Below are 56,655 nucleotides of genomic sequence, written 5' to 3' on the forward strand. Positions count from 1 at the left end.
TGGGAAGATGGCCGGCATCTTCATAGACAATCAGGTTTGCGCCCGGAATGGCCGCCTCAAAAGCCTGGCCATGAGACAGCGGAATGACTTTGTCCTGTTTTCCCCACAATAGCAGCACCGGCATCTTCAGGGATCCGATATCATCCCATTTCTCCGGCTCCCGCGGCGTTTTACCGCGCTCCAGTGTCGCCGTCCTGTTGCCAGGGAAACGCAAGAGTTCCCAATAACGTGTCACCAGCTCATCTGTCAGCCGTTCTGGTTGCGCGAAGTTTTCTTCCAGCGAAGACCGAACCAGAAACTTCGGCGTAATCTTTGGCAACAGCCACTTGCCAATTGTGGATTGCGCCAACCGGGCACCGAGATATGGTTTTATTTCTTCGCCAGTCTGTGCACCAGATGCATCAATCAACACGACGCCGGTGACCCGGTCGGGAACGGCCAGTCCGGCGCGCCAGCTCACCCAGCCACCCATGCTGTTTCCGATCCAGTAGGCCTTTTCAACACCCGTTTCATCCAGCACCTTTAACGCGGATGAGATAAAGGCATTTGCACTATAATCATTATCCGCGCGCGGGCCGGTTAATCCATGGCCCTGCAAATCCAGAGAGATTATGCGATATCGGTCGCCCAAAAGATCGACGAGCGGCTCCCACGTTTGCAGGAGACTGCTGGAACCATGAATCAGGAGGATGGCTGGTCCGGCCTTGTTGCCTTCATCCCGAAAATGAATTTCTCCGCCGACACCATCCGCCACAAACTGCGAGTTTTCGTTTGTGTATTTAGCGATCATTTCCGCACGATCTGTATCCGGCGTCCGGAAGAAGAAAAAAAGCGCGCCCAGCAGGACAGCCAGCAACAAAATCAGACGTAAAAGAAATTTCATCGAGAATGTCCTGTTTTCAGATAACGCGAAGCCTACAGGCCAAGCTCCTGTTCGCACAGAAAAAAAGGGCGAGATTGCCATTGCAATCCCGCCCTTTCGGAATTTGGATTGTTCAGCTTATGCTTGTTGCAGGTTTACTGCAGCTTTTTTGCCATTGTTACCGGTTTCGATATCATAGCTGAGGCGCTGTTCTTTCTCCAGCGTCTGCATGCCAGCTGCCTGAACAGCTGTAATGTGCACGAAACTGTCATCGCCGCCATCTTCGGGAGCGATAAAGCCGTAGCCTTTGTCAGCGTTGAAAAATTTTACTGTGCCTGTAGGCATATTCTTATTCCTATTCATAACTTAATGATGCCTGGTCCGACCATAGCGGCAGAACCAAACGGGATGGCCAACTTCGAGAAAAGGGAAAAAGAGTATGCGAACCTTGCTCAGGCTGCGCGAAACTGAAATTTCGTCGAGACGCGATTATTAGCTGAGGCCCCCCTAGCAGGCTGCTCCGGTTTAAGCAAACGGCTTGGCGATGAAGGGATTTTGCCTAGCGGTGAATGGCGGGCGCGAAACGTTTGAAGCGAGGCCCGGATTGTGCAAATGTGAAGCCATGAAAATAACTCAGATCAAAGTCACGGCCACAATTGCCACTGTTTTGCTGGTGTCAGGCTGTGAGAGAACGCTGCCCGTCGCGCCGGAGCCATCTGCGCAAGACGTTTTTTTTGAACGCCTGACGCTGCTTTGCAACAAGGCCTATCCGGGAAAGCTGGTTTCAAACGACTCCGTTGACGCCGAGATGCAGGACAGCGAGATGATGATGCACGTGGCGCGCTGTGAGCAGAACCAGATTCAGATCCCTTTTCATATTCAGGAAAAGGATGGCAATTGGAACCGATCGCGGACCTGGATCATATCTCGCACCGACGACGGCCTGCAACTCAAACACAAACATCGCCACGAAGATGGATCACTGGACAAGGTCACCAATTACGGCGGCGATACTGCCGGACCGGGCACCGGAGATCGCCAGGAATTTCCGGTCGACGCGGAATCCATAGCCCTGTTCAACGCAGAAGGACTGGAACAATCGGTCATCAATATCTGGGCGATGGAAATCTCTCCGCCGGGGAAAAAAGATGCGCGCTTTTCCTACGAATTGAGACGCGAAAGTCACGAAAGTCCCGCGCAGCGTCGACATTTTCAGGTCGACTTTGATCTGACAAAATCCGCAGAAATTCCCCCTCCGGCATGGGGCGATTAAGCCAGCGATGATAGTTGGGCCGCTCAATCCGCAATCCCGCTCACCGAGCTCCGAAAAATGACGGATCATGAAAAACGGGATAGCGCCTGGGTAATCTTTTTCCGGTTGCTGCTGGTCCTGTTTTATCTGGTCGCCGGAATCATGCATATCATCAGTCCGGGCGGTTTCCTTGCAATCACCCCCAATTGGGTGCCCTATCCCGATCAAGTCGTGTTTTTCACAGGCGTTGCCGAAATTGCCGGTGCAATTGGCCTGCTGATACCGCCCACTCTGTTACCAAAAATCCGCTATGCCGCGGGCATTGGCCTCGCTTTATATGCGCTTTGCGTGTTCCCGGCCAATATCAACCATGCGGTCAACAATCTGGCAATCGGCGGGAGCACGGCGACGTGGGCCTACCATGGTCCGCGACTTCTGTTTCAACCCGTATTTATCTGGTGGGCGCTCTTTGCCGGCTCCGTAACTCGCTGGCCTTTTCGATAATCTGGTGAAATGTGATATAGGCAGTGCACTGCGGGGCATAATCTCAAGCACGCGGAGTTTGCTATGATCCGACATGGTGACGAAATAGAAGTGACTGAACGCGAAGCAAAGGGCGGCTCCCGGCCTCAGGGAGTTCGGTGGGTTCTGGCCGTCTCTTTACTGGCAGCATTGCTGACAATGTCAGCCGTCTGGATATTTCCAGCGCTAATCTAAGGCGGGCCCGGGGCCGAATTATACGCCAGGAACTGCCAAAGCCGGCCTTTTGGGCGCACGGCCGCATGGGACTGTGCCTTGCCTTGTTAATATTGTGACAGCTTTACATGTTTTAGCTATGCTAAAATGACAAAAACACACAATATCCATTGCCGAATCATAGCTTATCCCGCGTTTTCGTCTATTATCGATTACAAGAACTGAAAACTATTTGACAGCAATATCGCAAAACACTCCCCAAAAGGAAGCAAATATGACATATCAGGATCACATCAAATCCAACAATAATTTAATCGACAGCAAAGACGGCAAATGGGCGAGCATTGACCCTGAGTCAGTTGCCCGCATGCAGTTGCAGAACCGGTTTAAAACCGGTCTCGACATTGCCAAATATACTGCAGCAATCATGCGTGAAGACATGGCCGCCTATGACGCGGATCCAGCCAACTACACGCAGTCTCTCGGCTGCTGGCACGGTTTTATCGCGCAGCAGAAGATGATTTCCATCAAGAAGCACTTCGGCACAACAAAACGGAAATATCTGTATCTTTCGGGCTGGATGGTCGCAGCATTGCGTTCCGATTTTGGACCGTTGCCTGACCAGTCGATGCATGAGAAGACGTCGGTACCTGCCCTCATCGAAGAGCTTTATACGTTTCTGCGTCAGGCAGATGCCCGTGAACTGAGCTTGTTGTTCCGTGATATTGATGCCGCTCGCGATGCCGGTGATACCGCAAAGGAAAAAGAACTTCTCGATCAGGTTGAGAACTTCCAGACCCATGTGGTTCCAATCATTGCGGACATTGATGCCGGTTTCGGAAATGCCGAAGCGACATATCTCTTGGCCAAAAAGATGATCGAAGCCGGAGCCTGTGCGCTGCAGATCGAAAATCAGGTTTCGGATGAGAAACAATGCGGTCACCAGGATGGCAAAGTTACCGTGCCGCACGAGGATTTTCTCGCCAAAATCCGCGCCTGTCGTTACGCATTCCTGGAACTGGGTGTCGAAGATGGCATTATCGTCACGCGCACGGATTCTCTCGGCGCAGGACTGACCAAGCAAATCGCCGTCAGCAAAGAACCGGGTGATATTGGCGATCAGTATAACAGCTTCCTGGATTGCGAAGAAATTGACCCGGCAACAGCACAAAATGGTGATGTCGTCATCAACCGCGATGGCAAGATGCTGCGGCCCAAACGCCTTCCTTCAAACCTGTTTCAGTTCCGGCCCGGAACCGGCGAAGATCGCTGTGTTCTCGACAGCATCACTTCGTTGCAGAACGGCGCGGATCTACTCTGGATCGAAACCGAGAAGCCGCATGTAGAACAAATTGCAGGAATGATGGATCGCGTTCGCGAAGTCGTTCCCAATGCCAAGCTGGTTTATAACAATTCGCCTTCATTCAACTGGACGCTGAATTTCCGTCAGCAGGTCTTTGACTCGATGGTTGAGCAGGGACTGGATGTTTCGGAATATGATCGCGACGATCTGATGAACGCGAAATATGACGATACGGAACTTGGTGAAGCAGCCGATAAACGGATCCGCACTTTCCAGGCAGACGGCTCCAAGCGCGCCGGCATTTTCCATCACCTCATCACATTGCCGACCTATCACACAGCGGCCCTGTCGACTGACAATCTCGCAAAGGAATATTTCGGTGACGCTGGCATGCTCGGCTACGTACTGGGCGTTCAACGCGAGGAAATCCGTCAGGGTATCGCCTGCGTCAAGCATCAGAACATGTCCGGTTCTGACATTGGTGATGATCACAAGGAATATTTTGCAGGCGACGCTGCCCTGAAGGCCGGCGGTGCGCACAATACGATGAACCAATTCGGATAAATCGCAAAAAGCGAACGTTCGAACCTTATTCCTGGGGAGGAATACACTATCCGTCGGCAGCAATGCCGGCGGATTTTTCTTTGGACGTCTGTTTGGACTGAATGGTCCTCTGTTACTCCACACGCATCATTTCGGTAAAGGCACCCGCTGGTGTTCCCCAAAGCTGAGTTCCGTTCAAATCGAAACCGCGTTCCGCTTCGAGCAGGCCCTTTGCTGACAAACGCGTTTCAGAGCCAATACCAATTCGCTTCTGCCGGCGTTTTGAGTAAATCGTACACTCTACAGGATCAACCCGGCCTCGCCACGTCCCGCCTTCACCGACTTCCGGGTCATGGCGCCAGCGTTGCTCGCACCCTGCTTCCATTGTCAGCTTCAATGCTTTTTTGTTTATCGCTTTCAGCACACCGGGATTGCGCGGTGCAGCGGAATAGAGCTCCGGAGATTTCAAACTCCAGGTAATCTGAGACACGCCGCCACCCGGTGCGGCTACCAGCTGCAGCACCCGCTGGCGATAGGCCCGGCGTTCCGTCCGCGTTTTGGGACCCTGATTACGCTGAAAATAGATCCATTCGCCTGGCCCCATATCATGCACAGGAACGCGAAAATCCTCGACGCGGTTGCCGTCCTTGTCTGGTTCCGAAGCGAACCGTCCCGTCATCACCTTGGCGAGATCAGCCGCAGGATCGGCATCCAGTCCGACATCCCGGCCGTCTGAAAAATAGCTGCAACCCGCCAATGCCAGCGGTAATGCCAGTGTCGCAAACCAAACAGGTTTCATTATTTCCCCCAAACACAGCTCGTGCCCAATCTGGTGTCATTTTATGACTTCTCGGTGCAAAAGCAAATGCTTCAATTATGACAAGCTCAGTAACTCGCGCGGAGAAGCGATCGCCGGGCTACTTCTTGAACCCATGGCTCAACAATTTGATTGTGACCCGAGCCTCTGCCACGGTTAACCCATTCTCATCTTTCAATGGAAATTCCGCTAGATATCCCGCGGACCCCTTGCGCTCCAGATCCCCCTGCAGCGTCGCAATCATATCGGCATCCAGTTGATACTCCGCCGACACATCACTCGCTGCGGGTTTCTGAAAATCCACATAGATATCTTTCACGATGGGAAAGAACCGTTTTTTGTCCAAAAAATCAATTGCAGGCGTTGCAGCTGCTGCCTCGGCCAACACCGTAAATGCGCCCATGTACATCACGCCAACATGATTTTCATTTCCCGCAAGCGGCATCAGCATGTTCACATAGCCATCCCGCTTTTCCAGCGGTCGCATGCCGGTCCGCTCCACAAACGGGATCCGGTATTTCTCGGTCTGGACTGTATCGGCGTCGGTTTGCATGACTGTCTCCTCTGATCAGGATTGTCGCACGGAGACACGCCCGCTGGAATACGAGATTATGATAGTCGGATCAGAGCGCTGATCAGCAATATCATGGACACCGTGCAGCTCAGCGTCCGAACATGGTTCCAGGGCAGCCAGCGCTGCATGTACCGCCGCCACATGGCTTCTGCTCCCGGGCCATCGGCCTTGGTTGCCTCCAGCGCGTTGTTCAGCGGAACATTGCCGACAATGGTAACGATGAGCATGCCAAGAACATAAAGCGTTCCGCCGGTGACCATTTGCCAGGATCCCGGCTCTTCCCATTGCATCACGCCCATAACGGCGATCAACAGACAGGCGAGACTGCTCAGGAAGAATAGAGGCAGGAACAGCGATTTCTGGATGATCCGGTTGATCGACTGCATCGCAGTCATACCCACAGATCGTTCCAGCGCATCGAGCGATTGCATGACAAAAACCGAAAATGCGAAATAAATCCCCGCCATGATCCCGACCGATACGACCGCAAACCAGACCAGGAATATGGTCACGAATTCCATCAGTTGCCCGTTGCTTCCAGCACGCGCGGGGTGGCGACAAAGGGGCGGCTGGCCAATGCACGCAGACATTCGGAAATCCGGGTTCGGTCACTGACCAGGCGCACATATTGTGCGTCACAACCGGAGATCGGGTGAGGATAATCTGCCAGTTCCCGCAGCAGTGCCTGCCTCGCCTGTTCCAGTTCCAGTTGCGCGGCATCCAGGGCATTTTCATAGGGTAACTGGGACATCATCACTTCTCCTTTTACTAAACACTCCTGCTTGCGGCTCATCCGTGAAACAGAGAATGGAAACTGACCACCACATTGGGCGCGGTTGTTCGCAATGGCAATATCTGGAAATATTCGGCAGGTTCGCCGTCCGGGCTCAAATTGGGAAATAGCCGAAACCCGAATCGGCTATAATATGCGGGATTGCCAATCAGCACACAGCCAGCCGCATCGCGCTCACGCAGCATCGCCAGGCCCAGCTCAATCAGCTGCGCCCCGATCTTTTGGCTTTGCAGCTCAGGTTCCACCGCAACCGGCCCAAGCGCGTACCAGCCTTTGGAACCATCAGCTGCGAAAGCTTCCGAAAAAGTCACCTGACCGACCAGTTTTCCATCCAGTTCTGCGACCAGCGAAATATCCAGTGCCCCGGCATCGCGCAGGCGGTTGATGAGATCCGGCTCATCTCCATCCGAGAAAGGCATGGGTGCAAAGGCGCGCTTTGTGATATCGTAAATTGCGGCATGATCCGCAGCTTGTTCGAGACGAATATCGGGTTTCAAGCCGCCTCCTCCCTTTCACCCAGCTGGCGCATCCGGATCAGCAGGTAAAGTGCAAAGCCCACGGCCACTCCCGGAATGATACCGAGCAAGGCACAAAGCCAGCCATGCCGAATATCAAGTGTTTTTGCTTCATATGCGATCCATGCCGCGAGGATCACCCAGCACGCCAGGACGTCGGATGAATAGCCGCTGGCATACGGATTGACAAAACCCGCCGCAAAGGCACCAACCAGATCGCCGCTGGCAAAAACTGGCGGCGCGACAATGAACAGGAATATCGCGAGGAATATTGCGGCAGCGGCAATGATGGTTACCTTGAACAATGTTGAACTCATATTTCTCTCCCGTCGCAGGCCATCACCCGGCCGGCTTTCGTGCGACAATCTTGATCTCCGTTACGCCGGTCGGCTCATAAAGCGCTGAAATACCGATCGCCGTCCACGCCGGGAATGGCGCTTTGATATAGTTGTTTTTCACCGCGGCAAAGCTGTTAATCTGTCCCGCAAGATCGGTGTGATAGGTCGTCAGATCGACCACATCATCCCATGTCACGCCTGCACGCTCCAGAGTTTTGCCGATCCGGACAAAGCTGCGTTCATAGGCGGCCGTCAAACCCGTTTCATCGGGTGCAGGAACCGAAACAACTCCGGACAGATAGATCATGTTTCCGGCGATCACGGCATCGGCGAAGCCAACGGCTTCCTGAAATGCCCGCGCTTCCGTATTTTCCGGCATGATAACGTCTTTTGCGTCCTTCGCCTCCAGAGGCGCAGCGGCGAGCGGGATAGCAGTGATCGCACTCCAAAGGGCAATGGTTTTTTTCATAATGGTCTTTCCTGTTGTGACTGACGTGCCTGCACATAAGGTACGGGATAAGTTGGCAACTTCATGATTTTAGCAGCCTGCTCGGGCGTCGCAATCGGGCGGCCAAGCTTGCCCGCCAGCGCCACCACCTCTTCGACCAGTTCGACATTGCGCGGCGTGCGCGGGCCGCCATAGGGTTCAATTCCGACCTGCACATGACCGCCGCGTTTGATTGCGGCCTCGGCCAGCCCGCAACCCACACAATCATCGCCAAAGGCGGATACCGACCAAGACAGCTCGCTGCCTTCTATCATCTCAAGATAGGCATCGAGCGCCCTGGCGGTTGGCGGCAGTCCGAATGACATTTCATCCGAACCAAAATAGAATTTCATGATACCGCCCGGCGGCAATCGCCCTGCCCGGTGCAGCGCCATGATGAATTTCACAAAGCCCGGTTCAAAAATCGAAATGCTCATCCCCAGCTTGAGCCGGCGACATGCCTCGACATAATAATGGCTGTCATGTGCGTCATTGCGATAAACAAGCTGTGTTGGCGCAAACACACCATCTGCCAGCGGCACGGACACACTGAAACTGCCCGGATCGCAAAGGCCCTGAGCGATCAGCCCCTCCTTCGCCATCGCCTCGATATGCCCAAAACGGGTTTCGACAGGAGCGCCGCCAGGAGGATCAGCAGGCATGGTCGGCGTCAATATCGCATCGGGACGGATCGCGAGAAGCTTGCGCCAAGGGCGTGCATAATCCTCGGCATCCATCGCACCGGTATTTCCGAATACTGGATCCCGCGTATGATTATGCACCAGCGCCGCGCCTGCCTCCATGCACTCCACTGCCTGCGCAACGATATCATCGTCTTCATAGGGCACATAGGGATTTTGTTCGGGCTTGACCGATCCGTTGAGCGAGACCTCGATGATCAGAGGCGGCGCAGAAGCAATATCACCCATGTTTGCCAGGCTCCCATCCGCTATCGGTCAGACTGGAGCCGGCAAAGTCTGTCGGCTTCTGCTCCAGTGGTGTTCCAACCGTGTCGTTCCAGCGATTGAGAAACCCGAAGATCGAAACAACCGCAGCCAGATCGAGAATCTGATCCTCGCTATAGTGATCGCGCAACGCGGCATAGTGACTTTCCGTGACCGCATTGGGAACCTGGCCAGAAGCAAATGCGAACCCCAAAGCAGCTTTTTCCGCCGCGGTGAACAGATCGCTCTCTTCATATCGCCACAGATTTTCAATTTTCCCGGCTGCGACGCCATTTTTCTCTGCACCGTGAGAGGTGTGCGCCTGACAATAGCTGCAACCCGCGCCGTAACTCGCCATATAGGCGACCATCTGCCGCAGATCAGCGCCGATGGACAGACCGGGTCCGACGAGATAGCCCATCATCGGCATCAGCGCCTGCAGCAAGGCCGGCCGCCGTGCCATGGTGAGGAAACTGTTCGGAACAAAGCCCATGCTCGCGCGCGCCATTTCCATTATGGGTTGCAGGTCGGGCGGGACGTTTTCGATCGGTTGCGGGCGAGACGTCATGAGCTGCTCCTCTGTTCAGGGATCTATCGTAGCAAGTTTTTTCCGTTCGTCATCCCGAATATCCTGCATCTTGGCATCATGAAATGCAGATGTGCCATGCCATCCGCACCTTGGCGCTATGCGCAGCCCGCCCATTCCCGGGGTATGACAAAGCCGGATGGTTACGTCCGGGGTAATTGATTTGATCGCCTGTAATTTTTACTTCCTTGGCTGACGGCAGGTCTGCTGGAGGTAAATGATATGGAATCTTTTGATCTGATGATGGACGCAGGTAACTATCTGCCTGCGCATATCGGCCCGTGGCTGCTCTGGATGCAGACGCTGCTTATTGCTGCCCCATTGCTGTTCATCAAGTTTACCGGAGCGCGGTTGATGGTATTGGCCCAGCTGTTGAACTTCGCAGCGGCCTATGCAGTTTTCGTCTGGGAAGGCGATCAGCTGACCAAATTGTTCGGCGTCGGTCATGTCTTCTGGCTCATCCCGCTATGGTATTTCCTTCGCGATATCAGAGCGTCGCATTTGACCAGATTTTCGGGGTCCGGCATTTGGGGAAAGACATATCGCGGATATGCTGTGTTGGCGGCGATCACCATTTCGATCAGTCTGGTGTTTGATGTCCGTGATACCGCACAATGGATCATGGGCGACCGGGATTCGATATTGGTCGATGTACCGCAAGACCATCCGCTCGCGGCTTCCTGAACCGTTTGCACAATACTGCCCTAAACACGCTGCAATCCTCCATATTTGTGATCCCACGCACAGGATGCGTCAGCCGAGTTCCCAAAAATTAGTCCCGCCGATCAGCGCTTTATGCATTTTTCTCGTTCTTTTGTGACCCGCATCACCGGTTCGACTGACCCTGCGCACAATAATCACATCATCAACTGCAAAGGAGAAGATCATGAAAAAGGCAATCGTTATCACATCCCTTATATTCGCCCTCGGTCTGTCAGGCACCGCCGCGCAGGCCAAGGATGGCAACGACCTGGTGGTCTGGAATAACGGCGACGGCAGCGACTTCATGGAGTCAATCAACGCGCGCTTCTGGAGATTTTTCGGATATCGTTAGGTTTCGCCCCGAGGGCCAAAACCTGAAAAAGACAAACGCGGGCGCCTGATACAGGTCCCCGCGTTTCTTGCCTCCGGTACTAAATCCAAGTTTTCCGACCAAAAAACCCACACCGCTCCCTGCTCCCCTACCCCGGAGGTAATTGTTTCTGACCTGTCCCTCATGATATTCTATCCCTGCTATTCGCAACAGAAACCAACGTACCGGAACCCAAAATGACAATGACAACAATCATCCTGATGGTGCTCGCGCTATTCGTTGTGCAACTATTCGCACAGGAAATGTCACGCCTCGGGGTTAGCCGGAAACTATTGCTGGGCAACCGCGATGAAATGCCGGATCACACACCCGTCTCAGCCCGGCTCGACCGCGCCAAGAACAACATGATGGAAGCGCTGCCAATCTTTCTGGGTCTGGCATTGCTGGCCATTATCAAGAACGGCGAAGTCAGCGCCGCCAATACCGGCGCGCTGGTCTTTCTGGTCACGCGGGTCCTCTATGTTCCGGCCTATGCCAGCGGCGTTCGCGGCGTGCGGTCGATCTTGTGGACAGCCTCCTTGGTCGGGCTGTTCATGATGGCGATGACGTTGATTTAGCGGACTCAGCACTGCCACTTCCGACGTCAAATCTCCCTAAAACCGGAACTCTCGCTGAATTTCGGTTTGCCCTTTCGCGGTGGGATTATCATTGAGCACCAGCTCGACCAAAGCAGTATCGTAAAACTCGTGTAACTCGACAATCCGGGGCGCACCGTCGCGCTCGCTGATTGTAAAGACCTGACAATAGGTTTGGTCATACTGCTCGCCATTCAAACCCGGTCCCCCGCCCTGCATGATGCCCACGACACAGTTATCATCGGCAGACATGATCCGCCATTTTTTGGCAAAGGCATGTTTGCCGGGAACCAGCTTTCCCACGACCAGATCGGCGACCAGCGGACCAAAACATTCCGCCTTCCCCTCCCAGCGACCAGAGACCGGCGTACTGCCCAGCATGTTGAACGCCACATCATCACTGTGCAGCCCCGCCAGCGCATCAAAATCTCCGCTCTTCAGGCAGGCATAATAATTTTCGATCAACGCGATATTGTCGGCGCGGGTGGACATCGTGGCTTTCCTTGTTTTCTGGCCTTGTTCAAGGGGCGTAGCATTGGGGGTGGTGAAACGCCAGATGGGCGCACCCGATCCGCCCGACATGCACCAATGCCCATATTCATGATCCACTCACCCGGTGATATATATCGTTCATGAATATCGGAGTTTGCCAAATGACACGTTCACCCTTGCCAAAAACCGTGCTTTGCCTGTTACCTTTTGCCTTGATCAGCGCGTGCGCTGGCAAGCCCGGACCTGTTGGCAATAGCGCGGTGCCAGAGCCCGCCAAGGCGGTGGAACTGGATCGCTATCTCGGGAAGTGGTTTGAAATGGCGCGCTATGAAGCGCCGTTCCAAAAAGGCTGCGACAGCGTAACCGCCAATTACTCCCTGCGCGATGACGGCAAAATCAAGGTCATCAACAGCTGCACGAAAGAAGGCAAGCTCACCACCGCCAACGGCAAGGCGAAAATCGTCGAGGGCAGCCGGAATGCGAAACTAAAAGTCTCCTTCTTCGGCCCCTTTTACGGCGATTACTGGGTGCTGGACCGGGCCGAAGACTATAGCTGGGCGATCGTCGGCGAACCCAGCGGACGCTTCCTGTGGATACTCACGCGTCAGGCCCAGCCCGAGCCGCAAGTGCGCGCGCTGATTGAGGCTCGGGTGAAAGAGTTGGGTTATGACTGGAGTTTGGTGAGGGTTACGGATCAGGGTTGAAGGTGATTAGTAGAATGTCAGCGTAAATGGAGGACTTCTATGATCCCTCAACCTCACCTTGCTCGCTCGACTTTCCCTAACCCCACTTACAATCGATCCCGATAACTAGACCATCATGTGAAACGCTATCAACTACTGATCCCGATACTCTTCTCGCTAGATCTCTGAAATCTAACTGATCTAAATCGCCATGGATTAGTGGCCGATCTCCTTTTATGAAATCATCATTGCTCATGTTAGTTGCTTAACGCTCTCAAAACGCCAAGTCCCTGAAGACCATAATTGCTCTCCACTCCCTCACAACCCACCCCGAAACTCCGCATAAGCCGCCATCACATCCGCTGCGCCTTCGGTCTGCGGATAGTGGCCCAGATGGTCCAGCCGCCACGCCGGAACCTCCGGGTTTAGCGCCGCGACGGCGTCGACCAGATGGCCGCCGGAGACCGGGTCCTGGGTGCCGTTGATCAGGGCGATTGGGCATGGCGGGTCTGCCAGCATCGCTTCCCAGTACGCGGCATGGGTGCGGCGGTCGGCGATATAGTGGAGCAGCTTGTGTTGCAGCCGGTTGCCGCCGTTATGGCTGATGACCGACCAATAGGCGTCCAGCTCCGCCGCGCTCGGCCGGGTATGGCGCCCGAAAATTGCGCTAAAGCTTTTGCCAAAGCGTTTGCGGTTCATCAAGTGGACGATCAGGCCGCCAAAGGGCCCGACAAGCAGCTTTTGAATTCGCCGCGCCCGATGCTGCGCGGGGAGCAGGCCACCATTGAGGAATGCGCAGCTGAGCACGCGGTGCGCCATGTCACCGTCGCAACTGCGCACGAGCAGTTCCTGACCGGCACTGACACCATAATCATGGGCGAGAATATGGAAGTTCGCGGCAAAATGCTCATCTACAAGATACACTGCGAGATCGGATTGATCCAACATATCATAATGATGCCGCTTCGGCTTGTCGGAAAAACCAAAGCCCAGAAAATCAAACGCCACCACCCGGTATCGCGCGGTAAGGTCGGCCCACATTGGCAACCAGTCCAGACTGGATGTCGGAAAGCCGTGGAGCAAAAGCAGCGGCGGCGCGGATGGATCGCCGCCGGTACGGACAAAAATCTGATGGCCCTGCCACTCGACAAACTGCCCGTCTACGCGCCATTGCTCGGCGCTTCGGGGGGTGATATTCATGATTTAATTCTCCACCGGCATATCTCGCAGCTACGGTGACGGTTACAACAATCCCCAAACCTCTCCGCCATCTCGCGAATACCTTCCTATACGCCCGGTTGCGTGACCCACCACCACATTATTACAACATGCAAAAGCAACCCGATTTTGGTATCTCTGCACTCAGCGACACCTATCCCCAATCGCAGGAGCAGATAATATGGCTGACAATCAAACATCCTTGCGACGCGGTCATTGCCTGTGCGGAGCGGTTAAAATTGCGGCGAAGCAGGCGGCCAATCATGTCGGGGCCTGTCATTGCCGGATGTGTCGGCGCTGGGGCGGCGGGCCTTTTGTGGAGATTGACTGCGGAGCGGATGTCGCCATTGAGGGCGAAGACAAGATTAAAATCTACCCCTCCTCCGAATGGGCCGAGCGCGCCTTTTGCTCGGTTTGCGGAAGCAACCTGTTTTATCGCCTGAAAGGAACCGGCGAACATATGATTGCCGCCGGATTGTTCGACGACGAAGACGGACTGACCTTCAAGACGCAGGTCTTTATCGATGAAAAGCCGGATTATTACAGTTTCGCCGAAGACACTGAAAACATGACCGGCGCGGAATTGTTCGCAATGTTTCAGGCAGAGCAGGAGGAATAGCCGCGCGGTTTACTCCGCGGGTTTAACGTTCTCTTCCGCATCTTCGTCCGCTGGCCAATAAAGCCGCTCACCCTGTTTCAACGGCGCCTTCGCCAACTCGCGCATTTTTTTGCTCCCGTACCTGCAGCTCAAATCGGCCCGCAGCGCCATTGCGGCATGGCCTGTTCGCCCAAAGCAACCGCTACGGCTGCTTTCGCTTGCAGCCGGGTGCTGTCCAGTATGGGCAACGGCGAAATGTATTCGGTGACCAGCAGAGGGATTTCCGTGCAGACCAGCGCGACGGCATCGCAGCCCTGGCTTTGCAGACCGCTGATAATGCGGACAAATTCCTGCCGGGTGCTGTCGCGAAACTCGCCCAGACACAGTTCGTCGAAAATTGCGTTGTGGATCAGTTGCCGGTCAGCGGGCGCCGGGATGGCGCGTTCCAGATTGCGGCGGGCCAGCGCCTCGATATAGACCGGACCTTCCATCGTCCAGCTGGTACCGAGCACGCCGATCTTTCGGTGCCCGGCCGCCTGCGCCGCTGCGGCCACAATCTCGGCAATATGCAGGCAAGGGATCGCAAAATCTGCTCCGGGCTGTTCCAGCGCCATATGCGCGGTATTGTCGGGCAGGATGAAGAAATCCGCTCCTGCAGCGGCAAGGCGCTGTGCATCCTCCAGAAACAACTGCCGTAGCGCCGCGAGATCTCCCCGCTCCCAAAGCTCCATCGTCGGTGCCATTGGCCCGCCACTCATGGTGATCCGTGGATGATCATGCGCACCCATTTTGCCTATGCCTTCCTGCCAGACTGTGCGGTAAGACAGCGTCGCACCCTCAGCGCTGTGGGCCAGAATACCAATATGTATGGTCACTCCGCCGGTTCGACTTTCTCCCCAACCTCATCCTCCGGCAAATACAACCGCTCACCCTTGTCCTTATAAACCTTCGCCATCTCGCGCATGCCTTCTTCGGCCGCGGCTTTCGATGCCGCCGCAGTTTCTGCACCCAGTTTTTCACTCGCGATAAAGCCTTCTGCGCTCTGGTTTTGCTTGCCCGCAAACTCGCGGACTTCCTGGCTGATCTTCATGCTGCAGAATTTCGGGCCGCACATCGAACAGAAATGCGCAGTCTTGGCGCCCTCGGCAGGAAGCGTCTGGTCGTGATATTCTTCGGCTGTGTCGGGGTCGAGCGACAGGTTAAACTGGTCGCGCCAGCGGAATTCGAAGCGTGCCTTTGACAGCGCGTCATCGCGAACCTGTGCCGCCGGGTGGCCTTTTGCCAGGTCTGCTGCGTGGGCGGCGAGTTTATATGTTACTACGCCAACCTTCACATCGTCGCGGTCGGGCAGGCCCAGATGTTCCTTGGGCGTGACATAGCAAAGCATCGCCGTGCCATACCAGCCGATTTGCGCCGCGCCGATGCCGCTGGTGATATGGTCATAGCCGGGCGCGATATCGGTAGTAAGAGGCCCGAGCGTATAGAAAGGCGCTTCGCCGCAAACTTCGAGCTGCTTGGTCATGTTCTCCTTGATCTTGTGCATCGGCACGTGGCCCGGGCCCTCGATCATCACCTGCACATCGGATTTCCAGGCGCGGTGGGTCAGTTCGCCGAGCGTATAGAGCTCGCTGAATTGCGCTTCGTCATTGGCGTCAGCAATCGAGCCGGGGCGCAGGCCGTCACCCAATGAATAGGCGATGTCATAGGCCTTCATAATCTCGGTAATGTCGTCAAAATGCTCGTAGAGGAAACTTTCCTTGTGATGCGCGAGGCACCATTTCGCCATGATCGACCCGCCGCGCGAGACGATGCCGGTGACGCGTTTCGCCGCCATCGGCACATAGGGCAGCCGCACGCCGGCATGGATGGTGAAATAATCGACGCCCTGCTCTGCCTGTTCGATCAGCGTATCGCGGAAGATTTCCCATGTGAGGTCCTCGGCAACCCCGCCGACTTTTTCCAGCGCCTGATAAATCGGCACGGTTCCGATGGGCACGGGCGAATTGCGGATAATCCACTCGCGCGTGTCATGGATGTTCCGGCCTGTACTCAAATCCATCACCGTGTCGCCGCCCCAGCGGATCGACCAGACCATCTTGTCGACCTCCGCCGCAACATCGGATGCCACCGCGCTGTTGCCGATATTGGCGTTGATCTTCACGAGGAAGTTGCGGCCAATTGCCATGGGCTCGGTTTCGGGGTGGTTGATATTGCTGGGAATAATTGCCCGGCCTCTGGCCACTTCGTCGCGGACAAATTCCGGCGTGACATAGTCGGGAATGGACGCGCCAAAGCTCTCGCCATCGCGGTTATATTCCTTCAGCCGCTCGCGCCCGAGATTTTCACGCTCGGCGACATATTCCATTTCGGGGGTGATGATGCCTTGCCGCGCATAGTGCATCTGACTGACATTCTTGCCCGGCTTGGCGCGCAGCACCTTGCGGCGGACATTGGGAAACGGCTCGACACCGCCTGAGCGATCCGGACCAAGCTGGCCGTTATCTTCGGGCTTTACTTCACGCTGGGTGACTTCCTCGACATCATCGCGGCCCCGGATCCACTGGCTGCGGAGTTCGTTCAGGCCGGTGGAAATATCAATCAGCGCTTCGGGATCGGTATACGGCCCCGACGTGTCATACACTCGCACCGGTTCCTCGCCGCCTTCAAGCTGAATTTCCCGCATCGCCACGCGAATGCCGCTGCCGCTATGCGCCGCAACATGCACCTTTTTTGAACCACGGATCGGGCCGGTGGTCACGCCAATTTCAGTTTTCGCAGGGAGATCAGCCATAGAGAGTTTTCCTTATGTTAAAGCTTGCAGCCGCCACAGGGCGACGAAAATGATGAGGATGCCGAGAACGAGTGAGAAGATCGCCCAGATGCGCAAACCGCTGCCCATCATCTTGCCGGCGAAGTTCAGGAACCAGTCGCCAAAGGCAAAGATCAAAAGGCCTTCGAGAAACATCCAGAAGCCGATGACAGTGATCAGGATGGACAGCCAGTCAGCAGGATTGAACGGATTGACCAGAAAGATGGTTGCGCCGAGCGCGAGCAACACGATGCCGATCAAAAACTGCAGCGCCTTGCTGCGTTTCACATCGGACAGCATGTCCGCCCAGAATCCCGGTTGCCGTAATTCACCCAGCCCGGCGGCAAAGGCGTAAAGTCCGAAGAAAAAAGTAATCCAGGCGGTTAGATTATCTGCATTGGCCATCACGTTTCTCCTCGTTGCAAGGAAGAAAGCGCTGGCTGGAATGTGTCCCGTGGGAATATTCAAACTGCCGCTCCCTCCCTCCGCCAGTTTGAACTGGATCAGGTTCTGCGGGTCGCGCGGACTTTCACCGCCCTCTCAGCCTGCTGGCTCCCCGGGGATGAGTCGGATGTTAGGCGCATCGCGGGAAAAATGAAAGGGCTGTATGCTGTTGTGTGCCATCAGGGACGGATCACTCCTCAGGCCAGCTGATCTGCAATCGGCAAGTCCCTTATCCGCTTGCCGCTGGCCTGAAAGATCGCATTGGCCAGCGCGGGTGCCAAGGGCGGTAATCCCATTTCACCCATGCCTGCCGGTGGATATTCATTCTCGACAATATGGGTTTCGATATCCACCGGAGCATCGGCGATTTTCATTAACTCATAGCTGTCGAAATTGGCATTGGTGACCCGGCCTCCTTCGACATTTATCGCCAGTCGCAAGGCTGTCGACAAACCATCGTTGATGCCGCCTTCATGCTGCGCCCTGACGCCGTTTGGATTGACGACCTGCCCGATGTCCACGGCTCCGACCACTTTCAGAACTTTGAGCCCGCCCTGATCATCTATCGCCACATCAACGACCTGCGCTACATATCCGCCAAAGGTAAAGTGGCATGCAATACCGCGCCCCTGCCCGTCGGGCATTTTCTGGCCATAACCGGCTTTTTCAGCGGCCAGTTTCAACACCGTTGCCAATCGTCCCGGATTGAATGTCGGACCGCCATGCTGTCCATATTCCAGCTCGCGATCCTCCCCCAAAATCCGAAGCCGGAGCGCCAGTGGATCTTCGCCGCGGTCATGTGCGATTTCATCGAGAAAGCTCTCCACGACAAAAGCGTTGGCCGTATGCGCCGGTGCCCGCCAGGATCCGCGGGGTGCTCCGGATTTGGCAGAGAAATACTCGACGCGATAATTATCCACCAGATTTCCGGGAAAATTATCCGGATAGAGTTCGGCCTGCCAATAATCTGTTTCCGGCAGATTGGGCCGGCGATAATATTTGGAAGCGCTTGCCAGTCGGTGGGTCCAGGCGGTCAGCTTGCCTTCTCCGTCAAAAGCCGCACGCAAATGATGCATGCCGGACGGACGATAGAAATCGTGGCGCAGGTCATCGTCCCGCGTCCACTGGACTTTAACCGGTGCGTTCACGGCTTTTGAGATCAGCGCCGCTTCGACAGCATAGTCGTTGGAAAGACGCCGACCAAACCCGCCACCCAGTCTGGTGGGAACCACCGTAATGGACAGTCGGTCTTCGATATCGAGTGCCGCAGCGACCATCCGATTGGCGCTGGAGGGCGTTTGTGTGGGTGCGATTATATGTACCGAATCTGTTTTGACATCGGCTATCGCGTTTTGCGGTTCCAATGGCGAGTGACTGACATATGGCTGCCAGTAGTTGGCCTCATGCACGTTGTCCGCATCGGCAATGGCAGCATCAAAATTTCCGTCATTGCGGACGATCTGCCCCCGGCCCTCCAGCAACTGCTCGCAATGGGATTTAAAACCTGCGGAGCTCTCGTCGGCAAATGGGCCCGTATCCCATTCAATATTCAACGCGTCTCGACCTTTTAAAGCAGCCCACAAACTGTCAGCCACAACCGCATATCCCTCGGCCTGGACATCGTAAGGGCCATCCGGTGCTGGCCGCTCGATTTTGACCACGTCACGAACGCCATTGATTTTTCGTGTGGCACTATCATCCACCGATTTCGCGATCCCGTCGAAATGAGGGCTGCGCGCGACCACAGCATGAAGCATTCCCGGAACTTCAGCATCAATTCCGTAAAGCGGCTGGCCTGTGACAATGGCCCGGGCATTTTTCATTTTCTGCGATGTACCGATAATCCGGAATTTATCCTTTGCGATCAGCTCGGGTTCAGCCTCACCAAGGTCAATGTCGCCGGCAGCTTTGACAAGCTCGCCATATGTCGCAGACCGTTCAGACGCTGGGTGAGTGACAACCCCGTTTTCGGCGGTCAATTCAGCTTCCGCTATGCCCCACTGTTTTGCAGCTGCGACAACCAGCAGCATCCGCGCCAGTGCACCGGCTTTACGGAGCGGCTCCCAATGGCCGGTAATCGATGTGCTGCCACCCGATCCCTGCGGCAGGTTCTTCCATGTCACATTGCCATCTTCGCCCAGCATCAGACCCAGCGGCATTTGCTGCACTTCCACTTTCTCAAAGTCGACACGCAATTCTTCCGCCACCAGCATGGCAAGCGAAGTGTCCACGCCCTGCCCCATTTCAGGGTTGGGAAAACCGATGACGACGGATTCGTCGGCGCGAACGGCAACAAAAGGCCCAGCGGCCACAGCGGGTCCTTTGGGCTTTGCCGGTGCAGCATCCTCTTGGGGTCGGCCACAGGAGGCCAGCGGCGTTGCGATAACAAGGGCGCCCGCGACCGCCGTGTAACTCAGCAGGCTTCGGCGGCTCAACTTCATATCCGGTGCGTTCATGAGAATATCCCCCGGTCGCTGAGTTCTGCAGCCCGATGCACTGCCTTGCGCAATCGGTAATAGGTTCCACATCGGCAGATATTGGTCAGGTTAGCATCGATTTCTGCATCCGTTGGATGGGGAATGCGTTCCAGCAATTCGGCGACCGCCATGATCTGGCCGGCCTGGCAATATCCGCATTGCGCGACATCTTCTTCGATCCAGGCCTGCTGAACCGGGTGTAGCTCTCCGCCTTCAGCCAGCGCCTCAATCGTGGTAATCTCGGCTCCTTCAATAGCCGACATGGGCGTGATGCAGGACCGTGTCGCTTTACCATCAACATGTACTGTACAGGCGCCGCACAGACCCGCTCCACAGCCAAATTTCGTACCTTTGAGATTGGAATTTTCCCGCAGGAACCAGAGCAGAGGCATTTCCGCATCGCCATCAAATTCCTCTGATTTTCCGTTTACGCTGATCTGCATGATATCTTCCCCTCCGCTCCAACCTGGTTGCGCAGGATACGACTTCGGGCATATTTTTCCATACCGTTGGCAGAAATTCGGCGTGCGTTGAACGAATTGTCAATCCGGCACGCCCTGCCCGTTCATGATCGCGATAATCTGCTCGCGCAGCTCCGGTTCCCACTCGTCCTGCAACTGCCGCGCCTTGGCGATCAATGCCTCATTTTCGTAGAACGGGATGTCGATGTCATACACATCAGCAAATTCGATCATTGAACGGCGATCCGCATCCTGGAATATTCCGACCATGCGATCAGCCGTTTCGCGCGGAATGCCAATTGCCTCGAAAGCCGAACGCCCCATCCGGACCGAACTGTCGTAGCTTTCCCGGATGATATCACGACAACCGACCGACCATAATTCATAGACATGATCGCGGTCGACAGCGCGCGCGATGACATGCAGATCCGGATAGGTCTGGACGGCATGCCGGACAAGTTTGGTAATCTGCTCCTTGCCATCAATTGCTACGATAAGCATCTTGGCTTCTGCAATACCGGCTGAACGCAGCAGATCGGGACGGGTTGCATCTCCAAAATAGGCGTTGATTCCAAATTTTTGGAGTCGACCCAGTTGCACGGAACTAAAATCAATAACCGTTGATTTATAACCAGCACTTTCCAGTATACGATCGACAATCCCGCCTACGCGCCCGCGACCGGCGATGATGATCGGGCTGGCATCCGGGATATGATCGGCCTCGCGCTCTTGCTCGCGATTATAGAGCGGTGCGATGACCCGATCGTATAATATGAAGAGCAGCGGCGTCAGCAGCATCGAAAGCGCGACCACCAGAAGCAATTTGTCCGCGATGGCATCCGGCAGAATGCCGTTGGCAACCGTGAAGGCCAGCAAGACAAAGCCGAACTCGCCCGCTTGAGCGAGACTCAACGCAAAAAGCCAACGATGGGCTCCCGGTATATTGAACAGGCTACCCAGGACCAAAAGCACCAGAATCTTGACGAAAATCAGACCCAGCGTCAGTCCGATAATGGGTCCGGCATTTTCGGTTAGCAACGCAAAATTGATACCGGCTCCGACGGTCATGAAGAACAGACCGAGCAACAATCCTTTGAAAGGTTCAATATCAGATTCCAGTTCGTGCCGATACTCGCTGTTCGCCAGCACAACGCCCGCCAGAAACGTGCCCAGCGCCGGAGACAGACCGACCAGGGTCATCAGCAACGCGATTCCGATAATCATCATCAGCGCTGCAGCAGTGAACAGCTCGCGCAATCGTGCGGCGGCGATAAACCGGAAGATCGGACGGGTCAGATAATTACCGCCAAAAACCACAAAGGCGATCGCCCCCAAAGTCACGAGCGCCGTTTGCCAGGAATTGAGATCAGCGACTAAACTCAGGCTGCTGTCATGACCGGCTTCTGCCGCTCCCACCAGCTCAGGAACGGCGAGAAGCGGCAACAGCGCCAGCATCGGGATGACGGCGATATCCTGAAACAGCAATACGGAGAAACTCGCCTGCCCGCCGTCGCTTTTCATCAGGCCTTTTTCATTGAGGGACTGCAACACGATCGCAGTCGAAGAAAGCGCCAGTACAAGTCCGATTGCCACCGACACTTGCCAGGCCTGTCCCAGAAACAGGGCGAGCGCCATTATGATTACGGCGGTTCCCAGAACCTGTCCCCCGCCCAAACCAACCAGCCGTCCGCGCATCTCCCAAAGCAGTTTGGGTTCAAGTTCCAGTCCCACCAGAAACAGCATCATGACAACGCCGAACTCAGCAAAATGCTGTACAGCGACAACATCAACACCGAGAAAATTGAGGGTTGGGCTGATCAGGATACCTGCGATCAAATAACCCAGCACTGACCCCAATCCAAACCGCGATGCAATAGGCACAGCAATGACACCAGCCACCAGAAATATAAACGCCAGCAACAGGAAATCAGCCATCAGCCAGCCTGTCCTGTTCGCGGATCTCGGCGCATGGCTTCAAGAGGCGGGCTCTCCGGAGTAGCGGTAAAAAGTTCGATCCTCTCGAATCCGAGACTGTTGTAGAATCGGCGATTGTCGGGATTGGAGTTTTCGAGATACACCATTGTACCGGTTCGATCGCACGCCTCCAATACGGGCAGCAGCATCTGCCGGCCCAATCCGCGGCCGCGCCCGTCTGCACATACGCCGACAGTGAACAGATAGGCATGCGGCTCTTTTGGATGATGCAATTCCATTGCCTCACCCGCCGCTTTGCCGCGCATCAAGGCCGAAAATCCGCCGTTGAAGAACAGGCTGGCGTAAAGTGAAGACACGCCAGACAATGGCATGTCCATATTGCCTCCCGGCAGCATCCACATGGTCGCCGCCAGGTCTTTCCTGCCATCGCCCAATATCTGGCAGAACCCATTTGGGCCGTAAATATGGCGCGCGAGCACACCAAATGTTCGGTGCATCGCCTTGTGGCCGGAGAACAGCCAGCTGTTGAACGGATCATTACGAAAAGCGTCTGCAGTAACATCTGCGAGCAATCGCGCATCTTCACGACCAACGGTTCTGATGCCGTCTACCTGCGCGATATCCGCCGCTATCATCGCCCGGCGAACTTAATAGATGCCGCCTTCTTCCTGCAGGAAGTCATTGTCATTTCGCGCAGGCCCCCTGCTGCGCAATGAGGCATCACTAGCCCGTGCACGCGCCGCTGCTTGTGCGGCAGCGATTTCGGCTTTTTTGGCTTCAAGCCGCGCCAGTAATTCTTCCCGGCGAATAGAGCGCCTCGGTTCGGTTTGCGGTTTGAACACATCCCAGATAACTGCGCCGCGTGGATCGTCACTGGGCCAACCACCAAAAACGCGCTTTCCGCTTTTGCGATCAACGCGAACCATGCGGATTCCTTTGGGTGCAACAAATGGTGTTTTGGGCATTCCGGCCATCGCCTTTTCGGCAAACTGCCGGAATATCGGTGCCGCCAAAGTACCGCCCTGCGCATATCCGCCCATATTTTTCGGCTGGTCATAGCCCATGTAAACGCCGGCAACCAAGTCAGGCGATCCTCCGACAAACCAGACATTGGTTGGACCGCTCGCGGTACCGGTTTTGCCGAACAAAGGCCGATTCAGGCTTTTCAGATTCTGTGCCGTCCCCCGCGTAATCACGCCTTCCAGAATATTGACCATCTGATAGGCGGTCATCGGATTCATCAATTGTTTGCCAGCCGGACGTGGACGCGGCATCGGTTCGCCATTCCATTCCGCCATATTGCAGTCTTCGCAATTGCGACTGTCCGCTCGCAGGATGACCTTGCCTTTGCGATCCTGAACATAGTCGATCACGGTCGGTTTCAGCTCACGTCCATGATTGACCAGCATTGAATAGGCATTGGTGAGTTTCGCAACCGTCGTGTCGCCTGCGCCCAGCGCGAACGCGAGATATGGCTGATAGTCGCCAATACCCATCGTTTTGATTGTTTTGACCACATTTTCCATGCCCGCATCATTGGCTGCCCGAACTGTCATCAGGTTACGGGACTGTTCGACACCCCAGCGTAATGTCTGTTCCCCTGCTCCGCGCGATCCGCCGAAATTCTGGAAACATTTGCGGCCCAGCGCAGCAGATTGATAGACACAAAACGGACTGTCGACGATGATCGTTGCCGGTGTCATCCCCTGATCCAGAGCCGTCGCATATACAAATGGCTTGATTGTCGACCCCGGTTGCCGTTCGGCCTGGGTCGCCCGGTTAAAGGAGCTCATCCGGTCATCAAAGCCGCCTTGCATTGCCCATATCCGGCCGTTGCGCGGGTTTTGCACGACCATGCCGCCCGAGACCGCCGGTACGTTGCGCAGCGTATAATTGCTGCCGCCCGCCGGGCTGACCGCAATAATGTCGCCGGCTTTCAGAGCATTTGGCACACCGCCAATTCGTCCGGTGGTCCCATCGGAAAACCCGATTTCCGCGCCATTGCCGTTCCGCGCGATTGCGACCGCAATCCGCCAGTCGGAATGATCGGTATCGATGAATGTAGACGCCAGACGCTGGGGCCATTTGTCATCTATTTCGATCGTGTTGATCGCGCCGCCCCAGCCCTTGCCGCGACTATATCGCAGCAGACCGGTTCGCAACGCGTCTTTGGTCAGCGACTGCAATTCCGGGTTCAGTGAAGTCCTTACCCACAAGCCCCCGGAGTAGACGCTATACGGGCTTTCACCATCTTCATTGGATTCCCCAAAGCGTTCGATCAGTTCCCGGCGCACTTCTTCGATAAAATAACCGCCGACACGTTCAAACCTTGGACCGGACCTGCGAATGGCCCCGAGTGGTTCCGCGCGCGCAGCATCATGTTGTGCTTCGGTCACCCAACCATTTTCGAGCATTTCACCCAATACCCAGTTACGACGATTGATCGCGCGCTGCTCGTTATTTTCGGGGCGATAATTGGACGGGCCTTTCGGCAGGATCGCAAGATAAGCCATCTCGTGCAACGCAAGTGCATCCACGTCTTTGCCAAAATAGGCTTGCGCTGCGGCCTGCACACCATAGGCATTTCGACCGAGAAAAATCTGGTTGAGATACAGTTCGAGGATCTCTTCCTTCGTCAGCACTTCTTCAATCCGGTAGGCCAGCAGCGCTTCGCGCACTTTGCGGCGATAGGAAACTTCGTTGGTCAGCAGCAGGTTTTTGGCAACTTGCTGGGTGATCGTAGATGCCCCGACGGGTCGCCCGCTATTGGAAATGTTGGTCACGATCGCCGTGGCAATTCCGGGATAGTCGAGACCACCATGTTCAAAAAACGTGCGATCCTCTGCCGCCAGATAAGCACGAACCAAGAGCGCAGGAAATTCTACAAACTCCAGTTGAACCCGTCGCTCCCGGGCATAGCTGTGCACCGGCTCACCATCATAAGCGCGGACGGTGGTAGGTAGTGGCGGCTCATATTGCTGCAGAGTTGCAGCATCAGGCAAATCGCGCGCAAACACGGCCCAGATCACCAGCCAGCCGAGCAAACACAAGGCAATAAAGCCAAGAAACAGGCGAAACCATTTCTTCTGCCAGAGCCGTTCCATTGCCGCGACCAGCCCGCCCGTATTCCGTTCGAGCTTGTAGGCAAGGCTTTCACCTGCCGTATTTTCTGTTTCCTCAACCATATGTAGCGCTGTCTAGCACCGTTCCGGCGATTTTCCAGCCACTATCGCGTAAAATTTTCTTTGATGCCGCTATACGCGAAAAGCTGGTCTGGATTGGGCGCTGAGCCCTAGCGCTGAGCCAGCTTGCGGGCAAAATGAGTTTCGATGGCATTGGCGACGCCATCGGCAATTCTGGATTGGCCGTTTTGCGAGTTAAGAAATGCAGCGTCGTTGCGGTTGGTCAAATAGCCGGTTTCGAACAGGACTGACGGGGTGTCTGGTGCTTTCAGGACCACGAAAGAAGCAAATCGGTGAGGATTGCTGCGAAACGGCATCGCCCTGCGACCTTCACGGTGAAGCAGTTTTGCAAAGTCCGCGGATACGTTCATTGTTTCACGTTGGGTCAGATCGATCAAAATCGATGACAATTCCTGATTGGTACCGCCGAGATTCACACCATTGATAACGTTGGATTTGTTTTCCCGGGCCGCAAGCTTGGAAGCCTCCCGATCGGAAGCAACTTCCGACAAAGTATAAACAGTCGCGCCGGAAGCTTCTTCATTCCCCGCTGCATCCGCATGAATGGAGATGAACAGATCAGCGTCGAGACGACGGGCAATCCCGTACCGTTCTTCGAGGACCAGAAACTTGTCGGTATTCCGCGTGAGTGCCACACGAACCCGGCCGCTTGCGACCAGCCGATCACGGATCGCTCGGGCAATGGCCAAAGTCACATTTTTCTCGCGCTGATTGCCGTGCGGTGAGATTGCGCCCGGATCGTGACCACCATGTCCGGCATCCAGCACGACAAGCGGGCGCTCCGGATCGTTTGGCCCATAGATCTTGGGCAAGGCGACCAGGTCCTTCGGCCTGCCGATTGGAGCCTTGACGCTATATGTATTTTTGGGCGGCTCTGCGCGAAAACGAAGCGGCGGCAGAAATGTTTGCCGGCCTCCGAGCGAACCGTTCCCGGTAACCGATTTCAGATTGAGGTGAAGGCTCTTGCCATCGGCAGAAAATCCACCGCTAGTGATTATGGCAGGCTGATCGAGATCAAACACAATTCTGGCGGTATTGGAGTCGAACTGGCCCTGACGAATGGCTTTTACCATCCCGGTTGCCCGTCCGCCACGCCCGGCTTTGCCGCCGCGCACGTCAATCGCAATACGATTGGGACCTATCAGGGAAAAAGCCGACGCGCCTTCAACAAGGTCATCGAAAGCTACAGTAATCTGACTGGCACCTGTGTCGATGCGCTTTACCGAACCTGACTGCGCAGGTTCGACCGCCAGTAGCGAAGACGCCAGGATCAATACAAAACTCATGCCGGTCTTATGTAGTGTCCCCGCCAATTCGGTCCAGCTAAAATTCATATGTCTGCAGATCCCAACCCGTTTCGTGATAAACAGGCAGTTAACGATAAATCCGTAAGCTCCGGTGAAATGACAAGGTTAACGACAAATTTACCATGTTCCTCGAAAACGGCAGCTGGATATGGCCGATCCGTCATCCTTTGCGATGTTTACGGTTTGTGTTGCCGATCCCCAAAGACGGTGCTAGCACCTCTTCCACGTTGACCGGAAACTTCCGGTGAACTGAATTCGAGACTGAAAAAACATTCGGTCCATACCAGGTTGACGCGACATGAGGCATGACATCTCCGGTTCAGAGGCACACCCAAGTGGTCGTGCTTTCATGATCGGACTGATCCCGGCTAACGGCCAGGGCCATGCAGTTGTTGCAGACGCATTTTTATCAGAAACATTTCAAATCAACCGGATGACGCCGCCCGCCCCACATGATGGGACATTGGGCAAGAAGACGTCATCCCTTTCACATTGCATGGCACCACCGGACTCTGATCCGCCTCGCCATGCCAGGAGTATATTGAATGACAACGCGCATGTTAATCGACGCGCGCCACCAGGAAGAAACCCGGGTGGCGGTCGTAAAAGGGAACAAAATTGAAGAATTTGATTTTGAATCCAGCGAACACAAACAGCTAAAAGGCAACATCTATCTGGCAAAAGTGACGCGAGTTGAACCCTCGCTTCAAGCTGCTTTTGTCGACTATGGCGGCAATCGCCACGGATTTCTGGCCTTTTCGGAAATTCATCCCGATTACTATCAAATTCCAAAAGAAGATCGCGAACGCCTGCTCGCCGAAGAAGCTGAGCATGCTGCCGAAGAAGCAGCTTTGCGTGCACAGGAAGAAGAGGAAGAAGACGCACCGGCCGATCTGGTGCGCAGCGAAGCCACTGAAGAACTTGATACCGCCCTGGTCGAAGTCGAAAAAGACGAAAGCGTCGATACAATCGATGTCACCGAAGGCGAGATTCCCGCTGAAGATGCATCTGACGAAGATGATGACGATGACGAAGACGGGGATGATGAAGGCGACAACAGCGACGACACCGAATCCAAAGATGACGCGGAATCGTCAAATGACAATGAAGCCGCAAATGAAGAAAAACCCAAAGGCCGTCGCGGCCGCGGCGGCAAAGGTCGCAATCGCGGTGGACGTGGCGGGCGCGGCAAAGGCAATGTTGCCAAGGCCAGCGATCAGGCACGCCAAAAGCGTATGGCTTTGCGCAAACGCTACAAGATACAGGATGTCATTCAGCGCCGTCAGGTAGTTCTGGTACAAGTGGTGAAGGAAGAACGCGGCAACAAAGGTGCCGCACTGACTACTTATCTCAGTCTCGCCGGACGTTACTGCGTTTTGATGCCCAACACCTCGCATGGCGGTGGCATCAGCCGGAAAATCAACAATGCCGGCGATCGCAAGCGATTAAAATCAATTATTGCCGATCTGAAACTCCCCAGCACCATGGGCTGTATTGTCAGGACGGCTGGCCTGTCTCGCACCAAGCCTGAAATCAAACGTGACTTTGACTATCTTGCCCGTCTCTGGGATGAAATTCGCGAAAATACTTTGGGTGCCGTCGCGCCAAAACTGATCCATAGTGACAGCGATCTGATCAAGCGCGCGATCCGCGACATATACAACCGCGATATCGAAGAAGTCCTGGTCGAAGGTGCTGATGGCTATGCCGCAGCCAAGGACTTCATGAAACTGCTGATGCCCAGTCACAGTCGAAGGGTGAAAAGCTACGCAGACCCGGTTTCCCTGTTCCAGCGTTACGGAGCCGAGGATCAGCTATCGGCCATGTATCAACCGGAAGTGCAGCTGAAATCTGGCGGCTATCTTGTTATTAATCCTACGGAAGCTCTGGTGTCGATCGATATCAACTCGGGTCGCTCGACACGCGAGCATGGTATCGAGGCAACGGCTGTCAAAACCAATCTTGAAGCTGCAGCTGAAATTGCCCGTCAGTTGCGTTTGCGTGACATGGCCGGTCTGGTCGTCATCGATTTTATCGACATGGACCGTCATGGCAATATCCGCAAAGTTGAACGTGCGATGCGCGATGCATTGAAAAATGACCGCGCCCGCATTCAAGTTGGCCGGATCTCCAGCTTCGGTCTGCTCGAAATGAGCCGACAGCGTCTGCGGACCGGTGTTCTGGAAGCTTCAACGAAAATATGCCCTCACTGCGAAGGTACTGGCCTGGTTCGGACCGCATCATCATCGGCTCTGTCTGCGCTACGCCTGATCGAAGAAGAAGCTGCTAAAGGCAAAGCACAGCAAATCACCCTGACTGCCAGCCAGGAAGCCACGATTTACGTGCTCAACAGCAAGCGGCATGAGATTGATGACATCGAAAAACGTTACGGTGTTTCAGTTCAAATCACGCCCGACGGTGAAGTCGAAGGTGCTAGAATGGAAGTGTCCGGCACGGGTGGACCACCAAAAAATGCTCCAAAATTCGAGCCCATTGTCGATGATGATGACGATGATGCTGCCGCTTCCGGTCAGGATGACCATCACGAATCCGGAGAAGACAAACCGCGCAAGCGTCGCCGCCGCAGGGGACGCAGAGGACGTGGCGCTGATCGCGAGCGCAATGCTGATCAGAGTGAAAATGCGAAAGATGATGGTTCCACCAAACCTGATCGCAGCAAACCGAAGTCCGATGAAGCGGTTGCTGCCGAAGTAGAATCCGGAGAAGCCAAGGCTGACGACAGCGCGGAAGAAAAACCGAAGCGTCGGCGGGCTCCGCGGAAGAAAGCCGAAGCAGATGGCCCTGCTTCCGGTGCAGAAGAAGCATCCGCATCAGAAGCCGACGAGAAGCCTAAACGCCGCCGGGCTCCACGCAAAACTGCTGCTAAAAAGGATGAAGAAGCAGGCACTGCGGATGTGGAAGAAGATGCGAAACCCAAACGGGCTCCGCGATCTCGCGCAAAGAAAGATGCGCCGGCGGATACAGCGTCCTCGAAAGACACCAAGGCCAAAGAAGCAAAGCCCAAGGAAACCAAAGATGCGAAGAAAGCACCTGCGGCCAAATCTGCGGCAAAAGCAGCGCCGCGGGCAACCCGGAAAAAATCCACTGCTGCAAAGTCTGAAGACACGACGGAGAGCGCTGCCGGATCTGACGGACCAGCTCGGCAGGGCTGGTGGCAGCGTACGTTTGGCTAAGTGCTGATCCCATCAATGGGTTCAAACCGGCTCTGGATGCATTTGCAAACAGGGCCGGTTTTATTTCAGCAAAGGTTCAGGCTACCAATGTCATTGGAAACGATGTAATTTATCTGGAATCCAGTAAAAGGAATTTCATGCCGTCCCTGACAGAAAATCCGTCTGAACCGCAGAAATATGGCTATAGCCTGACAATGCTTCGCTTTTTTGTCACTTTGATCGCAGCGATTGCAGTGGCTGTTCAACCCGTCGCTGCGCAATCCATATTGCGGGATGCGGAAACCGAAGCGCTGTTCAGCGATATGGTTGCCCCGCTCGTTGCGGTTTCGGAGCTGGATGCCGACGAAGTCGAAGTCATATTGATTAACGACAACCAGATAAATGCGTTTGTCGCTGGCGGACAACGGATGTTCTTCTATTCCGGAACGCTGGCCGCCGCTGACAGTGCGGTCGAGATTCAGGGCGTGATGGCGCATGAGCTCGGGCATATTACCGGCGGTCATATCATCCGCTTCAACGAAGGTATCGAAACCGCTACCGGTATAACGATATTGAGCCTTATTCTTGGCGCGGCTGCGATTGCTGCGGGAGCCGGCGAAGCGGGCGCGGGAATATTGGCCGCGGGCCAGCAGGCCGCGTTGGGTAAGTTCCTTGCGTTCAGCCGGGTCCAGGAACGCAGTGCAGATGCCGCAGGCGCGCGTTATCTTTCAGCCGCCGGGATTACCGGCAGAGGTTCGATCGACTTTTTCAAAAAACTGCAGAATTACGAGTTTCGCCTGGGTATTCCGCAAGAGGATAGCTACGGTCGCACCCACCCCCTGTCCGGCGAACGTGTGTCGCTGTTGCGCGATGTCTATCAGGCAGATCCTGCATGGGATACGCCTCCAAACCCCGAGATTGAACGTCGCTTTCAGAGGGTAAAAGCCAAATTGCTGGGATTTACCGCAGATCCAAACACGACGCTGCGCCAGTTTCCCCAAAGTGATCAAACTGTTCCGGCCCGCTACGCCCGGGCTTATGCCTGGCACAAGAGCGCTTATCCCGACAAGGCGCTTGAAGAAGTAAACAAACTGCTGACCGATGAGCCAAATGACCCCTATTTCCTCGAATTGCAGGGGCAGATCATGCTTGAATCCGGCAGACCTGACGAGGCTCTGGAATCGTTGCGCAAAGCGGTGACCCTGACCAATGCACAGCCGCTGATCGCGGCCTTGTTTGGCCATGCGCTTATTGCCACCGAGGATGAAACCCATTTTGAGGAAGCAGAAACCGTCCTGAAGGCTGCGGTGATCAAGGATAATCGCAACCCCTTTGCCTGGTATCAACTCGGCGTAGTCTATTCCCAAAAAGGCGATACGGCTCGTGCCCAGCTTGCCACCGCCGAAAGCGCCCTACTCCAGAGAAATTATGGCGGAGCGATCCGCAGCTCCCAGATTGCAATGGGAGGAATCGCGGAAAACACCCCAGACTGGATCCGGGCTCAGGATATTTCGTTAATCGCAAAAAGCGAATTCGAACGTGCTGCCAAACGGCGGTAGCCACTACCGCGCCAATTAAACGCTGCAAATCTGTAACAATTGTGGACAAAATGACGAACCTCCGCTTAGGGAGCTAGGAAACAACAATGGTGACATGTGGCGGATAACCCGAACAGAAAGTGGATGATTATGGCAGGTGGCGGATTAGCCATAGCGGCGGCAGCAGCCGTCTGGTTTTCGCAGACAGGTAGCGCATCATCAGCTGATGCCTCTGCCCAGGCCGTAGCGGCCGGGATCAACTCGCAGGAACAGGCGGCAATTGAAGCCATTGTTCGCGACTATATCCTCAAAAACCCTGAAATCATTCCAGAGGCTGTCGAGATATTGCAGAATCGGGAAAAGGCCTCTGCGATCAACGAAGTTCGCGAACAGATAGAGGCTCCCTATGCCGGAAAAGCCTTTGCCGGGAACCCCAATGGGGATGTGACGATTGTCGAATATTCTGATTTTGCCTGCCCCTATTGCAAACAAACCACCGCAGCGATTGACCGATTGCTCAAGGAAGACAAGAATATCAAAGTTGTGTTCCGTGAACTTCCGATATTGAGTGAAGCCAGTAATACAGCTGCGCTTATGGCTTTGGCCGCCGCGAAACAGGGCAAATATTACGAGTTTCACAAAACAATGTTCGCGACTGGTCGCCCTACCCCCTCCACCATTGAAGCTGCTGCATCCGAAACGGGCCTTGACCTGTCCGCCGCCCGGGCTTTCATGAAATCAGCCGAAGCAACAGAGGAAATTCAAAGCAATATTGCGGTCGCCCGCAGGCTGCAATTTACCGGTACGCCGGCGTTCGTGATTGGAAATCAATCTCAGGTTGGTGCGGTTGGCTATGACGGTCTCAAGGAAATGGTCGCAAAGGCACGCGGATCAAAATAGACGATTGGGGCTAATCAGCGGCTCGTCCTTTAAAACCCTGAGCGACCACATACCATTCCGATGATCCCTTGCGACTGGCTGGAGGTTTGGCATGTTTGACCGTCGCAAAATGTTGCTTTAGCAGTTTGAGCAATTCGCTGTCGGTTCCCCCGGCCAGCACCTTTGCCACAAATGTTCCACCCTTTTCCAGATTTTCAATCGCAAACCAGGCCCCGGCTTCGACAAGCCCCATAGTGCGCAAATGATCGGTTTGCTGATGCCCTACGGTATTGGCTGCCATGTCAGACAGCACCAGATCCGGCGCGCATCCCAGTGCCTCCAACAACATGTCCGGCGCCTTGTCGTCCATGAAGTCCATTTCAAAAATCGTCACGCCGTCAATCGGATCCACTGGCAAAAGGTCGATTCCGACAACGCCCGCACGTGGTATGAATTTGCGAACCACTTGTGCCCACCCACCAGGTGCGATGCCCAGATCAACTACGGCTTTCGCCTTGCGGACAAACTTGAAACGCTCGTCCAGTTCCAGCAATTTATAGGCCGCACGAGACCGGTAACCATCTGCCTTGGCCTGTTTGACATAGGGGTCGTTCAACTGACGTTCGAGCCACCGGGTAGATCCGATTTTTCGTCCCTTTGCCGTTCTGACTCTCTGTTTCTGCCCTGATCGCCCTCTGCTCATGACAATCCCTAACGCCTTGACCGGTTTTCATTGGAAGACATTAACGACCGCAATATTCCCTCCCGGATACCTCTGTCAGCCACACCCACCCGATTTGCCGGCCAGATGTCGAGAATGGAATCAAGGATAGCACAGCCGCCGACAACCAGATCTGCCCGCTCTTTTCCGATACACGGAATTTCTGCGCGCTCAGCCGGCGAACAATGGGCCAGCATTGCGCTGATATCCCGCATGGAATCGGTCGGCACGATCAGCCCGTCAATCACCCGGCGATCATATTGCGGCAATTTTAAGTGCAGGCTGGCCAATGTCGTCACTGTCCCGCTGGTGCCGAGCAAGCGAAAATCCGATCCCTCGTCCATCGGCAATCTGTCAGCAAATTCCGCAAAACTGTCCATGACACGGGCACGCATGTTCGCGAACGCCAGTTCACGTGCGGTCGGATCATTTCCGTCAAACTTTTCACTTTCCGTGAGCGAAACCACGCCCCAGGGTGCGCTTAGCCAATCGATAATTTCGGGAGCCGCACCCGATGTATCGACCAGCACCAATTCAGTGGAACCGCCGCCAATGTCGAATATGAGCGCAGGCCCCTGCCCCGGTTCCAGCAGGATCTGACATCCCAGTACAGCGAGCCGGGCCTCTTCTTCAGCCGTTATGATATCAAGCGCAATTCCGGTTTCTTCCCGGACGCGATTTATAAATTTGTCACCATTGCTTGCTCTGCGACACGCTTCGGTCGCCACTGATCGGGCGAGTGTCACATTTCTCCGGCGCAATTTGTCTGCACAGATGGACAAGGCAGCGACTGCGCGGTCCATGGCGCGGTTGGAAATTCTTCCCGTTTCGATCAACCCTTCGCCAAGCCGGACCACCCGTGAAAAGGCATCCGTTACGATAAAGCCATCCGATGACGGCTTTGCCACCAACAACCGGCAGTTGTTGGTGCCGAGATCAATCGCAGCATATGATCGCAATTTGGGCCAGCGGCCGTTATTTCGACGGGAGACAGACGCATTGCGACTCCCGTTCTTATGTGTCGCCGCATGTTTCGGGCGGGATATCCTCGCGGACTCACCGCCGTTGTTTCTTTGCGGCGATGGGGATGCTTCATCCACCATGACCGATACTCTTATGTTCTCCGGATCGGATAATACCGCCGGTACTTGGTGACAGAGATAACCTCAGCCTCGATATTGTGCAAGAGTTTAGAGCATGCCGATTGGTCCAGGCTCGCTGCAGGACAGCTGAGTGCCCCATATCCAGCCATGATGGTCACACCGCTCAAAGCCTGTGCGAAGATTATCCTGATCTTCCCGCTATTCCGATATTGTCGGATTCCGCGGTATCAACCACACAGTTTCGACCATCAGCCTTGGCTTTATACATGGCAAAATCAGCTCTGCGCAGCGCCATCGAAAAACTCTCGCCTTCCGCCACAACTGCCATGCCGAGACTGGCCGTCACGCGTTCCTTCAGACCAATTTCAGGATGTACGATTGCAGCGATCGACAGCCGGATATGTTCGGCAATGGTATTGCGTTCCCGGAAACTGACATGATTGAGGATGATGACAAATTCTTCACCGCCAATTCGGGCTACTTTGCCCAGTTGACTGGTAACAGTGTCAAGAACCGCGCCCGTACGTTTGAGAACATGATCGCCGGCCTCGTGACCAAACAGATCATTGACCTGTTTGAATTCATCAAGGTCAGCGATGATTACCACGCTCTTTTGCGCCGCCCTGCCGCTCATTTCCGAAGTTACATATTTCTCGAGACCACGCCGGTTCATCAGACCCGTCAGCGGGTCGGTCGTGTTGGCCCGTTGGTATTTTTCAATGACATCATGCCCCACCACGATCAGCATGGTAACGCCGCAAGCCAGACCGCATATGGCGCTGGTGACATGCAAAATTGTTGCATATGCTGAGTTTTGATAGGTCGCCGCCGTGTGGGTTGCATCCATCATCCCGTAGACAATGATCGGTCGCAGGAAATAGGTTGCACAAAGTATCGCAACCAGCGCCAGCATGATCATCCCGAGCCGCCCCCGTCGTTCTTTCCACAAGATCGGAATCATCCAGACCATGATCAGACCTGCGGTTATCGAAGAGACGATGGATCGATAGATAATATCGGCATTTCCAAAGCTGAACCACATCAGACCAGCCAGCCCAATTCCCAGCGTCAATCCCAGTATTCGAAACGGGTAAGCCGCCTGAAACCGTTTGAAAACGCCCATCACCAGTGCCGTACTGAATCCCCAGAACAGGAGTTTTGAGGCGATATCAGAAAGAACGGGGTCAAGCGCGGCCCGGCTGATATCCACAAGAAACGCACACAGGCCGGACAAAAAGGCAAAGGCCAGCCAGCCCGCAAATCGTTGCGTGCGATCATGCGTGAAAATAATGGCAAACACGATCGAGAACAGACCGAGAATTACGACCATCATACCGCGAAAAATCAGATTTGCTTCCATCGTCAGGCATTATGACGGCAAAACCGGTCAAAGATTGAGAGGATATCGAGATTGGGTAACCTTTTTTGCATAACCGTCATCCGCGGTCATTCAATTTCCCTTGACGCCCCATTTTGTGGCCATTACAGCGCCCCCATCGCTCCCCTGTCGTCTAATGGTAAGACTACGGACTCTGACTCCGTCAATTGAGGTTCGAATCCTCACGGGGGATCCAGCTCACAAGCTGCAAACAATTCATTCTTTCCGGCAGTCATTATATTATCAGTCGACCATCCGGCCGAATTGCTTCAAACGGGGATAAACCGTCGCACGACAAGGCGGTTCACTGATTGGCGGACCGTTGGTTCGCAAGTTCGAACAGGAGAGATAACATGGACAGCTACGAACAGAATTACATCAACGGTCAATGGGTCGATTCAGATGGTGGTACGCCGCATCGGGTCATCAATCCGGCGACCGAAGAGCCAGGCACCAGTATTGTTCTGGGATCAAAAGCGGATGTGGACACCGCCGTTGCAGCGGCAAAGGAAGCGTTCAAGAGCTATAGCCAGACATCTCGCGAAGAGCGGCTCGCACTCATGGGTCGTGTGGTTGAGGAATATCAAAAGCGGATACCCGATATCGCCAGTTCACTTGCAGTTGAAATGGGCGCACCGGTCAGCCTGGGCAATGCCATGCAGGCACCTTCCGGACTGGGCGGATTCATGGGAACAATGGAAGCGCTGAAAGATTTCACGTTTTCCGAGCAGCAAGGCCCCAACACTATTGTCTACGAGCCCATTGGCGTCGTCGGAATGATCACGCCCTGGAATTGGCCACTCAACCAGATTGCGCTCAAGGTCGCCCCTGCCCTTGCTGCCGGTAACACCATGGTTCTGAAACCATCGGAAGAATGCCCGGGCAGCGCAGCAATCCTGGCTGAGGTAATGGATGCAGCAGGCGTGCCAGCGGGCGTGTTCAATCTGGTTCAAGGAGATGGTCCGACCGTGGGTGCAGCCATTTCAGCGCATCCGGATGTGGACATGGTCAGCTTCACCGGATCTACACGTGCCGGCATTCTGGTCGCAAAAGCCGCAGCGGATACGGTAAAACGCGTGCATCAGGAATTGGGCGGAAAATCGCCCAATCTGGTTCTGCCCGGTGCAGATCTGGAGGAAGTTCTGCCTGCCACTATCGGCGGTGTCATGCTCAATTCAGGACAAAGCTGTATCGCACCAACCCGGGTGCTTGTGCAGAATGAACAAACTGCCGATGCCGTGAATGTCGTAAAAAGCATTGTCGAAGCCCAGACCGTGGGAGATCCCCTGGAAGAAGGCCAGCACATCGGTCCTGTTGTCAACAAGACGCAGCACAGCAAGATTCAGGACCTCATCCAGTCTGCAATTGATGAAGGTGCGACACTCGAGACCGGGGGAACCGATCTGCCCTCCAATGTCAATCGCGGCTATTATGTCAAGCCAACGGTGTTCAGCGGCGTCACCCCGAACATGCGCATCGCGAAAGAAGAAACTTTTGGTCCGGTGGTTACGCTGATGAGCTATGATAATCTTGATCAGGCGATAGAGATTGCCAATGACACCGAATATGGTCTCTCCGCGGTCATTTCGGGTGATCCGTCCGAGGCTGCAAAGGTTGCGCCTCAACTGAAAGCCGGGATGGTGATCATCAATAACTGGGGTCCGGCACCGGGTGCGCCATTTGGTGGTTACAAACAATCGGGCAACGGCCGCGAAGGCGGGATTTATGGCCTGAAGGATTTCATGGAAGTAAAGTCAGTCACCGGATTGCCCGGCTAAGGCTGCTTTTACGAGAAGTTTCCATACCAGACGCGCCGGGTTTCACCCGAAATCAGGCGTTCCATGGGAATTGCGATTGCGCGGCGCTCGACAGGAGCGCCGCCAATGGCATCCCGCACTTTGATGATGATATCCAGCATCTCGCCGATTTCGACGCAAAACGACCAGTGATGGAAAAACTCGTCTGCTGATTCCTCTGCAATCAGGTCCTTGAAATCCATTCCCATGGACGCGATCAGACCGCTATGATCATGCCAGGCCTGATTGACTTCGGTCAAAGCGCCGGAGGCATCTGCAACCCATGTAATATTCGGCAGGCTGTCGATACGCTGCCGCAAATGATCCTGCATTTCGGCATGGTCTGACTGCAGCGCCTCTGCATCCGTAATTTCGACACTAAGCGCGGCGATACCAACAGACCCATCAGGCAATGGCAACGGGACTTTTGTCGATCGGAAACACTTGGTCTCCGCACCCGGCATCGTCCAGTTTTCTTCGAAAGTCATGCTCTTTCGAGCTGCAAGAACCTCTTCATCATGTACTTGAATGACCGCGGCTTCCGCGGATTCTGCAGTCAGATCGCGCGCCATCTTGCCAGTTACTTCTTCCGGTTTTCGGCCGATAGCCGAATAACCTGCCGCATTGCTGTAAATGAACCTGCCCTCGGCATCTTTGGCGTAAACAACGAGGTCAGAAGCGCTACCCAGTGCTTCGAGAATGGATTCCGATTGAGACTTGATGCTGATATGCGCAATCAGATCTTCGACATCGGTGCATGACCCTATCCACCGGACTATGTCGCCCTGGGCATCGCGGACGGGCAATCCTCGAACAAGATGCCAGCGGAACGTGCCATCTGCACTGCGGAACCGGTAACGGGTGTCATATGCTGACCCCTCGGACCAGCTTTCCAGCCAGGTTTCTGCAGCTCGCTCACGATCATCAGGATGCAGTGCGTTCAGCCAGCCGTCGCCGAGCATTTCTTCCGGCCGCATACCGGTATATCTTTGAAACTGGACGTTGCAGTATATGTTGGAACCATTGGCATCACTGACAAAAACAAGCGCCGGAATTGATTCAGCCAGAGTACGAAATTCAATTCCACCATACCAAGGGTGCTCCTGAACGGCATTATCTTCAGATGATTTTCCGCTGCCAGCCTGTGCCACGTTTCGGTCTCCTAGACAGATCTCACCGGGCGTACCCGTTGGCTGGTTATCGCCGATCATTAGCAGGAAATTGTCGTGCGTCAGATCCGTGAAATCCGGGTCGTCCTGCAACATGAACCCCGGATACACAATAGCAAATAACTGACATCATTGTAATCAAGAGTAAAATGATGGAGCGATGCGTTTGAATTCATTTGACTGATTGCTTGAGGGAGAAACGAAATATTTTGGATTTCACAATCTATTTTGTCTTATTTATAATCAACTTAAGAGCATTATCTTGTATAAACTATGTCATCTGGATATCGGGATGCACGCGTCAATGCGGATAAAGCGGTATGCGCATCATTGTGGCTTGCCGGCACGTTCTGACTCCAGCTCATCACGGGTACCCGTTTCAGTATTTTCCAGACATCTCCCCGCTTTTCGAACCAGTCCAGATAGCGCCCCAGATATGTCATCTCGCTGTCGCACTCATTTCCATCAGCAAGAAAATGATATGCCGTCAGGTAGGTTTCCACTCTGGCCGTCGAACGCATAGCGGGGTCATCAAATTCGATCAGGACGTTGCCGATCATGTGCTGCGTCGCGGCATATTGCTTGATCGCAGATAATAATGATGCGGCGAAGTCATGCGCCGCGACGGGTTCCGCACTGTATGAAACCGTGGCTTCAGGCCAGTAACAATATTTGAGCGCAGCTTCCTCTGCGCGATCTACCGCCCGGCAGTGCAAAGCGAGTATCTGTTTGATCGCGCTTTCATCTGCCAGCTGTGCGTTTTGCGGAACCTCTCCAAAATTGCCCACCATCACCAGTCTCCATTGCGCGCTTATTGCGCTAACTAATTGGGCAATTTACCGGATATTTCTGTCCTGTACCATGATTGGAATTGGCAGGGAGCGGGTGCCGGAAATGGAAGCGACAGAAGATTTGACACAACAGGCGCTGGACAAGCTCGCAATCATGGAACTTCCCGCAAGATACATGCGGGGTCTGGATCGACTTGATCGAGACTTGCTCCGTGCCCAATTCTGGGATGATGCCTGGATGGATTATGGCATTTACACAGGAGGTGCGGATGGCTTTGCAGATTTCTGCATGGAAGCGCTGTCCAGCCATGTTCGCAATCATCACATCATCGGCCAAAACCTGGTCGAAATTGACGGTGATCAGGCATATGGCGAGGTCTATTTTCAGGCTTATCACCGCATTGTCGGGGAAGAAGGTGAAGAGCGCGATGTTGTAATCGCCGGGAGGTACGTCGACCGCTATCAGAAACGGGCTGGAATCTGGAAATTTGCCTATCGCAGCGAAGTCGTGGACTGGGCCCGCGACGATCCGGCAGCTGACGCATTTCTGGCCGGTTCAGGAAACATCTGGGGCGAACGCAAACCGGATGACTCTCTCTATCAACGTGATGCAATGAAGCGCCCAGCAAGCTGATGGCCAACAAACTAACCGCACCGTCTGACCCCGCCCTCGCTCCCGGAGAGGCCCGCTGTCCGGGGCCTTCATTTCAAGACATTATCAACGCGGATCAGGATCAGGTGCCCGACGCTTTGCGGGTTCAGCAATTTGAGTTTATTGGCGACGAGGATATTCCCTTTGACCGCTACATCAGCGATGATTTTGCGCAGTCAGAAACCAATCACATGTGGAACCGGGTCTGGCAATGGGCGTGCCGCGAAGAACATATCCCCGGCCCGGGAGATCGCTATGTCTACGACATTTGTGACTGGTCCATTTTGGTGGTTCGTGGCGAAGATGAAAACATCCGTGCGTTCATCAATTCCTGCCCGCATCGCGGCATGCAATTTGCGGATACGGGCAGCACCGGCGTGCGTCGCAAGACCATCCGATGCCCGTTTCACGGCATGGCGTTTAACCTGGACGGCTCCCTCAACGAAATTCCCTGCCGCTGGGATTTTCCGCATCTGGATGAGAACAATTTTCGGCTGACCGAAATCCAGTGCGATATCTGGGGCGGCTTTGTCTTTATCAATATGGATCCCGATGCCGCACCGCTTGCCGACTATCTGGAAGTCATCCCCGACCATTTCAAACTGTGGTCAATGGATGACCGCCATGTCGCATTGCACACGGAAAAAATTTTGCCGGCCAACTGGAAAATGGCGATGGAAGCCTTTCTCGAGGCTTTTCATGTTCTGGAAACCCACAGTCAGGCGGTGCTGACCGCAGCGGATGCAAACGCGCAATATGACATATTCGGCAAGAATGTCAGTCGCTTCATGCATGCGATCGGCGTCCCCAGTCCGCATGTGCAGCGCGATGTCGATCCGCAAGAGATATTTGGCAAGCTGGGACGCGATCCCGGAACATTACCGGCAGGTGCATCTGCCCGGGCGGCGCACGCCCAGCTGTTGCGTGAAGAATATAGCGAAAAATTCGGTGTCGATCTCTCCGGAAAATCGACGAGTGAGATGCTCGACAGCATTGAGTATTTTCTGTTTCCCAATGCATTTTTCTTCCCCGGAATCAATATCCGTCTTTGCTATCGCTTTCGGCCGATTGATGTCGATCATTGCCTCCACGAAATCCTCGTCTTGCAACCGGTTCCCGAAGGCGAACCGCATCCTGCACCCGCCAGACCGATCCGGTTGGGAGTAGATGACAGCTACACACAGATCCCGGATTTCGCACTGGCCGAGATTCTCGATCAGGATACCGACAATCTGAAAATGCAGCGCACCGGTGCAAAGGCGTCCAGAAAGGGAGCACAGTCTCTGGGTAACTATCAGGAAGCACGGATTCGCCAGATGCATCTGACGCTGGACGAATATTTGAAATCTTCGGACAAGGCGGCGTCTTGATGACCTGCTAGTTGATGACCTGCTAGAACGCGATTGCCGCAACGATGCCGATAAGCACCAGCCACAACAGGAGCGTCAGGCTCACAATAATCAACATCCGTGTCCGCAGCTTGTATTTTCGTTCCACAATCCGGCTTCGTCCAGCTTCGGAATCCTGTGGGACGCCAGACGAAATCCGGCCATCCATCATGGCAGGCGGACACCATAGATCATGACGAGAACAAGCAGGAAGTAGAGCGACACAAGCACGCGCGAGAACAGCCGTTGACGCATGGCATCATCTGCTTCGCGGCGAAGTGCAGAATGCAACGGCGGCTGGACTGATTTGGATTGGGGTGATCTGGATTGGGGTGATGTGTTCACATGGATTTCCGGACTGACACTAAATCAACCGGATAATATCACCGCTTCACAAGCAGGACTTGCAGTTCATATGTATTTTAGCGCTATTCCGGCGCTGTTCGGTGAATGGACACCGTTCCCGGTCGCGATCAGTCCAGCTCCTCGGCCCGGAGCGCTTTGCGATCCAGTTTTCCGATCATCGTCTTGGGCAGAGTATCGCGGACCACAACATCCACAACCCGTTCATGCTTGCCGAGCTGTGGATTGAGCCAGTCTTTCAGTGCCTCGCCCGTCACCTGACCATCTTGTTCCAGCGCGACATAGGCCTTTGGACTTTCCCCGCGATAATCGTCGGGAACACCGATAACCAGCGCCTCCTTAACTGCTTCATGCGTGTACAGAACAGCCTCGACCTGACTCGGGAACACTTTGAAACCGCCCACCGCGATCATGTCTTTCAGCCGGTCAACGATCTTTATGTAACCATCTTCGTCAATCTCTGCGACGTCGCCGGTCCGCAGAAAGCCGTCAATAAAAACCTGCTCATCCTGATCAGGCATGTTCCAGTATCCCTGCATGACCTGCGGGCCTGAAAATATCAGTTCACCGGGCTCACCTTCCGGGACCTGCAAGGTGGGATCTTCCTTGTCGACAAGCTTGACGATCGTACCGGGAACCGGCTGACCAATCGTACCGGACTTATTCAAACCGGCATAAGGATTGGCACTGACAACACCGCTGCTCTCTGTCAGCCCGTAGCCTTCGACCAGCTTGGCACCAGTCTTCGCTTCAAATTTCTTTTTCAGTTCCAGCGGCAACGGTGCGCCACCGGACACGCAGACTTTCAACGAGGAGAAATTTGCCTTGTCGATATCCGGATGATCGAGCAGCGCCTGATACATGGTCGGAACGCCCGGCATGGCAGTAATCTTGTTCCGGGTAATGGCCTTCAGTGTCTGCTTCGCATCGAATCGCGGCAGCATGACGATCTCCCCGCCCCGTTCCACGGTTCGGTTGAGCACGGCGCTGTTGGCAAAGACATGGAAGAAAGGCAGGACGCCCATCAGTCGGTCTTCATCGTCAATATAGGGATCGATACCATTAATCTGGCGGGCATTGGCACTAAGGTTCTGGTGACTGAGCATCGCGCCCTTGGGGGTCCCGGTCGTGCCGCCGGTATATTGCAACAAGGCAATGTCTTTTTCAGGGTGAATATTGGGGACAATATATTTGCCGTCATTATTTGTCAGATCCGCAAAGGGTGTAATCCGGTCATCTTCAGGTTGCGGCGTATTTTCTTTCCGGCGAAACAATCTGTAAAACAAGGCTTTCCCGGCCGGAAGCGCACCGGCGACACTGCCCACGATCAGGCGCTCCAGACTGGATTGCTGGAGAACTTCATATGCCGTTGGGAAAAGGGCTGTAGCCGACATGGTGAAAAGGATTTTCGTGCCGCTATCCTCGACCTGATGATTTAACTCTTCGACGGTATAGAGCGGGGAGAAGTTCACCACCGTCGCTCCGATCGCCATCGCCCCATAATATGCCGTCACATAATGCGGTACATTCGGAAGAAACAGACCAACCCGATCCCCCTTCTTCACTCCAAGGTCTTGCAATCCCCTCGCCACGCGAACCACGCCTGCCGCGACTTCGGCATAGCTGTATTTCCGCCCCATGAAATCGAGTAAGTTCCCCTCGCCGCGGCGGCCGGCGGAACGAAAGAACATACCGGGCATGGAAAGCGGAGCATAAAACTGATCCCACTCGGTCGGATGATTATAGCGCGATTTCCATATCGGAACGGAATCGGATGGCGGCTGTGTTTCGGGGGTATCGGTCATTGACATTCATGTAAGTGAATATGTGCGGGCTGACAATGGTGATCGTCAGCCATGATCGCCATATTCTGGAGTTAACTGCAGATCGGTCTGATCTGCCCGGATCAGCGACGCAGTCATTGGACAGAGCGCAGCGCCTCACGAAAATCACTATGGTTTCGGCGGCTTAAAGGTGCGAACTCATCATTGCTGAGTTCTACAAGATAACCGCTGCCATCGCTTTGCCGTTTAATCGCGACGACATGCGCGCCGTTTATCAAGGCACTGCGATGAGACTGGATGAAACTTCCTCCAGCAACTTCCGCAACTATCTGGGTGAGCGATTTGCGGACCAGCATTACTCCGCGAACGGTGTGGAGCTCTGCATAATTCCCTGCCGCCTTGATCCAGAATATTTCATCAAACGGAAACGACCATATCTTGCCATTTTGCCTTACTTCATATCTGCGTTGCTGCTCATCCTTCGGCAATATGGAGAAAATTCGAAAGATGATTATTGCAGCTGCAACCGCGTAAGCCATCAACCAGATAGCGGCATTGCCCAAACATACCTCGCCATAAGAGTAAATTAGCTCCCGCACGCCCCATCCCGGTGAAGAATATAAATATCGCAAGATGATAGTCAGGATCAGCAGATGACCCGCGCACAAAAGTCCGCCTGCGACCGCAACACGTGCCAACAGTTTTTCCAGATCGTCTGCATCTTGCAGAATTGAACGGGTGGTTATTTCCCAGACCAGACGTGGTACGGCCATCCAGATCGCGTAAAAACCAAACATGATCAATAATTGTGCGGTCAAACTGACGTTGGGGGCCTGCGTTTCTGGATAGGAAGCTCGCATAGCGGCGTCGAACGCGTAGAATATAAATGGGATGACTCCGGCGAACGCCCAATAATAGGGCTGCCACGTCCGGATATCAGAACCAGTTACCTGACCGCCCGACTTAATCTCGGTTTGGCGGTTGGCCGCCAGGGTTGGTTGATCAACTTTCTTCGTCATGGGTACCGCTTCATGAGGACAATCGAAGCCATCATCCGATTTTTTGATCCTGTGGGCAACACCGTCAGCATACTAATTCGAACCGTTGATCACATCGCGCAATTCCCGGTCACGAAATGCCTGGCCGACAACAGAGTCTGGCCGAACCTTTCGCAACCACGGTGGAACCGCACAGAGTCATGGAACTCGCGAATATCGCTTACCAAAATCATGATCAGTCTGAACACCATAAATTGACCGCTGGTCCCTTGGGGCTTGCCAGTCATCCTGCATTCCAAGCTATCTGATCTCAATGAAGTTAGCACAGGAGATTTCACGAAATGTTGAAAATGGAAAAGCCGACCAAAACCACAACAGCTGTTCGAAGCACCAGATATTGCACTGGATTAGCCTGTTCAATTCTCGCCACCCTCTCGTTGAGCCAGATTTCGGCAACGGCACAGACGCCAGACAAATCGGATGATGCGGTCACAATTCAGCCCGGCGACGAGAGATTCAACACACCAGCCTTCGACGACTATCAAGCCGTATATACGAGTTCTTCGTCCAAAACCGGAGGGTTTACCCTACAAGTCAGAAAGTCTGGTGATGGCAAAAAACTGGCGATGATCGATATAATCCCGATGCCGAACTATGTTATCGTCGCGCAGCGCCAGATCGATTTGAAGACTCATCGGGCTGAATTTGGCTCGGGACCCTTTTTCGCATGGGGCCAGGAGTTTGTTGTCAGTTCATCTAACGGGAAAAACTATAGCTGGACCCGCACGCCGATCGGGCCAGGCGCGCCGAAACAGATGCAAGGTACGATTGCCAATGGCGGCTACGTGTCCGAGATGTTTTCACCCACTCTCGCTTCGTTAATGCCGATGTCAGTCGGGACCAGGTTTCAGTTGCCAGAAGCCTATCCGCGAAAAGGAGAATTTGTCTCGTCGGAATATGATTCATATCAGGTGTTACGGAAAGAAAACCTGTCCTTGCCGTCCGGTTTCAGTTGTGATTGCTGGATGATAGAGAAAAAGACCTGGAACGGCATGACCGAACATATCTGGGTATCGCGCAAGGCTCCTTTTGTCTTTCGCCGGATCCGCGATGTTGGTGGCAAGCGTGAATTTCAGTCTGATCTGCTCGCCTTCACGCAGCTCAAGCAATGACCGAGAAAAAGCCTAGTTCGACCACACAGATCGCGACGTTTGGCATCGCAAAGTCAGTCATGATCGTGGCATCTGCATTTGTCCTGTACCCAAGCAGCGCTCCCCCTGTTCAAGCACAGGAAACCGTCGCGCCCCGAACCGAATTATTTGTCGTTAAAGACAATCCCGAAATGGAAAACTTTAACTGGTTGTCAGGCACATGGATGGTTGAAAGCCGCAGCCTCAAAGATCGTTTGTCTCCCGACAAGACATGGGTCAGAAACCGCATGGAAACCCGATATCGCATCCTGCTTGGCGGGTTGGTGGCAATTAATGACACCGTCGGAACTTTCAACAAAAAGCCCATGCACGGAATCATGATCCGGACTTACGATCCGGACAAGAATGAGTGGCTTTTTCAGTGGTTGAGCAAGGGATATCCTCACCTGACAGAACAAGTGCGCGGCCGCTTTGAAAACGGAATTGGCCTGTTCTACGGAACGGAGATTCATCAAGGGCAGAAGTTCAACATGCGTTTTCGATGGAAAATGATTTCGAGGAACCATGCTTTTTGGGAGCAAGCCTATCAAAATCCCGAAACCCATGTCTGGGAACCCAACTGGACATTGGATTTGACCCGGCCAGCGTCAACAGAGCTGGACTATCTGGATCAACGGTGAATTCTGATTACGTGACGATAATGATTTGACCACCCATTTTTTCAGCATGCCATTTGGCTATTCACAAATGCGATTATAACGTATTCGATAGCGATCAGCGCAGTTCGATATTTTGGAGGGAGCAAAGTTATGATCGTCTATGGCTCGCGGATTTCATATTATACCGGCAAGCTGGAAGCCTATTTGCGATACAAGAACATTGCCTACACGCCCTTGCCGACCCCCTATGGCGAAGCCAAAATGCTGAAGGAAAAAGTGGGTGCCGTGCAGATGCCGATTGTGGATGATGACGGGCAGTGGATGTCTGACACCACTCCGATCATCATGCATCTCGAGACTGAACACCCTGACAATCCGGTCTTGCCAAAAGATCCGGTTGTGGGTTTCATTTCACATCTCATAGAGGATTATGGCGACGAGTGGCTGTGGCGCTCGGCCATGTATTATCGCTGGTGGTATCGCTATGACCGGCAGCATGCGTCCAATGTCCTTACCGACGAGGTTATGGGCCACATCAAGCTACCCCGCTGGGTCAAACTCAAGATGATCGTTCGCCGTCAGGTAAATCACTATGTCAAACGGGACGGTGTTACGGAAACGACACGCCACCATATCGAGCAGAGTTATCACAATGCATTGGCGGCGTTGACGGCGATGCTGGAGAACCGACCTTTTCTTCTTGGCAACGCGCCGTCACTGGCTGACTTTGGCATGATGGGCCCGATGTTTCGGCACTATGGCCAGGATCCCACCCCGCAGGAAATAATGCGCAACACGGCACCTGCAGTTTTTGAGTGGGTGGCCCGGATGTGGCGCGCAAAAAATCAAGTTCAACCAGAGTTCGTTGCGCAAGTACCGGAAGATGCTGCACCATTATTGAAGGAGATTTGTGAAACGCACTTGGTGCAACTGACTGCAAATGCAGAAGCTTTTACCGACAATAAAGAACGCTTTGATATGACCGTGCAAGGCTGTGACTACCGGGATATCGCCGTGTCACAATATCGGGTGTGGTGCCTCGAGGAATTGCGCCGCCGTTTTGATTTGCTATCTGCCGATCAGCAAAAATCAGTCAAAGCATTGTTGCCACATGGCGAAGCCGAGGTCCTGTGGAATGCGAAACCTGTGGCACAATCCGGGTTCAACAGCGACAATCATCTCCCCTTTGGAAAAGCCCTGAACGTGTTCAAGGGCGGGGTTCCGTAGCATTGTCTGACGGTTTGAACCAAACCGGACGTCCGACCTGTCTCATTGTGTGTTCCTGTATTCGTATTGGAGATATTGAGGACGTAACGCTAGTGTCCGCTGAGGGCGCAAAAGCGGACACTAGGAATGCAGAAGTTGTCGGTCTGAAATGCGCCTCAGTATCCGACATTTCGGAGGAGTTGGTCGGATCGCGAAGGCAGACATTACGAACAGACACCAAAACCAGCCAAACGAAACTCGGTTCCTTTGCCGGGATTGCTGTTTGCCTCAAAAGTTAAATCAGCTTGCTCCGCCATGGTCTTGACAATGTGCAGGCCCAGACCTTCTCCGTTGCCTTCGGTCTGATTGCGCTCATATGGATTCATAACACGTGCCAATTCCTTTTTGGTCAGACCCTTGCCATTATCGCGAACTTCAATTGACACAATACCGTCGCGCTCGACACAAATGACTTCAACCTCGCCTTGATGGGCATATTTTATAGCATTGGATATCAGGTTGGATAACATACGGATTAGTCCGACCGCGTTGGCTTTTACGGCGACATTTGTGGGGATGAAGATCAGAGCAAGTCCGTTTCGCTTGGCTTCAGCTCCAAACATCCGTTCGAGATTGTCGAACACTACCTGTACCGGCACTACATCGCCTGACGCTGCATGTTCATCGCTACCATCTTCGTCAGGGCGTGCGCTCTTCAATGTATCGCCAAGCACGGCATTGAGATAATCCAGCCCCGATGCCAGTTTTTGCTTGAGATCCGGGCTTGATGTCTCCGCCTGTTCGAGCGCGAGTTGCAGGCTGGTAAGCGGCTGGCGAAGATCATGACTGGCCATCGCCAATCGCTCTCGATGCTTTTCGGCCAAGACTTTTGCACGGTCTCGGTCCTTCTCCGCTTCTAACTGCGCACGCGTGGCAGTCAGGCTTTCTTGCGCAGCGGCAAGCTCGCTTTTCAAAGCGTCATCGCGTTGATCACGCAGCGCAAATGTCTGACGAAGCATCGCCGCTGCAAACACCGAGGCATCGAGCAATTGCAACGCCTTTACGTTGCGTACCACCTCAAAGGCATAGCTGACCTCTGACAGAAATTTGTTCGCTATACTGTATGACAGATAGCTAATGAAAATCGCGACACCCAGGATGAAAAAACCGGAACCTTCAATCCTAGACTTAAAGGCCAAAATTGCCGCACCCACACTAATGGCGACAAAGGTCCATGCGACAATATTGAAAAGAAGTTGGTAAATTTCCGTTCCATTCAAAAATGGGTAAACTGCGGCGGTGGCAACTACTAAACCAATGAAAGCTCTTGGGAGGATAAGAAGGCGGGGATGGCGTCGTTTGATATCCAAAAAAGAAACTATGAAGAGTTGGTAGGATATCACCATCAACACTTGCCAAAGTAACCGCGTCAATGCGTGAAAATTGGGATCACCGGCATAGAAGAATTGGCTGAAGTAGCCGTCTTGCTGGAAATTCAAAGAGATTGAGGCAAATAGGAACACAAGGTAAAATCTTGCAGGTTTAGAATCCAGCAGAAGAGCCAGAAGCAATAGGAACACCAAAAGGGTAAGGCCAACCCCATAAAAGGCTATGTTGACAATGGTATTCTTGACACGATGCGCGGTTAGGTCAGCTTCTTCCCGCAGGTAAATTGGCGTGGCTCCAGCATTCTTCCCATCCTGAAATTGCACCCAAAGCCTGATCTCTTCTTTCGGGGCGAGCGGCACTGGAATCGAAGCCAAAATAAGCTCAGGCCGGATGCGGTCTTCGATCTGTTGAGCAGGCAATTGGGCGTCCAAGATCAGTTCGATTTCGTCGCTTTGCTCAAGATAGATGACATAACCTTTGTTAGTGAAATGCTCGGTGTCCAAGACACGGCTTATCGGCTTGTTGGTGGTATTATCGATCCTCAAATAGCCCCAATCACCGTCAGCCGTTGTCTCTGGCATGATCTGATTGGGGATCGAAATGTTGATCGCATTTTGCTCTGCCTGTCTTCGTACAGCGACGTCATTAAGGTCAAAATTCCTGTCCGCGACAATCACCATATGCTCCACAATGTTCACATCATTATTGGTGGCAGTCAGTTCGAGTGTTTGAGCCATCGCTGACGTCACCCCAAGCAGAAAAGACAAGACAAGGCAGATCAATCTGCATATAGTTTTGAGGCTATTGGGGGGAAGTGTATTTGACATTACCAATGGGCCAGCGCCGTGCGGTTATCGCAGACGACCATGCGGTCGTTCGGGATGGTCTGCGCGCTATCCTTGAAGAAATTGACGATGTCGAAATCGTCGGCGAAGCTGAAAATGGCCTGGAAGCCATTTCGCTTTCCAAGGAACTGCAACCCACTTTGCTTACCCTTGATGCCGGTATGCCGCTTGCCAAGGGAATGGAAGTTTTTGTTGAAGTGCGCCGATGGAGCCCTGAAACGCGCATCGTTGTCATTACCGGCTTCAATGCAAAAGGGCATCTTGCCGATTGGATTGCAGCGGAGGTAGACGGTCTGCTTTTGAAATCGACCAAACCGGATGAAATGCGCAAGGGTTTTCAGGTGGTGTTGGGTGGCGGCTCTTATGTTGCACGGGAGGTGTTGGCCATTTTGGGAGAACACACCGAAGTGCCGCCACTGACCGCAAGGGAACGTCAAGTTTTGCATTTGATTGCCGATGGATGCAACAATGCCGAAATAGCGGAACGATTGAGTGTAAGCGCCAAAACGGTTGATAATCATCGCACACGTTTGATGGCAAAGCTGGATGTCCACTCGGTTGCACAGCTTATTGCCTATGCGCTGAAAGAAGGACTGCTGGATCAAACGCGCCAATTGTGATCCTTGTGCAAATGTGGTCATCACCGCCGCAGCACATACATCAAATAATGCTACGTCCCGGATGTTAGATTGCTTTCTGTCGCTGCCCCTCATTCTTCGAGGTCTATCAGAATTTTCTCTTTTTCTGAATGAGGAAAATCCCTCATTCTCTGGTGCCTGATTCCGTCCCAGCGGACAGAAAAAGATTCTCCAAATTGCAATATAGGGGATCGACCTCATGACGGCATGGAACGACGTCCTTTACTCCCAGTGACAAGGCAAGACGCAATCTGCCGAAATTTGGAGAAAGGAAATATAATGGCCCAATCAGTAAATACATCCCGTCGCGGAGCGATGAAACTCGCTGCTGCCTTTGCGATAGCACTTCCCATGACCGGTGCTTCTTTCATTACATTGGCCCCTGAAGCCCATGCACAGGTTACCAAAAAACGTGTCGATGGCATCTATCAAGCAACGGACAACGGATCTCTCATCAATGAATTTAAGATGGACATATTTGGTGGGCTCGAGGTTTTCCCGATTCGCCGCGGCAAAAAAGGTAAAGCTGTTATCTACGAAAAAGTAAAAGACGGCGTGTGGCGAGAAGCAGGTCTTTTCAAGAAGAACCGTGCAACTTACACGTTTACGAATTCCGGTGCGATGGTCTGGAAAAGAGGCGCGACCAAAATAACTCTAGTGCGAACGGGTCAAATCGCTGGCGATACAAACAAATATAATCTTGAAGGCGAATTTCGGTTCGCAAACAATCGCAGAAACATCAACAAGTTTCGAATGACCGATGGCAACACAGCTACGGTCACACCCATCCGGAAGGGAAAGACCGGGAAAGCCGTCACTTATAAACGGATTAGTGATAGCGAGTTCAAAGATACTCGAGGCAGCGGTGTCTATACCGTTTTACCCAATGGCAATTTGCTTTGGGAAAGCCGGGACAACCGTAACACCCGGATCAACCTCACTAAAAAATGACACAAACATCGCTGGTGCACCCCCAAGAAATCTAGCGGTGCACCAGCATTTTGCGCGATCATCATTGTTTTGACCCAATTTTCGAAAGATAAACCTATGCAAAGCTCTGCTTCATCAATCTTCCATACTCCCAGAGTTCATATTACAAATTGGGCGGTTTCATTCTTGTTCATTCTCGCAGCAATAGGTGCGTTGACGGTTCCGGTTTCCGTCGGTCCACTGTCTTCCGGGGTCTATGCACAAAGCTGCGGTGGTGAAGGTCAGAAGGCTTGTTTCCCGACAAAATGTAATGGCCGTTTGGTATTGGATTTCATCAAAGGTGTTTGCATCCGCAAGGACAACGACATCGTCAATACGGTCAAAGATGGGGCGGCAGCAACCGGACAAGCGATCAAGCAGGCTTTGAAGAGACCGAATACATGCGGTGGACTTGGTCAAAAGCCTTGCCCTCCTCCGCACATACCTTCCTGCAATGGCCGACTGGTTCAACATTTCATCAAAAATCAATGTATTCAGAATGACGCTGATATTGTGAATCTGGCAAAAAATACCGTAAAAGAGAGTGGAAATCTGCTGGGTATAGTCATTCGATCCATGACAAATTGCAGTCTGGATATAATGATGCGGAACCGGCAGCGGGTTGATCAATCAGTACTTGCGCAGCGGATGATGTCCAGCAGCTGTATGCGGACCATCTTAAACGAAGCAAAGCGGGCCGGATATCAAACCGTGACTTTTGGTGCCAGTGGCGGCGGTGCATTTGGTGTCGGATTTGAAGGCGAAAATGGTTTCGCATTCGATGTGAATGGCAAGCAGTCTGTCGCTACATATCACACTCTTGGGGTCAAGTTTATTGCTCTGGGCGCAGGGTCTGCGGTTACCGTTGGAATGTACAAGAAAAACAACCATGCATTTGGTGGAGATGCCCATGGCGCGACAGTTGCATTTGCTGCGATAGGAGGCAGCGGCGCATCGGCCTATTTCAATTATGATAGCGGTGAGGTTGAAGGTGTTTCTGCTTTTTTGACTGGTGGTGCGCGTGCGGAGCTATCCTATGTTCGAAATACGACAAAGGTGCTGCCTACCCGCATTGCAGCGTCATCGTCACCTGCTTTCGTTCGGCCGGTTGTCGAAGAAGAGACATATCCTGATTACTATCCTGAACCAGATTACTATCCCGAACCGGGCTATGTAGCCCCGAAGCCCACAACTGCAGAATTGGCACAAGGGGCTGCGAACAATATTGCAGCGGCTATTACCGAAGCAATTATTGCAAGACGGGAGATCAAGAGAGCCCAAAAAGCGCGAGATGCTCAACGCACGATGTTAAAATTGTGCAATCGAACGGGTTCCAAAAAAATTGCGATCGGATTTGCCTATTGGAAAGAAGCCGCCATAGGCGGAGAGGCCGGTTGGTTTTCACAGGGGCGTTATTTTGCCAAGCGAAAAAAATGTGCGAACCTGTTTTTGCCAGATGGACCGGATGGAAAAGGCTTGGAATATTCTGTCCGTGTTTGGGCATTTGATCCAGAAACCGGCAAAAACTGGACCGGTAACAGCACACCAATGTGTACAGATAAAGAGAGGGCTTATGCGTTCCGCAATGCCGATACATTACCTTGCATTGGCGGCACGTTGCGCGTGTTCCATTCAATATCAATCGAAGCCGGCCGTGGCGAGAATGTCTACAATTTCACAGATTGACCAACGTTGGGCGCAAAAGCGGACACAACAATTTAACCAAGCCTAACGATGCTTACTACGGCGAATCAAAAATCGCCAAGGATGGCGAGATTTGCCAAATTCCAGCGAAGGCCGCGGCGCATTAGTTGCGGTTACCAGATTACGGTTTCGTTCGAGAAAAATGGCAGTGAGGATTCCTGCGATTGCGCCAAACAGATGTGATTCAAAAGAAACGAAGCCGGCGGTGGGCAATACACCAAACACCATACCGCCATAAAAAAAGACAACGCCTAGCGCGACTACAATGTTGCGGAAACTGCGCTCTATCCATCCAAGTGCAATGGTCAGGCTCCATAACCCGAATATCCAGCCACTTGCGCCAATGTGCAGTGCATCCCGGGCAAATAGCCAAACGAGGATGCCGGTGATTGCAATGATCATGAAGCTGGCGATCACAAAATAGCGCCTGCCATTGAGCAAACACAGGAAACTGAACACCACTATCGCAAGCATGTTGTTTCCCAAATGCGTCAAATCACCATGCAGCCACGGCGCGACGAAGATCGTGTAAATGCTGTCAATCTCTCGCGGTTCGATGCCGTAATTATTCAGATAGCCGCCGGATAACAGATTGGCGAAATGAACCGCGACAAATAATCCACATAGGATCGCTATGACTTTCAGGCGTTCTGTTAGATTGGGAATATTCATAGGCCCGTTTGGTCTAGCATCCGGTCAACCGCACTGCAAATTTGCAGGATCCAGGGCCGCTGCTAAGGGCGCTGAACGAACCGTATCGACCCACGTCAATCCGAGTTCGCAACGCTTTGATCGATATTGAATGTTGATTACTCGCTCCCTATCTCAGTTCTTTACGCCAACGGGAGCGCGTCATGTCTAAACCTGCAGAATTCTGGAACAAAATCGCTGAAGGATATGCCAATTCCAAGATACGGGATGAACGCGCCTATGAGAAGAAGTTGAAACTCACACAAAACCTCTTCCCGTCCAATGCTGAAGTCCTCGAAATCGCCTGCGGCACGGGCACGACGGCTCTGCGCCACGCTCCGCATGTCGCCCAGTATCTGGCGACGGATATTTCATCCGGGATGCTGGAAATTGCGCGCAAGAAAGCGGAAGATCAAGGCGTAAGCAATGTAACCTTTTCGGAGCAGGACATCGGCATGGCTTGCTGGCCGTCCGCTCAATATGACGCCGTGCTCGCCATGAGTATCCTGCATCTTCTGCCGGACCGGTCCGCCGGGCTTGCCAAGATCCGCGATACGCTAAAACCGGGTGGCAGATTCATTTCTTCAACCGTTTGTCTCGGCAATATGGCATTTTTCTTTCCGCTCCTGATCAGCGCAATGAAGTTGATCGGCAAAGCTCCGAAAGTTGTGGACAGTTTGACTCATGAAGAGCTTGCCGCAGCCATCACCGAGGCTGGGTTTATCATCGAAGATCATCACCGAATGAGCAAGGCCAAGGTCGCTTTCATCGTTGCGCGAAAACCTGAATAAGCGGCGTTGTGTAGACTGCTTTGGGCGTGAGAGCGGCTGATATGGATAGTTTCAACTTGGTTATGAATTGTTCCAATAGATTATAATTAGTGTAAGCTCGCTCGATGCACGAGCTACTTACGAACTTTGTGATAAAGCCTGAATTGTTTTCTACGTACACAACTCCAAAGCTCTGGAGCGATCCACATATCTCAAACAAGATGTTGGCTGCTCATATTGATCCATCCAATGATCGTGCATCAAGAAAACCGGAAACCATTGCAGCTTCTGTCGCTTGGTTGGATGATCGGTTGAAGCTTCAGGGTAAAAAGCTCTGCGATCTTGGGTGCGGACCTGGACTGTACGCCAGACAGTTCGGCGAACGTGGTGCGGAAACAACTGGAGTTGATATCTCTTCGAACTCTATCGAATACGCACGCAAAAACGCAACCGGATCGACGCAACCGATCAAATATGAGATTTTGGACTATACTCATGATCCCCTGCCTTCGGGTATGGATATCTTCACTTTGATATATTGCGATTTTTGCGTCCTTGCCAGCGACCAGCGTCACCAACTGCTCCGGCAGATACACAAGAGCCTCAACGATGACGGTCAGCTTGCGTTGGATGTGTATTCATTCGTCGGGTTTTCAAACTTCCGTGAAGGAATTTCGATCGAACATAATCTTATGAATGGGTTTTGGTCATCAGAAGACTATGTGGGCCTGCACAATTCATTCAGATATGAAAGCGAGAAAGCGAGCCTTGATCGATATCTAATTATCCAACCAGAAAAGCACTGGGAAGTCTGCAACTGGCTTCAGTATTTCTCCATTGATAGCATCAGAATGGAGCTGGAAACCGCAGGCTTTCAGATTGATCATCTGGCTTCCTCAATGACAGGCGAAGTCTATAACGATACCAGCGAGCAGATAGCTATCATCGCCTCCGCCATCTGAACTGACACTAATTCTTGTCCGTTCTGTCTAATCTCCGCTTTCGGGATAAAGCCGAAATCCGATCCCTGCGCTGTTTGAGTTCCACTCCGCGATCTTCTGTTGGCAATCTGCTCGCCACTTCCATATAGATAGAGGCCAAAGCTCTTGAGGACATGCCGAAAATGACTGAAGCCCAGCCCGCGTCGGTACCGGCGGCAAAATCATCGGTCATATTTGTATTTCTCGTGGTTCTCATCGACATGCTCGGTTTCGGTATCATCATGCCGGTTCTTCCCACCCTGATAACGCAAATCACCGGCGGCAGCCTGTCAGAGGCGGCGGTGGATGCCGGCTGGCTGGCTTTCGCTTATGCCGCGATGCAGTTTTTGTTCGGCCCGGTCATCGGCAATCTTTCAGATCGTTTCGGACGCCGGCCAGTGTTGCTGGGCGCACTTGGTGGATATGCGATTGCTTACACGCTGATGGGATTTGCCCCAACATTGTTGTGGTTGTTCGTGGCACGTATTGTTGCGGGTATCATGGGAGCGAGTTTCAGCACCGCTTATGCTTATATTGCCGATATCACGCCCCCGGAAAAGCGGTCACAAAATTTTGGGCTCATTGGCGCTGCCTTTGGCCTGGGCTTTATTTTTGGCCCTGCAATCGGCGGGATATTGGGAGAATATGGGGTTCGTTTGCCCTTTTTTGCAGCTGGCGGTCTCGCGGCGCTCAATCTGGTCTTCGGTTTCTTCATGTTGCGCGAAAGCCTGCCCAAAGAGAAACGACGGCCATTTCAACTGGCCCGTGCCAATGCAGTTACGGCCCTCAAGGGGCTGGGCGGACAAAACCGCGTGGTGCTCTGGTACGCGGCTGCTCTCACAATCTGGATGACCGGGCACGTCGTCTATCCGGTGGTCTTCGCGTTTTTTGCAATGGAGAGCTTTGGCTGGAGCGG

General features: G+C 53.6%; 57 protein-coding genes, 1 tRNA gene and 1 riboswitch (2 of these 59 running past the window's edge). Of the genes, 24 read left to right on the top strand and 34 right to left on the bottom strand.

Features of this window, described 5'->3' with window-relative positions; all coding sequences use genetic code 11:
- Both ABJI30_RS15425 and ABJI30_RS15430 read right to left on the bottom strand, forming a co-directional pair.
- A protein-coding gene (locus ABJI30_RS15425; RefSeq protein WP_348017576.1) for an alpha/beta hydrolase crosses the window boundary here: on the bottom strand, window positions 1-883 show its 5' portion. Its footprint begins 101 nt before the window's first position; the window shows 883 of its 984 coding nt (coding positions 1-883); it begins with the start codon at window positions 881-883; its stop codon lies off the left edge, out of view.
- A gap of 117 nt (window positions 884-1,000) precedes the next feature.
- Window positions 1,001-1,207 carry a cold-shock protein gene (locus ABJI30_RS15430; RefSeq protein ID WP_348017577.1) on the bottom strand — a complete coding sequence of 69 codons (207 nt, stop codon included), beginning with the start codon at window positions 1,205-1,207 and terminating at the stop codon, window positions 1,001-1,003.
- Between the two features lie 277 nt (window positions 1,208-1,484).
- On the opposite strand from ABJI30_RS15430, the gene ABJI30_RS15435 reads away from it, so the two are divergent.
- The 3 genes from ABJI30_RS15435 (at window position 1,485) to ABJI30_RS15445 (ending at window position 4,677) form a co-directional block, all read left to right on the top strand.
- Window positions 1,485-2,135, top strand: coding sequence for a hypothetical protein (locus tag ABJI30_RS15435; RefSeq protein ID WP_348017578.1), 651 nt, complete (start codon window positions 1,485-1,487; stop codon window positions 2,133-2,135).
- A 57-nt stretch (window positions 2,136-2,192) separates the two neighbouring features.
- Window positions 2,193-2,618 carry a DoxX family protein gene (locus ABJI30_RS15440; RefSeq protein WP_348017579.1) on the top strand — a complete coding sequence of 142 codons (426 nt, stop codon included), beginning with the start codon at window positions 2,193-2,195 and terminating at the stop codon, window positions 2,616-2,618.
- A gap of 466 nt (window positions 2,619-3,084) precedes the next feature.
- The gene (locus tag ABJI30_RS15445) at window positions 3,085-4,677 is read left to right on the top strand and encodes an isocitrate lyase (RefSeq protein ID WP_348017580.1); all 1,593 of its coding nucleotides are present in this window, start codon (window positions 3,085-3,087) and stop codon (window positions 4,675-4,677) included.
- Between the two features lie 112 nt (window positions 4,678-4,789).
- Here ABJI30_RS15445 and ABJI30_RS15450 read toward each other — a convergent pair whose 3' ends face one another.
- The 9 genes from ABJI30_RS15450 to ABJI30_RS15490 all read right to left on the bottom strand — a co-directional run bounded on the left by ABJI30_RS15450 (window position 4,790) and on the right by ABJI30_RS15490 (window position 9,692).
- Complete coding sequence (locus ABJI30_RS15450) at window positions 4,790-5,455, bottom strand: chromophore lyase CpcT/CpeT (RefSeq protein ID WP_348017581.1); 666 nt, start codon at window positions 5,453-5,455, stop codon at window positions 4,790-4,792.
- Between the two features lie 118 nt (window positions 5,456-5,573).
- Window positions 5,574-6,026 (bottom strand): DUF4442 domain-containing protein, encoded by a 453-nt coding sequence (locus ABJI30_RS15455; protein WP_348017582.1) that lies wholly within the window; start codon window positions 6,024-6,026, stop codon window positions 5,574-5,576.
- A 56-nt stretch (window positions 6,027-6,082) separates the two neighbouring features.
- Window positions 6,083-6,568 (bottom strand): anthrone oxygenase family protein, encoded by a 486-nt coding sequence (locus ABJI30_RS15460; RefSeq protein ID WP_348017583.1) that lies wholly within the window; start codon window positions 6,566-6,568, stop codon window positions 6,083-6,085.
- Window positions 6,568-6,801 (bottom strand): hypothetical protein, encoded by a 234-nt coding sequence (locus ABJI30_RS15465; protein WP_348017584.1) that lies wholly within the window; start codon window positions 6,799-6,801, stop codon window positions 6,568-6,570. Before ABJI30_RS15465 ends, ABJI30_RS15460 begins: the two co-directional genes overlap by 1 nt.
- A gap of 35 nt (window positions 6,802-6,836) precedes the next feature.
- On the bottom strand, window positions 6,837-7,337 hold the full coding sequence (locus tag ABJI30_RS15470; RefSeq protein WP_348017585.1) for an N-acetyltransferase: 501 nt from the start codon (window positions 7,335-7,337) through the stop codon (window positions 6,837-6,839).
- On the bottom strand, window positions 7,334-7,672 hold the full coding sequence (locus ABJI30_RS15475; protein WP_348017586.1) for a DUF2834 domain-containing protein: 339 nt from the start codon (window positions 7,670-7,672) through the stop codon (window positions 7,334-7,336). Before ABJI30_RS15475 ends, ABJI30_RS15470 begins: the two co-directional genes overlap by 4 nt.
- A gap of 22 nt (window positions 7,673-7,694) precedes the next feature.
- The gene (locus ABJI30_RS15480; protein ID WP_348017587.1) at window positions 7,695-8,162 is read right to left on the bottom strand and encodes a Rid family hydrolase; all 468 of its coding nucleotides are present in this window, start codon (window positions 8,160-8,162) and stop codon (window positions 7,695-7,697) included.
- A complete protein-coding gene (locus ABJI30_RS15485) occupies window positions 8,159-9,109 on the bottom strand; it encodes a 3-keto-5-aminohexanoate cleavage protein (protein ID WP_348017588.1) in 951 nt (316 codons plus the stop codon). Before ABJI30_RS15485 ends, ABJI30_RS15480 begins: the two co-directional genes overlap by 4 nt.
- Entirely contained in the window at window positions 9,102-9,692 is a 591-nt protein-coding gene (locus ABJI30_RS15490; RefSeq protein WP_348017589.1) for a carboxymuconolactone decarboxylase family protein, read from the bottom strand. Before ABJI30_RS15490 ends, ABJI30_RS15485 begins: the two co-directional genes overlap by 8 nt.
- A gap of 240 nt (window positions 9,693-9,932) precedes the next feature.
- Here ABJI30_RS15490 and ABJI30_RS15495 point away from each other — a divergent pair, with 240 nt between their 5' ends.
- From ABJI30_RS15495 to ABJI30_RS15505, 3 genes are all read left to right on the top strand, one after another.
- Window positions 9,933-10,394 (top strand): hypothetical protein, encoded by a 462-nt coding sequence (locus ABJI30_RS15495; protein WP_348017590.1) that lies wholly within the window; start codon window positions 9,933-9,935, stop codon window positions 10,392-10,394.
- 202 nt (window positions 10,395-10,596) lie between these two features.
- Window positions 10,597-10,764, top strand: a complete 168-nt coding sequence (locus ABJI30_RS15500) for a hypothetical protein (RefSeq protein ID WP_348017591.1) — start codon at window positions 10,597-10,599, stop codon at window positions 10,762-10,764.
- Window positions 10,765-10,979: 215 nt separating this feature from the next.
- Window positions 10,980-11,360, top strand: a complete 381-nt coding sequence (locus tag ABJI30_RS15505) for an MAPEG family protein (RefSeq protein ID WP_348017592.1) — start codon at window positions 10,980-10,982, stop codon at window positions 11,358-11,360.
- Window positions 11,361-11,396: 36 nt separating this feature from the next.
- Here the strand turns inward: ABJI30_RS15505 and ABJI30_RS15510 are convergent, their stop codons facing one another.
- Complete coding sequence (locus ABJI30_RS15510) at window positions 11,397-11,960, bottom strand: hypothetical protein (protein ID WP_348017593.1); 564 nt, start codon at window positions 11,958-11,960, stop codon at window positions 11,397-11,399.
- 71 nt (window positions 11,961-12,031) lie between these two features.
- Between ABJI30_RS15510 and ABJI30_RS15515 the strand changes: the two genes are divergently transcribed.
- Window positions 12,032-12,574, top strand: a complete 543-nt coding sequence (locus ABJI30_RS15515) for a lipocalin family protein (protein ID WP_348017594.1) — start codon at window positions 12,032-12,034, stop codon at window positions 12,572-12,574.
- 297 nt (window positions 12,575-12,871) lie between these two features.
- On the opposite strand, the gene ABJI30_RS15520 is transcribed toward ABJI30_RS15515, so the two are convergent.
- Window positions 12,872-13,753, bottom strand: coding sequence for an alpha/beta hydrolase (locus ABJI30_RS15520; RefSeq protein ID WP_348017595.1), 882 nt, complete (start codon window positions 13,751-13,753; stop codon window positions 12,872-12,874).
- A 199-nt stretch (window positions 13,754-13,952) separates the two neighbouring features.
- Between ABJI30_RS15520 and ABJI30_RS15525 the strand changes: the two genes are divergently transcribed.
- Window positions 13,953-14,390, top strand: a complete 438-nt coding sequence (locus ABJI30_RS15525) for a GFA family protein (protein WP_348017596.1) — start codon at window positions 13,953-13,955, stop codon at window positions 14,388-14,390.
- Window positions 14,391-14,518: 128 nt separating this feature from the next.
- On the opposite strand, the gene ABJI30_RS15530 is transcribed toward ABJI30_RS15525, so the two are convergent.
- From ABJI30_RS15530 to ABJI30_RS15570, 9 genes are all read right to left on the bottom strand, one after another.
- Window positions 14,519-15,244 carry an amino acid racemase gene (locus ABJI30_RS15530; RefSeq protein ID WP_348017597.1) on the bottom strand — a complete coding sequence of 242 codons (726 nt, stop codon included), beginning with the start codon at window positions 15,242-15,244 and terminating at the stop codon, window positions 14,519-14,521.
- Window positions 15,241-17,160: a phosphomethylpyrimidine synthase ThiC gene (thiC, locus tag ABJI30_RS15535; RefSeq protein WP_348017598.1), complete on the bottom strand. Its 1,920-nt coding sequence runs from the start codon at window positions 17,158-17,160 to the stop codon at window positions 15,241-15,243. Before thiC ends, ABJI30_RS15530 begins: the two co-directional genes overlap by 4 nt.
- 12 nt (window positions 17,161-17,172) lie before the next feature.
- On the bottom strand, window positions 17,173-17,583 hold the full coding sequence (locus ABJI30_RS15540) for a hypothetical protein (protein WP_348017599.1): 411 nt from the start codon (window positions 17,581-17,583) through the stop codon (window positions 17,173-17,175).
- Window positions 17,584-17,641: 58 nt separating this feature from the next.
- Window positions 17,642-17,747, bottom strand: a riboswitch (TPP riboswitch).
- A gap of 72 nt (window positions 17,748-17,819) precedes the next feature.
- Complete coding sequence (locus ABJI30_RS15545) at window positions 17,820-20,078, bottom strand: molybdopterin cofactor-binding domain-containing protein (protein ID WP_348017600.1); 2,259 nt, start codon at window positions 20,076-20,078, stop codon at window positions 17,820-17,822.
- Window positions 20,075-20,545, bottom strand: coding sequence for a (2Fe-2S)-binding protein (locus tag ABJI30_RS15550; protein WP_348017842.1), 471 nt, complete (start codon window positions 20,543-20,545; stop codon window positions 20,075-20,077). Before ABJI30_RS15550 ends, ABJI30_RS15545 begins: the two co-directional genes overlap by 4 nt.
- Window positions 20,546-20,641: 96 nt before the next feature.
- Complete coding sequence (locus ABJI30_RS15555; RefSeq protein ID WP_348017601.1) at window positions 20,642-22,495, bottom strand: monovalent cation:proton antiporter-2 (CPA2) family protein; 1,854 nt, start codon at window positions 22,493-22,495, stop codon at window positions 20,642-20,644.
- A complete protein-coding gene (locus ABJI30_RS15560) occupies window positions 22,495-23,130 on the bottom strand; it encodes a GNAT family N-acetyltransferase (RefSeq protein ID WP_348017602.1) in 636 nt (211 codons plus the stop codon). Before ABJI30_RS15560 ends, ABJI30_RS15555 begins: the two co-directional genes overlap by 1 nt.
- A 12-nt stretch (window positions 23,131-23,142) precedes the next feature.
- Entirely contained in the window at window positions 23,143-25,680 is a 2,538-nt protein-coding gene (locus tag ABJI30_RS15565) for a PBP1A family penicillin-binding protein (RefSeq protein ID WP_348017603.1), read from the bottom strand.
- A gap of 107 nt (window positions 25,681-25,787) precedes the next feature.
- The gene (locus tag ABJI30_RS15570; protein WP_348017604.1) at window positions 25,788-26,984 is read right to left on the bottom strand and encodes an N-acetylmuramoyl-L-alanine amidase; all 1,197 of its coding nucleotides are present in this window, start codon (window positions 26,982-26,984) and stop codon (window positions 25,788-25,790) included.
- Between the two features lie 566 nt (window positions 26,985-27,550).
- Between ABJI30_RS15570 and ABJI30_RS15575 the strand changes: the two genes are divergently transcribed.
- From ABJI30_RS15575 to ABJI30_RS15585, 3 genes are all read left to right on the top strand, one after another.
- On the top strand, window positions 27,551-30,199 hold the full coding sequence (locus ABJI30_RS15575) for an Rne/Rng family ribonuclease (RefSeq protein WP_348017605.1): 2,649 nt from the start codon (window positions 27,551-27,553) through the stop codon (window positions 30,197-30,199).
- A 194-nt stretch (window positions 30,200-30,393) separates the two neighbouring features.
- The gene (locus tag ABJI30_RS15580) at window positions 30,394-31,737 is read left to right on the top strand and encodes a M48 family metalloprotease (RefSeq protein WP_348017843.1); all 1,344 of its coding nucleotides are present in this window, start codon (window positions 30,394-30,396) and stop codon (window positions 31,735-31,737) included.
- 123 nt (window positions 31,738-31,860) lie between these two features.
- Window positions 31,861-32,616, top strand: coding sequence for a DsbA family protein (locus ABJI30_RS15585; RefSeq protein ID WP_348025336.1), 756 nt, complete (start codon window positions 31,861-31,863; stop codon window positions 32,614-32,616).
- A 10-nt stretch (window positions 32,617-32,626) separates the two neighbouring features.
- On the opposite strand, the gene ABJI30_RS15590 is transcribed toward ABJI30_RS15585, so the two are convergent.
- From ABJI30_RS15590 to ABJI30_RS15600, 3 genes are all read right to left on the bottom strand, one after another.
- The gene (locus ABJI30_RS15590) at window positions 32,627-33,298 is read right to left on the bottom strand and encodes an RlmE family RNA methyltransferase (RefSeq protein WP_348017607.1); all 672 of its coding nucleotides are present in this window, start codon (window positions 33,296-33,298) and stop codon (window positions 32,627-32,629) included.
- Between the two features lie 8 nt (window positions 33,299-33,306).
- On the bottom strand, window positions 33,307-34,419 hold the full coding sequence (locus ABJI30_RS15595) for a Ppx/GppA phosphatase family protein (RefSeq protein WP_348017608.1): 1,113 nt from the start codon (window positions 34,417-34,419) through the stop codon (window positions 33,307-33,309).
- A 181-nt stretch (window positions 34,420-34,600) separates the two neighbouring features.
- Window positions 34,601-35,779, bottom strand: a complete 1,179-nt coding sequence (locus ABJI30_RS15600; RefSeq protein ID WP_348025337.1) for a GGDEF domain-containing protein — start codon at window positions 35,777-35,779, stop codon at window positions 34,601-34,603.
- Window positions 35,780-35,919: 140 nt separating this feature from the next.
- On the opposite strand from ABJI30_RS15600, the gene ABJI30_RS15605 reads away from it, so the two are divergent.
- Both ABJI30_RS15605 and ABJI30_RS15610 read left to right on the top strand, forming a co-directional pair.
- Window positions 35,920-35,993: transfer RNA gene (locus tag ABJI30_RS15605), tRNA-Gln, on the top strand.
- 157 nt (window positions 35,994-36,150) lie between these two features.
- On the top strand, window positions 36,151-37,575 hold the full coding sequence (locus ABJI30_RS15610) for an aldehyde dehydrogenase family protein (RefSeq protein WP_348017610.1): 1,425 nt from the start codon (window positions 36,151-36,153) through the stop codon (window positions 37,573-37,575).
- 8 nt (window positions 37,576-37,583) lie between these two features.
- Here the strand turns inward: ABJI30_RS15610 and ABJI30_RS15615 are convergent, their stop codons facing one another.
- Window positions 37,584-38,858 carry a PAS domain-containing protein gene (locus tag ABJI30_RS15615; protein WP_348017611.1) on the bottom strand — a complete coding sequence of 425 codons (1,275 nt, stop codon included), beginning with the start codon at window positions 38,856-38,858 and terminating at the stop codon, window positions 37,584-37,586.
- A 161-nt stretch (window positions 38,859-39,019) separates the two neighbouring features.
- Complete coding sequence (locus ABJI30_RS15620) at window positions 39,020-39,553, bottom strand: nuclear transport factor 2 family protein (protein ID WP_348017612.1); 534 nt, start codon at window positions 39,551-39,553, stop codon at window positions 39,020-39,022.
- A 103-nt stretch (window positions 39,554-39,656) separates the two neighbouring features.
- On the opposite strand from ABJI30_RS15620, the gene ABJI30_RS15625 reads away from it, so the two are divergent.
- Window positions 39,657-40,187 (top strand): nuclear transport factor 2 family protein, encoded by a 531-nt coding sequence (locus ABJI30_RS15625; protein ID WP_348025459.1) that lies wholly within the window; start codon window positions 39,657-39,659, stop codon window positions 40,185-40,187.
- On the top strand, window positions 40,187-41,575 hold the full coding sequence (locus tag ABJI30_RS15630; protein ID WP_348017614.1) for an aromatic ring-hydroxylating dioxygenase subunit alpha: 1,389 nt from the start codon (window positions 40,187-40,189) through the stop codon (window positions 41,573-41,575). The genes ABJI30_RS15625 and ABJI30_RS15630 overlap by 1 nt, the downstream gene beginning before the upstream one ends.
- Before the next feature lie 22 nt (window positions 41,576-41,597).
- Here the strand turns inward: ABJI30_RS15630 and ABJI30_RS15635 are convergent, their stop codons facing one another.
- From ABJI30_RS15635 to ABJI30_RS15650, 4 genes are all read right to left on the bottom strand, one after another.
- The gene (locus tag ABJI30_RS15635; RefSeq protein ID WP_348017615.1) at window positions 41,598-41,765 is read right to left on the bottom strand and encodes a hypothetical protein; all 168 of its coding nucleotides are present in this window, start codon (window positions 41,763-41,765) and stop codon (window positions 41,598-41,600) included.
- Entirely contained in the window at window positions 41,762-41,938 is a 177-nt protein-coding gene (locus tag ABJI30_RS15640) for a hypothetical protein (RefSeq protein WP_348017616.1), read from the bottom strand. Before ABJI30_RS15640 ends, ABJI30_RS15635 begins: the two co-directional genes overlap by 4 nt.
- A gap of 128 nt (window positions 41,939-42,066) precedes the next feature.
- Window positions 42,067-43,761 (bottom strand): long-chain fatty acid--CoA ligase, encoded by a 1,695-nt coding sequence (locus tag ABJI30_RS15645; RefSeq protein WP_348017617.1) that lies wholly within the window; start codon window positions 43,759-43,761, stop codon window positions 42,067-42,069.
- A gap of 113 nt (window positions 43,762-43,874) precedes the next feature.
- Window positions 43,875-44,759: a LytTR family DNA-binding domain-containing protein gene (locus ABJI30_RS15650; protein ID WP_348017618.1), complete on the bottom strand. Its 885-nt coding sequence runs from the start codon at window positions 44,757-44,759 to the stop codon at window positions 43,875-43,877.
- A 320-nt stretch (window positions 44,760-45,079) separates the two neighbouring features.
- On the opposite strand from ABJI30_RS15650, the gene ABJI30_RS15655 reads away from it, so the two are divergent.
- From ABJI30_RS15655 to ABJI30_RS15665, 3 genes are all read left to right on the top strand, one after another.
- Window positions 45,080-45,910 carry a hypothetical protein gene (locus ABJI30_RS15655; protein WP_348017619.1) on the top strand — a complete coding sequence of 277 codons (831 nt, stop codon included), beginning with the start codon at window positions 45,080-45,082 and terminating at the stop codon, window positions 45,908-45,910.
- A complete protein-coding gene (locus ABJI30_RS15660; RefSeq protein ID WP_348017620.1) occupies window positions 45,907-46,569 on the top strand; it encodes a DUF1579 family protein in 663 nt (220 codons plus the stop codon). Before ABJI30_RS15655 ends, ABJI30_RS15660 begins: the two co-directional genes overlap by 4 nt.
- Before the next feature lie 129 nt (window positions 46,570-46,698).
- The gene (locus ABJI30_RS15665; RefSeq protein WP_348017621.1) at window positions 46,699-47,775 is read left to right on the top strand and encodes a glutathione S-transferase family protein; all 1,077 of its coding nucleotides are present in this window, start codon (window positions 46,699-46,701) and stop codon (window positions 47,773-47,775) included.
- A 203-nt stretch (window positions 47,776-47,978) separates the two neighbouring features.
- Here ABJI30_RS15665 and ABJI30_RS15670 read toward each other — a convergent pair whose 3' ends face one another.
- Complete coding sequence (locus tag ABJI30_RS15670) at window positions 47,979-49,880, bottom strand: sensor histidine kinase (protein ID WP_348017622.1); 1,902 nt, start codon at window positions 49,878-49,880, stop codon at window positions 47,979-47,981.
- An 83-nt stretch (window positions 49,881-49,963) separates the two neighbouring features.
- Between ABJI30_RS15670 and ABJI30_RS15675 the strand changes: the two genes are divergently transcribed.
- Together ABJI30_RS15675 and ABJI30_RS15680 are read left to right on the top strand one after the other, a co-directional pair.
- Window positions 49,964-50,608: a response regulator transcription factor gene (locus tag ABJI30_RS15675; RefSeq protein ID WP_348017623.1), complete on the top strand. Its 645-nt coding sequence runs from the start codon at window positions 49,964-49,966 to the stop codon at window positions 50,606-50,608.
- 297 nt (window positions 50,609-50,905) lie between these two features.
- Window positions 50,906-51,577, top strand: a complete 672-nt coding sequence (locus ABJI30_RS15680; protein ID WP_348017624.1) for a hypothetical protein — start codon at window positions 50,906-50,908, stop codon at window positions 51,575-51,577.
- Window positions 51,578-51,736: 159 nt separating this feature from the next.
- On the opposite strand, the gene ABJI30_RS15685 is transcribed toward ABJI30_RS15680, so the two are convergent.
- Window positions 51,737-52,225: a hypothetical protein gene (locus tag ABJI30_RS15685; RefSeq protein WP_348017625.1), complete on the bottom strand. Its 489-nt coding sequence runs from the start codon at window positions 52,223-52,225 to the stop codon at window positions 51,737-51,739.
- 36 nt (window positions 52,226-52,261) lie between these two features.
- On the opposite strand from ABJI30_RS15685, the gene ABJI30_RS15690 reads away from it, so the two are divergent.
- The gene (locus ABJI30_RS15690; protein ID WP_348017626.1) at window positions 52,262-53,281 is read left to right on the top strand and encodes a hypothetical protein; all 1,020 of its coding nucleotides are present in this window, start codon (window positions 52,262-52,264) and stop codon (window positions 53,279-53,281) included.
- A 42-nt stretch (window positions 53,282-53,323) separates the two neighbouring features.
- Here the strand turns inward: ABJI30_RS15690 and ABJI30_RS15695 are convergent, their stop codons facing one another.
- Complete coding sequence (locus ABJI30_RS15695) at window positions 53,324-53,971, bottom strand: rhomboid family intramembrane serine protease (protein WP_348017627.1); 648 nt, start codon at window positions 53,969-53,971, stop codon at window positions 53,324-53,326.
- Window positions 53,972-54,153: 182 nt separating this feature from the next.
- On the opposite strand from ABJI30_RS15695, the gene ABJI30_RS15700 reads away from it, so the two are divergent.
- The 3 genes from ABJI30_RS15700 to ABJI30_RS15710 all read left to right on the top strand — a co-directional run.
- A complete protein-coding gene (locus tag ABJI30_RS15700) occupies window positions 54,154-54,780 on the top strand; it encodes a methyltransferase domain-containing protein (RefSeq protein WP_348017628.1) in 627 nt (208 codons plus the stop codon).
- 104 nt (window positions 54,781-54,884) lie between these two features.
- A complete protein-coding gene (locus ABJI30_RS15705) occupies window positions 54,885-55,721 on the top strand; it encodes a class I SAM-dependent methyltransferase (RefSeq protein ID WP_348017629.1) in 837 nt (278 codons plus the stop codon).
- 161 nt (window positions 55,722-55,882) lie between these two features.
- Window positions 55,883-56,655 carry the 5' portion of a TCR/Tet family MFS transporter gene (locus ABJI30_RS15710; RefSeq protein ID WP_348017630.1) on the top strand. Its footprint extends 514 nt past the window's final position, so the window shows 773 of its 1,287 coding nt (coding positions 1-773); its start codon is at window positions 55,883-55,885; its stop codon lies off the right edge, out of view.

It is taken from the genome of Parasphingorhabdus sp. (assembly GCF_039968395.1).
GTDB lineage: Bacteria > Pseudomonadota > Alphaproteobacteria > Sphingomonadales > Sphingomonadaceae > Parasphingorhabdus.

Coding starts and splice junctions, on each gene's coding strand:
- ABJI30_RS15495 (WP_348017590.1), top strand. CDS start 9,933: ATGGAATCTTTTGATCTGATGATGGACGCAGGTAACTATCTGCCTGCG.
- ABJI30_RS15565 (WP_348017603.1), bottom strand. CDS start 25,680: ATGGTTGAGGAAACAGAAAATACGGCAGGTGAAAGCCTTGCCTACAAG.
- ABJI30_RS15525 (WP_348017596.1), top strand. CDS start 13,953: ATGGCTGACAATCAAACATCCTTGCGACGCGGTCATTGCCTGTGCGGA.
- ABJI30_RS15445 (WP_348017580.1), top strand. CDS start 3,085: ATGACATATCAGGATCACATCAAATCCAACAATAATTTAATCGACAGC.
- ABJI30_RS15460 (WP_348017583.1), bottom strand. CDS start 6,568: ATGGAATTCGTGACCATATTCCTGGTCTGGTTTGCGGTCGTATCGGTC.
- ABJI30_RS15430 (WP_348017577.1), bottom strand. CDS start 1,207: ATGCCTACAGGCACAGTAAAATTTTTCAACGCTGACAAAGGCTACGGC.
- ABJI30_RS15435 (WP_348017578.1), top strand. CDS start 1,485: ATGAAAATAACTCAGATCAAAGTCACGGCCACAATTGCCACTGTTTTG.
- ABJI30_RS15505 (WP_348017592.1), top strand. CDS start 10,980: ATGACAATGACAACAATCATCCTGATGGTGCTCGCGCTATTCGTTGTG.
- ABJI30_RS15700 (WP_348017628.1), top strand. CDS start 54,154: ATGTCTAAACCTGCAGAATTCTGGAACAAAATCGCTGAAGGATATGCC.
- ABJI30_RS15500 (WP_348017591.1), top strand. CDS start 10,597: ATGAAAAAGGCAATCGTTATCACATCCCTTATATTCGCCCTCGGTCTG.
- ABJI30_RS15585 (WP_348025336.1), top strand. CDS start 31,861: ATGATTATGGCAGGTGGCGGATTAGCCATAGCGGCGGCAGCAGCCGTC.
- ABJI30_RS15635 (WP_348017615.1), bottom strand. CDS start 41,765: ATGATGGATGGCCGGATTTCGTCTGGCGTCCCACAGGATTCCGAAGCT.
- ABJI30_RS15615 (WP_348017611.1), bottom strand. CDS start 38,858: ATGTTGCAGGACGACCCGGATTTCACGGATCTGACGCACGACAATTTC.
- ABJI30_RS15620 (WP_348017612.1), bottom strand. CDS start 39,553: ATGGTGGGCAATTTTGGAGAGGTTCCGCAAAACGCACAGCTGGCAGAT.
- ABJI30_RS15705 (WP_348017629.1), top strand. CDS start 54,885: ATGCACGAGCTACTTACGAACTTTGTGATAAAGCCTGAATTGTTTTCT.
- ABJI30_RS15575 (WP_348017605.1), top strand. CDS start 27,551: ATGACAACGCGCATGTTAATCGACGCGCGCCACCAGGAAGAAACCCGG.
- ABJI30_RS15475 (WP_348017586.1), bottom strand. CDS start 7,672: ATGAGTTCAACATTGTTCAAGGTAACCATCATTGCCGCTGCCGCAATA.
- ABJI30_RS15690 (WP_348017626.1), top strand. CDS start 52,262: ATGCGGACCATCTTAAACGAAGCAAAGCGGGCCGGATATCAAACCGTG.
- thiC (WP_348017598.1), bottom strand. CDS start 17,160: ATGGCTGATCTCCCTGCGAAAACTGAAATTGGCGTGACCACCGGCCCG.
- ABJI30_RS15490 (WP_348017589.1), bottom strand. CDS start 9,692: ATGACGTCTCGCCCGCAACCGATCGAAAACGTCCCGCCCGACCTGCAA.
- ABJI30_RS15515 (WP_348017594.1), top strand. CDS start 12,032: ATGACACGTTCACCCTTGCCAAAAACCGTGCTTTGCCTGTTACCTTTT.
- ABJI30_RS15695 (WP_348017627.1), bottom strand. CDS start 53,971: ATGAATATTCCCAATCTAACAGAACGCCTGAAAGTCATAGCGATCCTA.
- ABJI30_RS15540 (WP_348017599.1), bottom strand. CDS start 17,583: ATGGCCAATGCAGATAATCTAACCGCCTGGATTACTTTTTTCTTCGGA.
- ABJI30_RS15625 (WP_348025459.1), top strand. CDS start 39,657: ATGGAAGCGACAGAAGATTTGACACAACAGGCGCTGGACAAGCTCGCA.
- ABJI30_RS15480 (WP_348017587.1), bottom strand. CDS start 8,162: ATGAAAAAAACCATTGCCCTTTGGAGTGCGATCACTGCTATCCCGCTC.
- ABJI30_RS15440 (WP_348017579.1), top strand. CDS start 2,193: ATGACGGATCATGAAAAACGGGATAGCGCCTGGGTAATCTTTTTCCGG.
- ABJI30_RS15455 (WP_348017582.1), bottom strand. CDS start 6,026: ATGCAAACCGACGCCGATACAGTCCAGACCGAGAAATACCGGATCCCG.
- ABJI30_RS15590 (WP_348017607.1), bottom strand. CDS start 33,298: ATGAGCAGAGGGCGATCAGGGCAGAAACAGAGAGTCAGAACGGCAAAG.
- ABJI30_RS15580 (WP_348017843.1), top strand. CDS start 30,394: ATGCTTCGCTTTTTTGTCACTTTGATCGCAGCGATTGCAGTGGCTGTT.
- ABJI30_RS15465 (WP_348017584.1), bottom strand. CDS start 6,801: ATGATGTCCCAGTTACCCTATGAAAATGCCCTGGATGCCGCGCAACTG.
- ABJI30_RS15485 (WP_348017588.1), bottom strand. CDS start 9,109: ATGGGTGATATTGCTTCTGCGCCGCCTCTGATCATCGAGGTCTCGCTC.
- ABJI30_RS15555 (WP_348017601.1), bottom strand. CDS start 22,495: ATGGCTGATTTCCTGTTGCTGGCGTTTATATTTCTGGTGGCTGGTGTC.
- ABJI30_RS15545 (WP_348017600.1), bottom strand. CDS start 20,078: ATGAACGCACCGGATATGAAGTTGAGCCGCCGAAGCCTGCTGAGTTAC.
- ABJI30_RS15660 (WP_348017620.1), top strand. CDS start 45,907: ATGACCGAGAAAAAGCCTAGTTCGACCACACAGATCGCGACGTTTGGC.
- ABJI30_RS15600 (WP_348025337.1), bottom strand. CDS start 35,779: ATGGAAGCAAATCTGATTTTTCGCGGTATGATGGTCGTAATTCTCGGT.
- ABJI30_RS15570 (WP_348017604.1), bottom strand. CDS start 26,984: ATGAGTTTTGTATTGATCCTGGCGTCTTCGCTACTGGCGGTCGAACCT.
- ABJI30_RS15630 (WP_348017614.1), top strand. CDS start 40,187: ATGGCCAACAAACTAACCGCACCGTCTGACCCCGCCCTCGCTCCCGGA.
- ABJI30_RS15665 (WP_348017621.1), top strand. CDS start 46,699: ATGATCGTCTATGGCTCGCGGATTTCATATTATACCGGCAAGCTGGAA.
- ABJI30_RS15520 (WP_348017595.1), bottom strand. CDS start 13,753: ATGAATATCACCCCCCGAAGCGCCGAGCAATGGCGCGTAGACGGGCAG.
- ABJI30_RS15680 (WP_348017624.1), top strand. CDS start 50,906: ATGGCCCAATCAGTAAATACATCCCGTCGCGGAGCGATGAAACTCGCT.
- ABJI30_RS15670 (WP_348017622.1), bottom strand. CDS start 49,880: ATGGCTCAAACACTCGAACTGACTGCCACCAATAATGATGTGAACATT.
- ABJI30_RS15645 (WP_348017617.1), bottom strand. CDS start 43,761: ATGACCGATACCCCCGAAACACAGCCGCCATCCGATTCCGTTCCGATA.
- ABJI30_RS15510 (WP_348017593.1), bottom strand. CDS start 11,960: ATGTCGGGCGGATCGGGTGCGCCCATCTGGCGTTTCACCACCCCCAAT.
- ABJI30_RS15650 (WP_348017618.1), bottom strand. CDS start 44,759: ATGACGAAGAAAGTTGATCAACCAACCCTGGCGGCCAACCGCCAAACC.
- ABJI30_RS15560 (WP_348017602.1), bottom strand. CDS start 23,130: ATGATAGCGGCGGATATCGCGCAGGTAGACGGCATCAGAACCGTTGGT.
- ABJI30_RS15610 (WP_348017610.1), top strand. CDS start 36,151: ATGGACAGCTACGAACAGAATTACATCAACGGTCAATGGGTCGATTCA.
- ABJI30_RS15595 (WP_348017608.1), bottom strand. CDS start 34,419: ATGGTGGATGAAGCATCCCCATCGCCGCAAAGAAACAACGGCGGTGAG.
- ABJI30_RS15450 (WP_348017581.1), bottom strand. CDS start 5,455: ATGAAACCTGTTTGGTTTGCGACACTGGCATTACCGCTGGCATTGGCG.
- ABJI30_RS15655 (WP_348017619.1), top strand. CDS start 45,080: ATGTTGAAAATGGAAAAGCCGACCAAAACCACAACAGCTGTTCGAAGC.